The sequence below is a fragment of the Serratia sp. MF1(2023) genome, from assembly GCF_030954545.1.
In the GTDB taxonomy this organism is placed as follows: domain Bacteria; phylum Pseudomonadota; class Gammaproteobacteria; order Enterobacterales; family Enterobacteriaceae; genus Serratia; species Serratia sarumanii.
The window spans coordinates 113,193-168,406 of the sequence record NZ_JAVHUX010000014.1; the positions used below are offsets into that span (position 1 = coordinate 113,193).

Genomic DNA, 55,214 nt, shown 5'->3' on the forward strand with positions numbered 1-55,214 from the left:
GCCGCGGGTGGAAATCGCCAGCAGCACGTCGCCGGTGTGCCCGAGCGCGCGCACCTGCTTGGCGTACACTTCGTCGTGCAGCCGATCGTTGCTGATCGCCGTCAGCACCACGTTGTCGGCGTTGAGGGCGATGGCCGGCAGGCTGGGGCGCTCGGTTTCAAAACGGTTGATCATGCTGGCGGCGAAGTGCTGCGCGTTGGCCGCCGAGGTGCCGTTGCCGCAGCACAGGATTTTGTTGCCGTTGAGTAAGGATTGAACCAGCGTCATTGCAGCGCGGGAAATGGCGTCCGGCAATGCTTCCGCCGCCGCGATCTGGGTTTGGATGCTTTCGGTAAAACAGACTTTAATTCTATCCAGCACGTTGTATTAATCCACTAAGTCAAAGGGCCGGTCTGCGCCGCAAAACCCCGATTAATCCGCATTGAAGGCGTTGGGTATCCATTCTAACTGGCTACCGGTAATGGCCAAAACATCAAAACGGCAAGATGATGTGTCAAAACTGGCTCCGCGCCCCGCCAGCCAGACGGCGGCGGCGTGCAGCAACCGCCGTTGTTTGCGAAAGGTGACGCTGGCGGCCGCGCCGCCGAAGGCGTCGTTGCGGCGGTAGCGCACTTCGACGAATACCCAGGTAGCGCCGTCGCGCATGATGAGGTCGAGCTCACCGCCGCGCACCGCGACGTTGGCGGCGCAGAAGGTGAGCCCGGCGTGTTCCAGGTGACGGCGGGCCAGTAACTCATAGCCCGCCCCTGAGGCGCGTGGGTTCAAGAGACCGGAACGACCGTGCCCTGACGGTATTGCAACCAAGGCAGCTTACGGTTGATCACGCAGTTCGGCGACGCGCTCAGCATACCGGTGGTGCCGGAAACCTGGAAGCCCGGCAGCTGGCGCATTTCAGCAAAGTGGTTGGCCAATGTCCAGGCATCCATCCCCATCGCATACAGGCGCACCAACGAGTAGTCGTTGCGGAAGCGCGCGCTGGCCTGCTGCAACAGCTGAGGGTTTGAACCGGCCAGCAGCGGGATATCGCTAAACTGCAGGCCTTCCATTTCCAGACGGAAGTCCGGGCCGGCGCCGGCCTGGTAGCTGCGCGAGCTGGCGTACATCGCCGGCTTGCCGCGCGAGCTGGTGGCCATGTCGATCATCGGTTTGATCAGCGTCAGCTGAGACTGCGTGGCGACGATATACACCGCGTCGACGCCGCCGGTTGCGGCGGGCACGTCGCTCGGCGGCGCCGGAATGGTCAGCCCGGCGATGGTCACGCTCTGCGGCGCCGGGGCGCTTGACATCGGCGTGCCGGTCATGCGGATGCCGCCGCTGTTCACCATCTGGCGCAGCTCGCCGGCGGAGCCGATGTCCTGACGCAGCACGGTTTGCCCGCCTTGCTTCTGCCATTCCTGGTTAAAGGCCTTGGCGACGCGATCGCCGAAGGCGCCGCGCGGCACCAGCAGCAGCGGTTGACGCTTCTGCTGTTCCCAGATGTGGCGAGCGGCGTCGCGCGCTTCATCTTCCGGCGACAGGGCGAAGTAACAGATGTTCAGGTTGTCCTTTGGCGTTTCCGGCTGGTTGAGCGCCAGCACGTTCAGCGTGGTGGTGCTGGCGGACAGCTGATCGACGTTCTCTTTCAGCAGCGGCCCGACCACCAGGGTGGCGCCATCCTGCTGCGCCTGGCTCAGCAAGGCGGCCAGCGGCTGGCTGGTGGTGTCGTACACTTTGACCTGCGCGTTGGCGGCCTGCGGCGGCGTTATCGGCGCGCTGGACGGCGCAGCGGGTTGCGCGGCGGTCACGGCAGGCTGGCTCTCTTGCGCCGAAGGGCTGACCGCGCCGTTGGCGTTGATGTCACCCGTGGCGGCCTGATCGGCCGGCGCCGTTTGGGCCGGTACGCTGGCCGGTGGCGCGGCTTGAGGCTGCGGCGCCGGCATGGAACCGCCGTTTTTCGCCGCTTCGAAGCCTTGCTGGATGGCGTCGGCGAACACTTTCGCCTGGCCGTTCAACGGCAGCAGCAGGGCGATTTTCGAGGTGGAAGCCTGGGTGAAGTTCAGCACCTGGTTCAGGCGAGCCGGCAGCGTTTTGGCCGCCGGGTTCTTCGGATAACGGTTCTGCCAGTCTTTGATGCCGGCCTTTAGCAGATCGGGATCCTGCTTGTTGTCCTGATAGACGCGCAGCAGATCCAGCCAGCCTTGCAGCACGTTCTCGTCGGCGTTGATCACCAGGCTGTTCATCTCCTGCGGCGTCAGCTGCAGCAGCGCCTGCCAGGTCTGATCCAGGTTGTCCTGATGCGGTTTGCCGGTCAGCAACGGCTCCTGAGCGATATAGGCGCGGATCAACGGCAGCGACGCTTTGCCCTGATTGGCGGCGATCTGCGCCTGGTAGTAGCGCACCTTCTGATTCGGCGACAGCGAACCGCTGTCCAGGTGGCCCAGCGTGCTGCGGGCGCCGACGTAGCTCTTGTTGGCGATCTGCAGTTCGGCGGTCAGCAACTGGCGTTCAGTCTGCTGCGCGCCGCTGAGGTTTTTCGGCAGCTGATTCAACTGGTCGCCGGCCTGCGGCAGTTTTCCTTCACGCAGCAAGGCGCGAATAGCAAGTAATTGCCAGTCAGCCTTGTTATCATCGCTGCTTTGCTGCAACTGCTGCAGGTAGTAATCGGAGCTGGCGCTCGCTTCGTCCTGTATATTGGCGGGCGGCGTTTGCGGGGCCCGACTTGGACAGCCTGCCAGGAAAAGGGCGGCCGCGATGACTGCGGTAAGTCGGACAGGCTTGGAACGCCCTGCTTTGGTACGAACGAATGTTGAGGAAAGCATACTGTATCCAGTGATGTTTTTTTCAAGATGCTCAATATTAAATCGGCAACCCGGATGAAACAATGAATCAACACCAACAATCAGTCATTTCTGCATCAACGCTGTATGTGGTGCCCACCCCAATCGGCAATCTGGGCGATATCACCCACCGTGCGTTAGAGGTACTGAAAAGCGTTGATCTGATCGCGGCGGAAGACACGCGCCATACCGGATTGCTGCTGCAACACTTCGCGATCAACGCGCGTCTGTTCGCGCTGCATGACCACAACGAACAGCAAAAGGCCGATCAACTGCTGGCGAAACTGCAGGAGGGCCAGAGCATCGCGCTGGTGTCCGACGCCGGCACGCCGCTGATCAACGATCCCGGTTATCACCTGGTGCGCCGCTGCCGCGAGGCCGGCATTCGCGTGGTGCCGCTGCCGGGCGCCTGCGCCGCCACCACCGCGCTGTGCGCCGCGGGCGTCGCTTCCGACCGTTTCTGCTACGAGGGCTTCCTGCCGGCGAAAACCAAGGGGCGCAAGGATACGCTGATGGCGCTGGCGGAGGAACCGCGCACGCTGATTTTCTACGAATCCACTCACCGCCTGCTGGAAAGCCTGCAGGACATGGTTACCGTCTGGGGCCCGCAGCGCTATGTGGTGCTGGCGCGCGAGCTGACCAAAACCTGGGAATCCATCCACGGCGCGCCGGTGGGCGAGCTGCTGGCGTGGGTGCAGGAAGATGAAGTGCGCCGCCGCGGCGAGATGGTGCTGATCGTCGAAGGCCACAAGGTGCAGGAGGATGCGTTGCCGCTCGAGGCGCTGCGCACGCTGGCGCTGCTGCAAAAAGAGCTGCCGCTGAAAAAGGCGGCGGCGCTGGCGGCGGAAATCCACGGCGTGAAGAAAAATGCGCTGTATAAGCACGCGCTGGAGCAACAACAGCCGTAAAGCGGTTGACCTGCCGTCGCCGCGACGCTACTATCCGCGCCGGAGTTGACCAGACAGTCGCCGCTTCATTGCCGTCCTCTTCGGGGAGACAGATGGAGGGGAGGAAAGTCCGGGCTCCATAGGGCAGGGTGCCAGGTAACGCCTGGGAGGCGCAAGCCTACGACTAGTGCAACAGAGAGCAAACCGCCGATGGCCCGCGCAAGCGGGATCAGGTAAGGGTGAAAGGGTGCGGTAAGAGCGCACCGCGCGGCTGGCAACAGTTCGTGGCACGGTAAACTCCACCCGGAGCAAGGCCAAATAGGGGTTCACATGGTACGGCCCGTACTGAACCTGGGTAGGCTGCTTGAGCCAGTGAGCGATTGCTGGCCTAGAGGAATGACTGTCCACGACAGAACCCGGCTTACCGGTCAACTCCCTCGACAAAAGAAAACCCCGCGCAACGCCAGTTGCGCGGGGTTTTTCGTTTTCCGGCCGGCTTACACTGGCAGGTCAATCAGCAGTGCGCGCAGCGGCGTCTCGGCGCGGATCGTCAGGCGATTCTCCTCGCGCACGAAGGCGCCGTCGCCGCAGGTCAGGCGTTGTTCTTCGTGGCGCTCGCCGGTGGCGGCGATGGTGCCGTGAATCGACTGCAAATAGGCGCGCGGCCCGTTAATCGTCAGCGTTTGTTCTTCGCCCGGCTGCAGATCGAGATGGTGGATCCAAACCTGCTGGCGCAGCTGCAGGCTGCCCTGCGCGCCGTCCGGCGAGGCCAGCAGCAGGTTGCCCGCCGCCGGCAGCGTCAGGCGCTGCACCCGCTCGTTGTTGCGTTCCGGGCAGGCGTCCAGCCACAGCTGCAGGCGAGTCAGCGGCGTATCGCTGCTGACGTTCTGTTCGCTGTAGCTCAGGCTCGGCTGGGTGGCCAGCAGCAGCGCTTCACCGGCTTTGGCGCGCGCGGTGTTGCCGTCGCTGTCGCGGTATTCCGCCTCGCCCTGCAGGATCAGGTTCAGGATATCCACGCTGGGATAGGTGCGCGGCTGGAACGACGCGCCCGGCGCCAGCACCTCCTGATTCAGCACCCGCAGCGACGCGTAGCCCATCAGTTTGGGATCGAAGTAGTGACCAAAGGAAAAGGTGTAGCGAGCCTGCAGCCAACCAAAGTCAGCTTGCCCGCATTGTTGTGCTGTTCTGCATGTGATCATGGCAATCGGCTCTCTAAATTCATTATCCAAATGGTAAGCATCTGGACGTCGGATTGTTAGCCAGTTAATCTGGTCGGCATATTCAAATTTCCTGACAGAGGGATGTGATGGCCAGAGATCGGGCGCTCACGCTTGAGGCGCTGAGAGTGATGGACGCGATCGACCGGCGCGGCAGCTTCGCCGCGGCCGCCGACGAATTGGGCCGGGTGCCGTCGGCGCTCAGCTACACCATGCAAAAATTGGAAGAAGAATTGGACGTGGTACTGTTCGACCGTTCGGGCCACCGCACCAAGTTCACCAACGTGGGGCGCATGTTGCTGGAGCGCGGGCGGGTGCTGCTGGAAGCGGCCGACAAGCTGACCACCGACGCCGAAGCGCTGGCGCGCGGTTGGGAAACCCACCTGACCATCGTCAGCGAAGCGCTGTCGCCGCCGAGCCTGCTGTTTCCGCTGGTGGACAAGCTGGCGCTGAAGGCCAACACCCAGGTGTCGATTTTCACCGAGGTGCTGGCGGGCGCTTGGGAACGGCTGGAGCAGGGGCGCGCCGACATCGTGATCGCGCCGGACATGCACTTCCGCGCGTCGTCGGAGATCAACACCCGCAAACTGTACAAGGTGATGAGCGTTTATGTCGCCGCGCCGGATCACCCGATCCATCAGGAGCCGGAGCCGTTGTCCGAGGTGACCCGCGTGAAGTACCGCGGCATCGCGGTGGCGGATACCGCCCGCGAGCGCCCGGTGTTGACCGTACAGCTGCTGGATAAACAACAGCGCCTGACGGTGAGCACAATCGAAGACAAACGCCTGGCGCTGCTGGCCGGGCTGGGGGTGGCGACCATGCCGTACCCGATGGTGGAGAAAGATATCGAGGCCGGGCGGCTGCGCGTGGTGGGGCCGGAATACAGCCGCGAAGCCGATATTATCATGGCCTGGCGGCGCGACAGCATGGGGGAGGCGAAGGCCTGGTTCCTGCGCGAAATTCCGCGCCTGTTCGCACAGCGTTAACGCCGGTTGGATGACATCCCCTTGCCGGGCGGCAAGGGGATTTTTTGCCTTAGCCGAAGCGCCGATCGCGGCCGTGCGGCTCGTCCAGATCCTGAGCCGGCCCGATGGAAATGATGCCGTGCGGGTTGATGGTGGCGTGGCTGCGGTAGTAGTGGTTGCGAATGTGCGGCAGGCTGACCGTCTCGGCGATGCCCGGCATCTGGTAGATGTCGCGCAGGAAACCGTACAGGTTCAGGTAGTCGCTGATGCGGTGTTTGTCGCACTTGAAGTGGGTGACGTACACCGGATCGAAGCGCACCAGCGTGGTCCACAGACGCAGATCGGCTTCGGTCAGCCGATCGCCGGTCAGGTAGCGGTGCTGCCCCAGGATCTGCTCCAGGCGTTCGAGCGCGCTGAAGACCCCGCTGACCGCGTCGTCATACGCTTCCTGGCTGGTGGCGAAACCGGCCTTGTACACGCCGTTGTTCACTTGATCGTAAATCCAACCGTTCAGCTCATCGATTTTGCCGCGCAGATCGGCCGGGTAGTAATCGCCCGCGCGGGCGCCCACGCCGTCAAACGCGCTGTTGAACATGCGGATGATATCGGCGGATTCGTTGCTGACGATGGTTTGCCGCTGTTTATCCCACAGCACCGGCACGGTTACGCGCCCGCTGTAGTGCGGATCGGCCCGCAGGTAGATTTGGTACAGGAAATCGGCGTGATACAGCGGATCGCCGGTGGTTTCAGGAAAATCCTGACCGAAGGTCCAGCCGTTTTCCAGCATCAGCGGGTGCACCACCGAGACCGGAATGATCTGCTCCAGCCCTTTCAGTTTGCGCATCAGCAGCGTGCGGTGCGCCCAGGGGCAGGCGAGAGAAACGTACAGGTGATAACGGCCCGCTTCGGCCTGGAAGCCGCCTGCGCCGTGTTCGCCCGGCTGACCGTCGGCGGTCACCCAATTGCGAAACTGAGCGGTTGAACGTTTGAAACGGCCGCCGGTAGATTTGGTGTCATACCAGATGTCTTGCCAAACGCCATCGACGAGTTGTCCCATGGGAATCTCCTTGGTGTCCGAGTGAAAAGCGACAGGGCCCGGCATGCCGGGCCCTGAATGACAGTTTAGATTACCATTTCTTGTTCAGAAGACGGTCGATGCTGAAGCCGCCAGGGCCTGCGACCGCCAACACGATGAAGCCGCCGGCGATGGTCAGGTTTTTCATGAACATCAGCTGGTTTACGCCTTCCGCAAAGTCAGTGTGGAACAGCAGCGCGGTCAGAATGGTGAAACCGGCAGTGAACAGCGCCACGGTGCGGGTCAGGAAGCCGAACAGGATCGCCAGACCGCCGCCAAATTCCAGCAGGATGGTCAGTGGCAGCAAGAAGCCAGGCACGCCCATCGATTGCATGTACTGTTGGGTACCGGCATAAGCGTCACCCATTTTGCCGTAGCCTGCCACGATAAACAGGATTGGCATCAGAATACGAGCAACCAACAAACCTGTATCTTCTAATTTTTTCATCATCTACTCCAACGTGTTTTTGTGTGCCTGTTCGGCGGTAGTCATATCAACGGGCGGCGTAGCGGGTCTCTTACCCTGTCCGCTCCGTCTCGAATTGATGGAGTGAATGTTAAGCGGGAAGTGCTCAGGTTGTTAGCAAGTAAAACTGTCGTAATTTTTCAAAAAATCTGAATCTTTAGCGTGCTAATAAACTGACGCTTGTCAGCAGGTTGCCCGGCCCTCGGGATAAGCAGCGCTGTTTTAGGGGGGAAACGAGGGCGGAGCAACAGGATGTTTGAAGGAAAAGCGCGGGGCTTACTTGGCGGAGAAGGTCTTTTTAAACAGGCGGATAGCGCTCCAGGCGCCGAAAGCGCGGCGCGACCAGCGGATCATCTTGCTGGGGTGGCGGATGCCGTACAGCGCCATGACGCTGGAACCGAGCACCAGATAGCGGCGCAGGCCAAACACCGTCTGCCAGCCGCGGTCGATGCGTTCGGTCTTTTCCAGCCATAAAGACTTGTGTTCGGCCAGATCCAGACGCTGTTGCTGGATCTGGCGAATCAGCCTCTCTTTTTTCCATTCCAGATAGCGGCGGCGGCTCATGGCTCGCGCTCCAGTTCGGCACGATCGAGTTCCAGCTGCTTGCGCGTGGCGCCGAGCAGCGTGGTGCGACGGGCCTTGACCAGCGTCCAAATGGTGCCGACCACGGCCAGGAACAGCAGCACGCCGGTCGTGGCACCCAGCGCCATCAGCCGATAGACCGGATCGATGGCCCAGAAGATCAGGATCAGCAGGCTCATCAAACCGAAGGCGGTAAACAGCAGCGTCATACCGGCCATGATCAGCAGCTGAATGAGGTTGGCTTTCTCCTCTTCCAGCTCGACCACCGCCAGCCGGACACGGGTTTCCACCATGCCGACCAGGATCGTGATGATGCGCTGACCGATATCCAAGACCCCTTTAGCGGGGCCCTGCGCGCGCACTTGCGGTTGTTCAGCCATGATTAACGACGCGCGAGCAGCACGCCCAACACCACGCCGACCGCCGCGCCGATGCCGATGCCGGTCCACGGGTTGTCGCGCACATAGTCGTCGGCCTGGCCGGCGATCTGCTTGGTTTGCGAAGCCAGCTTGTCACCGGCGTCGCTCAGGCGAGCGCGGGTTTCTTTCAGCGCGCCTTCCGCCTTCGAGCGCAGCTTCTCCAGCTCGGCTTTCGGCTTGTCGGTAGAGGAGTTCAGCACTTCCTCCAGCGTATCGGCTAAGGACTTCAGTTCAGCGCGTAAGTTTTCTGCATTTGAATCATGTGCCATGTGATTATTCCTTAACGTTTATTTCGACAGACTTTTAACATAGCGGATTTTTTCGCCGGAGCAAAGGGGTGATGGCCAGCAGATAACACCAGGCATCAATCCCATATGCTTAATAAATCCCGTGTGATGGGGCTCTCATCGATAAATCCGCTGGTACAAAAAAATTATTCCGCCTGAGCGCGTTTCAGCTCAGCCTGCGCTTCCGCCAGCTTCTGCTGCTTCTTGGCGACCTTGTCCAGCTTGCCGGTTTGCTGCGCTTCTTTCAGCTCCTGCCGGCGTTCGTCGACCTTGCGCTGTTTCTCTGCGATATTTTTCTGGCGTTCGGCCTGCAGGCCGGCTTCGGTACAGTGAGTCTGCACTTCGCTCAGCGCTTTTTTCAGCCCGTCCACGCGGTGGGTGTTGCCGTGCTGGGTGGCATAGTCGATTTGCTGCTGGATGTCTTGCGCTTTGGCGGCGCAGCCGCCCTCAGCGGCCGAAGCGAGAGCCGGCAGCGTGCAGAGTGGCAACAGCAGTAACAGTGAATGGCGTAATTTCATCTTTCAGTTCCTTTTCATGGGATGCCTGAACAGGCATCCGCTTTCCTGACTGCCGAAGGCGGCAGCGCGAGAGGAGGGCGTTCATCGCCGGCTGAAGTTACCCTTCAGCATAGTCATGAAACCGGCGCGCCCCCAAAGAATCAGCCGTGACTCGGTGCTGACTGATTAATTCTTGAGCTAATCGGTGCGAATGAAAATGAAAATAATGCAATGAAAGGAAACCCCTTCATATGAAGGGGGATTATCCCAGATTGAGTGGGGAACGCGCAAATTCGCGTACCCAATGCGACGGCACGGGGGATTCGCTCAACGCGATGTGGTAACCGGGCGGCAGGATGGTTTGCAGCGCTTCGCGCGCCAGCAACTGCTGCTCCGGCGAATCCAGACGGATGACCAGGCCATCGCCTTCCGGCGTGATGCTTTTGATGCGGATGCCGCGCTCATCCAGGCGCTGGTAGACGTAAAAACCGTCGGGCAGCGACAGCCCTTGCTGGCTGGCGCGAATGCGCAGCTCGCTCTCGGTGCGCACCATGCAGGGCACCAACAGCGTCGCCAACGCCAGCAGGGCGAGCGCGATCATCAGGACGTATTGCCAGCGCGGGCGCTTTGCTGTCACGCCCCTTTCCCCGGGTTCTGGCCGCTGGCGCGTTTCTTGCGCCACAGCACGATCAACGAGCCGATCAACCCGACCACCAGCAATACCAGCGGCAACATCATCAGGCAGAACATCAGCTGATCTTCATACTTGCGGAACACCGGGGTTTTGCCCAGCGCGAAGCCCAGCGTCGTCAGGATCAAGACCCACAGCAGGCCGCTCATCCAGTTGAAGAACTGGAAGCGCGCGTTGCTCAGGCCGGACAGGCCGGCGATGGTCGGCAGCAGGGTGCGCACGAAGGCCAGGAAGCGGCCGACCAGCAGGGCGGAAAGCCCGTGGCGGTGGAACAGGTTGTGAGCGCGTTGATGGTAGTGGGCCGGCAGGTGCGAAAGCCAGCCTTGCACCGTTCGCGTATTGCCGAGCCACCGGCCCTGTATGTAGCTGACCCAGCATCCCAGGCTGGCGGCGACGGTCAGTATGACGATGGTCAGCGGGAAGCCCATGGTGCCTTTGGCGATCAGCACGCCGACCAGGATCAGCAGGCTGTCACCCGGCAGGAAAGCGGCCGGCAGCAGGCCGTTTTCCAAAAACAGAATCATGAACAGCAGGATGTAGAGGGTCCACACCAACGAAGGGTTCGCCAGCGTCTCAAAATCCTGCTGCCACAGGGCATGTATCAGTTCTTTAATGATGTCCATCCGGTGTTCCTAAAACGTCATTGTTTATTTTTATCTCAGCGGCGGAACGGGCGTGGGCTGAAAGCGCGCGGCGATCCTGAATGCTGATAACGATGAAACGGCGTTGCTTTAAGGTTTTTAGCGGTGCGACACCGGTCATAGGTGATAAGTCAGCGTGCCACGGTACTGCATGTTACTTTCTTTCCAGCCGGCCTGCCGACTCTGTTGCCTGGAGGCGTCCAGCATCCAGTCGACCTGGGCAAGCCGGTTGGGAGCCGGAGTGTCCTGGCGGGGGAAGCGAATTCGGTAGCCCGGCTCTGCGGCCAAGGTATAGACCGGCGCCGGCAGGGAGGATGCGAGCAGCGAACCGGGGAAAGAGTGCGCTCTGGGCAGCAGCAGCGGCAACTTGCCGGGGGCTTTGCGGCGCGCTTCGGCCGGTGCCCGATACACATGATCATAGGGGGAAAGCGCCGGCTCCGCCAGCAGCGGCAGGCTGCTCAGCGCGCTGGGGGTTGGCTTGGGTGACGCCACGCATAGCTGTTGGCCGGAGACCGAACCGGTCCAGCAAAAAACAGCAATCAGCATGGCAAACAACCAGCGCATTTATTCGCGTCCCGCCCCCGCAGCAATGGGTAAAAAAGTGGGCTAACTCTACCAAAATAGCACGATTGGCAACAGGGAAATCTACGTTGCCGACGGTGAAATAGTACACGGCAAACGGCGGTTCCGGCATCGATTCAGCGGATTTTACATTACCTGACATAAGCCGACGGTTTTTGACCGCCGTGGCTATTTCGGTTCGTGGCTCACGCCATCCAGATGCACCACCGGATTCTCGGCGAACAGATAGCGGTCGGCATTGTATTCGAAATCGTCGCTGGTGGCGTTGAACAGCATCTGCTTGGTGTTTTCCAGGTGTTGCCACATCGCCAGTTTGGCGGCGTAAGGATCTTTGCGCATCAGCGCCTTGAGGATCTGATCGTGATCGTCGCACCAGCTGGCGATCGAACGTTCGTCGATATGTTCGTGCAGTTTCTTCCAGTAAGGGTTGTTGACCCGCTGCACCCACATTTTTTCCACGATGGTGGCCATGGCGGTGTTCTGGGTGGCCAGCGCCACCTGCACGTGGAACTTCAGATCCCACTGCGAGTCGCGAAAGCGATCCTCTTTGCGGGCGTGCTCCTGGATCTCCATTAGCTGCACGATATCTTGTTTGGTCACCTGGGTGGCGGCGAATTCAGCGATGTTGCTTTCGATCAGCTGGCGCGCCTGCAGCAGCTCAAACGGGCCGGCGGTGGCGAACTCGATGCTGTCGCCCGGCACCACCAGGTGTTTTTGCTGGTTGGACACCACGTGGATCCCGGATCCCTTGCGCACGTCCACATAGCCTTCCACTTCCAGCATGATGATCGCTTCGCGCACCACGGTGCGGCTGACATTCATCTCTTCGGCGATGTATCGCTCGGCCGGCAGCTTGTCGCCCACCGGGTAGCGGCCGCTTTCGATGCGTTGTTTAAGCTCGGCGGCCAGTTGCTGATACAGGCGTCTGGTTTCAGTGAATTCCATAGTGAATGCTCTATACGGTGCGGTGGGAAGGGGCGCGTGGCCATCGGATTTGTTATACCACTTATTCGGCACCGCTGCCAGAGGAGCAGAAGGCCCGGCGCGGGGGCCGGGCGACGGGATCAGCTGCGCGCCGGAGACGGCTGCAGCGCGGCCGGTTGCGCTTCGGCGGCCGGGCGGTTTTGCAGCACCGTCCAGATGACGATGGCGCCGAGAATATCGAAGACCGACAGCGCGGCGAACAGCGGGCTGAAGCCGAGAGTGTCCGCCAGGGCGCCGACCACCAGCGCGAACAGCGTGCTGGCGGTCCAGGCCGCCATGCCGGTCAGGCCGTTGGCGGTCGCCACCTCATTGCGGCCGAACACGTCGGAAGAGAGGGTGATCAGCGCGCCGGACAGCGCCTGATGGGCGAAGCCGCCGACGCACAACAGCGCAATAGCCGCGTAAGGGCTGGTGAACAGGCCAATCATGCCGGGGCCGATCATCAACACCGCCCCCATCGTCACCACCAGCTTACGCGAGACGATCAGATTGACCTTGAAATACTTCTGGAACAGCGGCGGCAGGTAGCCGCCGACGATGCAGCCGAGATCGGCGAACAGCATCGGCATCCAGGCGAACATGGCAATCTCTTTCAGGTTAAAACCGTAGGCCTTGAACATGAACAGCGGGATCCAGGCGTTGAAGGTGCCCCAGGCCGGCTCCGCCAGAAAGCGCGGCAGCGCGATGCCCCAGAACTGGCGGTTGCGCACGATCTGCCAGGCGGACATTTTTTTGGCGTTAGAGGTCTGGTGCTGCGCTTCCTGGCCTTCGAGGATGTAACGGCGCTCTTCCTGGCTCAGTTTCTTCTGATCTTTCGGGTGTTTGTAGAACAGCAGCCAGCAGATGGCCCAGATCAGGCTCAGCACGCCGGTGATGATGAACGCCATCTCCCAGCTGTGCGCCACGATGGCCCACACCACCAGCGGCGGGGCGATCATGCCGCCGATCGACGAACCGACGTTGAAATAGCCGACGGCGATCGAACGCTCTTTGGCCGGAAACCACTCGCTGCTGGCCTTCAGCCCGGCGGGGATCATCGCCGCCTCGGCCATGCCGACCGCGCCGCGCGCCAGCGCCAGGCCGCCCCAGCTGTTGGCCAGCGCGGTGCCCATGCAGAACAGCGCCCACAGAATGGCGAACATGGCGTAGCCGACCTTGGTGCCCAGCACGTCCAGCACATAGCCCGCCACCGGCTGCATCACGGTGTAGCAGGCGGAGTAGGCGGCGACGATGTAGGAATACTGTTGGGTGGTGATGTGCAGCGTATCTTCCAGCGTCGGCGCCGCCACGGCGATGGCGTTGCGGGTCAGGTAGCCCAGCACGGTGCCGACGGTCACCAGCCCGATCATGTACCAGCGTAACCCTTTAATTTTACGCATCCGAAATGTCTCCCCGTTTGAAGGTATGGCCGGCGATGCGGCTGGCGAGACAATAACCTGTCATACAGGTTTAAAAGTTGAGTGATATCACAAAAGGAATTATTCGCCTGAGCGATACTGTCGCCGATGAAATAGCGCATTTATGACGCAAGTTTGCCGTAAAAACGAGCAGAAAAGGGATTAAGGGACAGCAAAACGGCAGGCGTCGAGAAAAATTTGCTGGACGCTCATTAAAATTGGTGTGATAACTTTTGTGATTCGATCCCCATGCCGCACGGCAAGTAAGGTAAGGAGCCCGAGATGGCGACGTTTTTGAGCGAAGATTTCCTGCTGGACAGCGAATTTGCCCGGCGTTTGTATCATGACTACGCGGCGGACCAGCCGATTTTCGATTACCACTGCCATTTGCTGCCGCAGCAGATCGCGGAGAATACCCGCTTCAGCAACCTGTACGATATCTGGCTGCGGGGCGATCACTATAAATGGCGGGCGATGCGCACCAACGGCGTGGCGGAGCGGCTGTGCACCGGCGATGCGGGCGATCGCGAGAAATTCGACGCCTGGGCCGCCACGGTGCCGCACACCATCGGCAATCCGCTCTATCACTGGACGCATCTGGAGCTGCGCCGGCCGTTCGGCATCACCGGAACGCTGCTGTCGCCGGCCACGGCGGATGAGATCTGGCAGCGCGGCAATGCGCTGCTGGCGCAGGATGAGTTTCGCGCGCGCGGCATCATGCGGCAGATGAACGTGAAAATGGTCGGCACCACCGACGATCCGATCGACGATCTGCGCCATCATCGGGCGATCGCCGACGATCACAGCTTCGATATCAAGGTGTTGCCGAGCTGGCGGCCGGACAAGGCCTTCGCCATCGATGCGCCTGGTTTCAACGACTATCTGCGGCAGCTGGAGGCGGCGGCGGACACCGCCATCGGCCGCTTCAGCGCGCTGTGCGACGCGCTGTACAAGCGCATGGATCACTTCGCCGCCCACGGTTGCAAGGTGGCCGATCATGCGCTGGACGTGGTGGTGTTCGGCGAGGCTGACGAAGCGGCGCTGGATGCGATCCTGCTGCGCCGCCTGAACGGCGAGCTGCCGACCCCGGAACAGAACGCCCAGTTCAAAAGCGCAGTGCTGCTGTTCCTGGCCGGCGAATACCGGCGCCGCGGCTGGGTGCAGCAGTACCATATCGGCGCGCTGCGCAATAACAACAGCCGCATGCTGGCCGCCGTCGGGCCGGATATCGGCTTCGACTCGATCAACGATCGGCCGCTGGCGGAGCCGCTGTCGCGGCTGCTGGATGCCCAGGCGCGGCAGGGCGGCCTGCCGAAAACCATTCTCTATTGCCTCAACCCGCGCGATAACGAAGTGATCGGCACCATGATCGGCAATTTCCAGGGGGAAGGCACGCCGGGCAAGATGCAGTTCGGCTCCGGCTGGTGGTTCAACGATCAGAAGGACGGCATGCAGCGCCAAATGACGCAGCTGGCGCAGCTCGGGTTGCTGAGCCGCTTCGTCGGCATGCTGACCGACAGTCGCAGCTTCCTGTCGTATACGCGGCATGAATACTTCCGCCGCATTCTTTGCCAGATGATCGGCCGCTGGGTGACGGACGGCGAAGCGCCGGCGGATCTCGCGCTGCTGGGCGAGATGGTGAAAAACATCTGTTTCGACAACGCCAAAAACTATTTCGCCATTGAACTGGCGTAGCCGTTATCCGGGACCGGTTTATGCAAAGTACGATAAAGATTCACGAGCAGGATAACGTGGCGGTGGCGCTGCGCGATCTGGCCGCCGGAGAAACGGTTGAGCTGGACGGGGAGCGCGTTCAACTGGCGCAGCCGGTGGCGCGCGGGCACAAGTTTGCGCTCGGCCCGATCGCAAAGGGCGAGGACATCATCAAATATGGCCAGCCGATCGGCCACGCGCTCGCGGCCATCGGGCCCGGGGAACATATTCATTCGCAAAACGCCAAAACCAACCTGAGCGATCTGGACAGCTACCGTTACCAGCCGCAGTTCCCGGCGTTGCCGCCGCAGGCGGCGGATCGCGAGGTGCAGCTGTACCGCCGGGCCGGCGGCGACGTGGGGATCCGCAACGAACTGTGGATCGTGCCGACCGTCGGCTGCGTCAACGGCATCGCCCGCCAGATCCAGCAGCGCTTTTTGCAGCAAACGCAGGCGGAGGGGATCGACGGCGTGCATCTGTTCAGCCATCCGTTCGGTTGCTCGCAGCTGGGACAGGATCATGCCAACACCCGCATCATGCTGCAAAACATGGCGCGCCATCCCAACGCCGGCGCGGTGCTGGTGATCGGGCTGGGGTGCGAGAACAATCAGGTGGAGGCCTTTCGCGCCACGCTGGGGATGGCGGACGAGCGGCGGCTGCGCTTTATGGTGTGCCAACAGCAGGACGACGAGGTGGAGGCCGGGCTGGGGCTGCTGCACGAGCTATACCGTGAGATGCGCCACGATCGTCGCGAGCCGGGCCGCCTGAGCGAGCTGAAGTTCGGCCTGGAGTGCGGCGGTTCGGACGGATTGTCGGGCATTACCGCCAACCCGCTGCTGGGACGGTTTTCCGATTATGTGATCGCCAATGGCGGCACCACGGTGCTGACCGAAGTGCCGGAGATGTTCGGTGCCGAGCGTATTCTGATGAGCCGCTGCCGCGATGGGGAGACTTTCGACAAAACCGTCGACATGATCAACGATTTCAAACGTTATTTCATCGCCCATCAACAGCCGATATACGAGAACCCGTCGCCGGGCAACAAGGCCGGCGGCATTACCACGCTGGAAGAGAAATCGCTTGGCTGCACCCAAAAAGCGGGACTGAGCCAGGTGGTGGGCGTGCTGAAATACGGCGAGCGGCTGCGCGTGCCGGGGTTGAATCTGCTCAGCGCGCCGGGCAACGACGCGGTGGCGACCAGTGCGCTGGCCGGCGCCGGCTGCCATATGGTGCTGTTCAGCACCGGGCGCGGCACGCCGTACGGCGGCTTTGTGCCGACGGTGAAGCTGGCCACCAACAGCGAGCTGGCGGCGAAGAAACCGCACTGGATCGATTTCGACGCCGGCGGTCTGGTTCACGGGGTGGCGATGGAGACCTTGCTCGGCCGCTTCGTCGATCTGATCGTCGAGATCGCCAACGGCCGTCCGGCGCGCAATGAAGCCAACGATTTCCGCGAGCTGGCGATCTTTAAAAGCGGAGTGACGCTGTAAGGCTGACAAAAAAGGCGCTCGAAAGAGCGCCTTTGCAATGCAGCCAGGGTGGGATTAACGCACCTTCAGCGGGTCTTCGTTCGCCAGCCGCTGGTCTTCCGCCTGGCAGGCCGCGGCGGTGAACAGCACGTCGGTGGAGGAGTTGAGGGCCGTTTCCGCCGAATCCTGCAGCACGCCGATGATAAAGCCGACCGCTACCACCTGCATCGCCACGTCGTTCGGAATGCCGAACATGTTGCACGCCAGCGGGATCAGCAGCAGCGAGCCGCCGGCCACGCCGGACGCGCCGCAGGCGCAGAGGGCAGCCACCACGCTCAGCAGCAGGGCGGTCGGAACGTCCACCGCGATGCCCAGCGTGTTTACCGCCGCCAGCGTCAGTACGGTGATGGTGATCGCCGCGCCGGCCATATTGATGGTTGCGCCCAACGGGATGGAAACCGAGTAGGTGTCCTCATTCAGGTTCAGCTTCTTGCACAGCTCCATGTTCACCGGGATGTTGGCGGCCGAGCTGCGGGTGAAGAAGGCGGTTACGCCGCTCTCGCGCAGGCAGGCGAACACCAGCGGATACGGATTGCGGCGGATCTTCCAGTAAACGATCAGCGGGTTGAGCACCAGCGCCACCAGCAGCATGCAGCCGATTAACACCATCAGCAATTGGGCGTAGCCCCACAGCGCGCCGAAACCGGTTTCCGCCAGCGTAGAAGCCACCAGGCCGAAGATGCCGAGCGGCGCACAGCGGATCACCGCGCGCACCACCAGCGTGACCGCATGGGACATGTCGTTGATCAGCCCCTTGGTGGTTTCGGAAGCGTGGCGCAGCGCCAGCCCCAGCCCGACGGCCCACGCCAGAATACCGATGTAGTTGGCGTTAATCAGCGCATGGAACGGGTTGGCCACCACGCTCATCAACAGGCCCTTCATCACCTCCACAATGCCGCCCGGCGGGGTAATGTCCGTCGCGCCGGTGCTCAGCGCCAGCGTGGAAGGGAAGATAAAGCTGACGACGACCGCCACCAGCGCCGCGGCGAAGGTGCCCAGCAGGTAGAGGAACAGGATCGGGCGAATGTTGGTCTTCTGCCCCTGTTTATGGTTGGCGATCGAGGCCATCACCAGCACCAGCACCAGCACCGGCGCCACCGCCTTCAGCGCGCCGACGAACAGGGAACCGAGCAGGCCAACGGCGGAGGCCGCCGCCGGCGAAACCAGCGCCAACAGAATGCCGGCCACCAGGCCGACCATGATTTGTTTGACCAGGCTACCCTGCGTGATCTTTTGTAGTAGTTTTTGCATAGTGCTTTCTTCCTGATGTTATCTGGCCGCCGCGGCGGGAACGACGCCGGGTGGCTTTATATGATTCTGTAACTAAGTGTGTTTGCCGAATCAGTATTCAGCAATCGAATGATGTTGGAAAGAGGCGAAGGTGAAATTCTAAGCGCGGATCAACACTTGATAACATACTGGTTACATTTGTGTGATCGCAATAACGTTTGGCGTTTTGGGGGAATTGCCAAACAATCACGGGGCGACTAGCGCCCCGGATAACAGATTATGGTTGTTTATTCGCCAGGCGATCGTTGCGACGGTTGACCCAGGCGTTAATCAGCAAGGTGAGCGTCAGGATGCCCGCCACCACGCCCAGCGATACGCCGATCGGGATGTGGAAGAAGTCGATAATCAGCATCTTGATGCCGATAAACACCAGGATCACCGACAGGCCGTATTTCAGCATCGAGAAACGCTCCGCCACGTTGGCCAGCAGGAAGTACATGGCGCGCAGGCCCATGATGGCGAACAGGTTGGAGGTCAGGACGATGAACGGGTCAGTGGTCACGGCGAAGATCGCCGGAATGCTGTCCACCGCGAAGATCACGTCGCTCAGCTCTACCAGGATCAGCACCAGCACCAGCGGGGTGGCGAACAGGATGCCGTTGCGGCGCACGAAGAAGCGCTCGCCTTCCAGGTTGTCGGTCATGCGCAGGTGGCTGCGCAGCCATTTCACCAGCGGCTTGTCGCCGATCGCCGAGTCATCTTCCTTCGCCAGCGCCATTTTGATACCGGTGAACAGCAGGAAGGCGCCGAACAGGTACAGCAGCCACTGGAACTGGCTGACCAGCCAGCTGCCGGCGAAGATCATGATGGTACGCAGCACGATCGCCCCCAGCACGCCGTAGATCAGCACCCGCCGCTGCAGGTTGGCCGGCACGGCGAAGTAGCTGAACAGCATCAGCCAGACGAACACGTTATCCACCGCCAGCGCTTTTTCGATCAGGTAGCCGGTGAGGAAGGCCAGCGCCTGGGTATCGGCGACGGCGCGCCCGGCGGTTTCATTCAGGTAGTACCAGAAACCGAAATTGAACAGCAGGGAGAGGCTGACCCACACCAGCGACCAGCTGGCGGCCTGCTTCATAGACATGGTGTGCGCGCCTTTACGGCCCTGCAACAGGAGATCGATTGCGAGCATCACGACTATGACGGCGGCGAAGCTGCCCCATAACCACGGTGTGCCAACGGAATTCATCATCAGAGGTATCCTTCAAAAACAAAAACGGCCAACGTCGGAAGACGCCAGCCGCTCTGTGAACGCTGCAAGCAAACCTCGCCTTCCGGCAAGGTCTCACTTACAACGTTGATGAAGGTGGTTACACCTTTGACATCAGGTTGCCCGGTAACCGGATGCTTGCGCATCGTAATGACGATTGACCGGCAATGAAGTTACTCCCCTTTGCAGAGCAGAAAGTAATGCAAAATGTGTCGGCGGTCAACGTGAATCGCGTTAGCCGGCCATCGCTTTTTGCGCGCCGAGGCTGACGACGAATCCCTGCAGCAGCAGGCGGCTGAACGGCGTGTCGCTAACCTGTTGTTGTTGCTGTTGATAGCGGGCTTGCTGCTCGGGATGCAGTTCGCCGAGCCACTGCAGATACTGGCTCATCACCGCGCCGTTGAATTCCGGGTGGAACTGGGTGGTCAGGGCGTGATCGCCATAGCGCAGGATCTGGTGCGCGTCCTGCTGCGAACGCGCCAGCGTCTGCGCGCCGGCGGGCGGCGTCAGCACGCTCTGCGAGTGGATAAGATTGGCCTTGAATCGCGGTGGCAGCAGGGTGAGCCGCCGATCGTCGGCCGCGGCGGGCAGCAGTTCGATCTCCAGCGTGCCGACCTCCATGCCCTGCGGGTGATAGCCCACTTCGCCGCCGAGCGCGTAGGCCAACAGTTGGTGGCCGTAGCAGACGCCGAACAGCGGCAGTTTGATCGCCATCGCCTGACGCAGCCATTCGGCGGCATCCTCGCTCCACGGCAGCCGTTCGGTCACCATCGCCGGCGAGCCGGTGATGACCACGCCGCAATAGGCGGCCGGCGGCAACGGCCGGTCGCCGGCGGGCAGATGCACGATGTGCGTGCGTTCGGCGTCGATGTTGCCCTGTTGCAGGAACATGCCTTCAAAGTTGGCCAATTCCTGACGAATGGCCTGCGGCGCGTCGCCGGTTTGCATCACGAGCAGCGGTTTCATCTCATTCTCCGTCGGCGGGGAAAACGACGCCGGTCTGGCGGCGGATGTCGGTCAGCAGGCGGGCGACGATCAGCGAATTTTCCAGCCCCGGATGTTCCACCTGACGCTGTTCAACCAGCTCGGCGAAGGCCAGCGCTTCATACAACATGGTGTTGATGTGCTGCGTCTGGCTCAGGTCCTGCCGGTTGCCGCCGCGCGGCGTCAGCGCCACGCCCTGACACTCGGAAATCTTGTCGATAATCAGCGTGCCTTCTTCCCCCTGGATCTCGCTGGGGAGTGCCGAGTCGCTGACCTTGGAATGGGAAAGCGTGACGTCGAAATCACCGTAGTTCAGGCAGACGGTGCCGTGGGCGTCCACGCCGGTATCGAGCAGCGTGGCGCTGGCCAGCACCGACTGCGGCGCGCCGAACAGCGCCACCGCGCTGGCCAGACAGTAGTAGCCGATGTCCATGATCGAGCCGTTGGAAAACTGCGGGTTAAAGGTGTTGGGATTCTCGCCGGCGAGGTAGCGCGGGTAGCGCGAAGAGTATTGGCAATAGTTGATAAAGGCTTTGCGCAGCCGGCCGACCTTCGGCAATGCCTGTTGCAGCGCCAGGAAATTCGGCAGATAGGCACTTTTGAACGCCTCGAACAGCACCACCTGGTTTTCCCGCGCGCAGGCGACCAGTTGTTCCGCTTCGCGCTGGTTGGAGACCAGCGGTTTTTCGCAGATCACGTGCTTTTTATGGCGCAGGAACAGCAGCGATTGCGGGCAGTGCAGGGAATTGGGGCTGGCGATATACACCGCGTCTATGGCGTCAGACTGCGCCATCGCCTCGAGCGAGTCGAAAAACTGCGTGACCTGATAGTTGGCGCCAAATGCCTGCGCCTGTTCCAGCGAGCGTGAATACACGGCGCTCAGCTTGAGTTTGCCGCTTTCATGGGCGGCATCGATAAAACGTTCCGTAATCCAGTTGGTGCCGACGACGGCAAAGCGAATCATGGCGAGCTCCGGTCCAGGCCTAAAACCGCAGATTATCACGCCCTCACTCGCTATGCATACAGCTCGCCGAACAGCGAAAGGTGCGTCAGATACAGCCGGGTATCGAACTCCAGCTGGTGGTAATCCGGCTCCATATGGCAGCACAGGCTGTAGAACGCCTTGTTGTGATCTTTCTCTTTCAGGTGCGCCAGCTCATGCACCACGATCATGCGCAAAAAGGGTTCGGGCGCGACCTTGAACACCGTCGCCACGCGGATTTCCGCCTTGGCCTTCAGTTTGCCGCCCTGCACGCGCGAGATGGCGGTGTGCAGGCCAAGCGCGTGCTTCATGACGTGGATCTTGCTGTCGTAGGCCACCTTGCTCAGCGGCTGGGCGTTGCGCAGATACTGGTTTTTCAGATCGACGGTAAACTGATACAGCGACTTGTCGGTGGTGCAGCCGTGCACCTGCGGGTAGCGCTGCAGCAGCACGTCTCCCAGCCGATTCTGATGGATCAGTTGCTGCACCTGGCTTTGCAGATGCGTTGGGTAGCCTTGCAGGTAGGCGAGTTCGGTGTCATGCATGAGTGATATTGCGCCCCAGTATTTCTTTGATTGGCCGCAGCCGCACACGCTGCGCATCGGACTGTCTGGCTTCCCAGCGATCGTGTGCCGCCTGCAGGTTTAGCCAAAAGTCAGCGGTCGTTTCGAACAGATCGGCAAACAGATTGGCCTCGGCAACGCTCATGCGTCGATGCCCGTTGCACAGGCGATTGACGGTGGCGCGGGTGACGCCCAAGACCTTTGCCAGTTCCTCCTGGCCGATGCCTAGCGGCGTTAAATATTCTTCCTGCAGCACTTCTCCCACCGTGGTGGGTTCGCGAGTCGTGGTTTCCAACATAGGTTCCCCCTCGTTCAGGTATCTTGGTGAGGATCGAGGTAAATTTTTTCAGCGGCATCATGCCGCCACTGGAACATCAGCCGCCAGTGCATATTGACGCGCAGGCTTGACCATCCCTGAAATGGCCCGGATAGCCGTTTGTAATAGTTACCCGTGGGGTGATGCAAATCACGCTCTTGCTGCGCGGCGGCCAACATATCGAGTTTTCTGGCCAACTGCCGCTCGAGCGCACCGGGGATCAGACGGCTGCGTCTGCCTCCCAGATAGAACTGCTCCAGGTAGCGATCGCGGAAAGATTTAATCATGCTTTCCCCCTTCCATAGGGACTGGCAGTGTAACATTTAAAGTTACACCCCGTCAGGTTAAAAAAACGTCGACATGGGTGCTCGGGAGGGAAAGATTAATGTTGTTCAAGGAGAAAAGGAGCGCGGGTTTTCAGATACGCGGCGCAATACGCAATTTATCCGAAAAAACATTTTACTGACGGGCGTTTTTAGGGGATAAACAGCCCAAATTTTATCAGTCAGGAGGGGCAATGAGCCAACTCGATCTGGGAACACAGCAACTTGAGCTGGAGCGTTATCCCCAACAGGAAGAATCCACCCAACTGCAGGCGTGGGAAGCGGCGGACGAATATCTGCTGCAACAGCTTGAAAACGTAGATATCGGCGGCCGTCCGGTGCTGATTTTCAACGATAACTTCGGCACCCTGGCCTGTGCGCTGCACGCGCATCGCCCTTACAGCGTCAGCGACTCCTACATGAGCCAGCTGGCGACGCGCCACAACCTCAAGCTCAACAGGCTGGATCCCGAGCAGGTTACGCTGCTGGACAGCCTGGCCGAGCTGCCGGCGGCGCCGGCGGTGGTGTTGATTCGCGTGCCGAAAGCGCTGGCGCTGCTGGAGCAGCAGCTGCGCGCGCTGCGCCACGTCGTGACCGAAGACACGCTGATCGTCGCCGGCGCCAAGGCGCGCGACGTACATACCTCGACGATGCAGCTGTTTGAAAAGGTGCTGGGCCCGACGCGCACCAGCCTGGCGTGGAAGAAAGCGCGCCTGATCTTCTGCCAGGCGGCGGACATCGTCCCGCCGGCGGTGGCGGAAACCACCGACTGGCCGCTGGACGGCACCGATTGGCTTATCCATAACCACGCCAACGTCTTCTCGCGCGGCAGCCTGGATATCGGCGCGCGCCTGTTTATGGAGCATCTGCCGCGCGGCCTGAACGGCCATATCGTCGATCTGGGCTGCGGCAACGGCGTGATTGGCCTGACGGCGCTGGCGCAAAACCCGGAAGCGCAGGTGACCTTCGTCGATGAATCTTACATGGCGGTGGCCTCCAGCGAACTGAACGTGGAGCACAACCTGCCGCAAGAGCTGGATCGTTGCCAGTTTGAGGTGAACAACGCGCTGGCGGGCATCGAGCGCGAAAGCGTGCAGGCGGTGCTGTGCAACCCGCCGTTCCACCAGCAGCACGCCATTACCGATCACACCGCCTGGCAGATGTTCTGCGACGCCAAGCGCTGTCTGCAGGTGGGCGGCGAATTGCGCATCGTCGGCAACCGCCACCTCGACTATCACCAGAAGCTCAAGCGTCTGTTCGGCAACTGCACGCTGGTGGCCTCGAACAAGAAGTTCGTGATCTTGAGAGCGGTGAAATCCGGCGCGCGTCGCTGAGCGTGATGACCAAGGGCGCTGTGCGCCCCTCATGCTGTTGACAAAGGGGGGAAAAAGCGTGGTTTTTCCCCCTTTGTGGTTATCAGCCGAAAATCAATAAATTGATTTTCCTTGTTTTCTATTCGCTGCTCTCTGCCACCCGGCATGGGGATGAGGTTTGGCATCAATGTCAGGGGCGCTGTGCGCCCCTTTTTTTACAGCGCCATCGCCAGCCGCGTCCCCTGATCGATCGCGCGGCGGGCGTCCAGCTCGGCGGCCACGTCGGCGCCGCCGATCAGATGCACGGTTTTCCCCATCGCCAGCAGCGGCTGCTGCAGCTCGCGGCGCGGTTCCTGCCCGGCGCAGATGACCACCGTGTCCACCGGCAGACAGCTGTCCTGCTCGGCGCGGGTGATGTGCAGCCCTTCGTCGTCGATCAGCCGATAGCTGACGCTGTTGAGCATTTTCACGCCGCGCATCGCCAGGCTGGCGCGATGGATCCAACCGGTGGTTTTCCCCAGGCCTTCGCCCACTTTGCTGGTTTTGCGCTGCAACAGGTAGATTTGCCGCGCGGCGCGCGGTGCCTGTGGCCCTTGCGCCGCCAGCCCGCCGCGCTGCTCAAGGCGGCCGTCGATGCCCCATTCGCGGTTGAATTCCGCCTGATCCAGGCTGCTGGACACGCCGTGCTGGCTGAGGTACTCGGCGGTGTCGAAGCCGATGCCGCCGGCGCCGACGATCGCCACCCGCTGGCCGACCGGTTTTTTATCGCGCAGCACGTCCAGATAGCTCAGCACCTTGGCGTGGTCGATGCCGGGGATGTCCGGGGTGCGCGGCACGATGCCGCAGGCGAGGATCACTTCGTCGAATTCGCTTAAATCCGCCGCCTCGACCTTGACGCCCAGCCTGACCGTCACTTCACGCAGCGCCAGCTGGCGGCGGAAGTAACGCAGGGTTTCATGGAATTCTTCCTTGCCGGGGATCTGCTTGGCGATGTTGAACTGGCCGCCGATCTGCTCGGCGGCGTCGAACAGCGTCACCTGATGGCCTCGGCTGGCGGCGGTGGTGGCGAAGGCCAGCCCGGCGGGGCCGGCGCCGATCACCGCCAGTTTTTTCGGTTTCTCCGCCATTGTCAGCGGCATTTCGGTTTCGCGGCAGGCGCGCGGGTTGACCAGGCAGGAAGTCAGCTTGCCTTCAAAAATCTGGTCGAGACAGGCCTGGTTGCAGCCGATGCAGGTATTGATCTCGTCGGCGCGCCCCTCGGCGGCTTTCTGCACAAAGGCGGCGTCGGCGAGGAACGGACGCGCCATCGACACCATGTCGGCGCAGCCGTCCGCCAGCACCTGCTCGGCCACCGCCGGATCGTTGATGCGGTTGGTGGTGATCAGCGGGATGCCGACCTTACCCATCAGCTTGCGGGTCACCCAGCTGAACCCGGCGCGCGGCACCATGGTGGCGATAGTCGGAATACGCGCTTCGTGCCAGCCGATGCCGGTATTGATGATCGTGGCGCCCGCCTGTTCAACCGCCAGCGCCAGCTGTTCGATCTCCTGCCAACTGGAGCCGTCTTCCACCAGATCGAGCATCGACAGCCGGTAGATCAGAATGAACTCCGCGCCCACCGCCTGGCGCACCGCCCTGACGGTCTCGACCGCGAAGCGCATACGGTTAGTGAAGCTGCCGCCCCATTGGTCGTCGCGCTGATTGGTGCGCGTCGTCAAGAATTGGTTGATCAGATAGCCTTCGGATCCCATCACTTCCACGCCGTCGTAGCCGGCCTGCTGCGCCAGCGCCGCGCAGCGGGCGAAGTCAGCGATGGTCTGCTCGATCTCCGCTTCGCTGAGCGCGCTCGGCGTAAACGGGTTGATCGGCGCCTGTAGGGCGGAAGGGGCGACCAGCTTGGGTTGATAGCTGTAGCGGCCGGTGTGCAGGATCTGCAGCGCAATTTTGCCGCCCGCCCGGTGGACGGCTTCGGTCACCGGGCGGTGGTGAGGCAATTGCTCCTCGCTGTTGAGGATCGAACCGCCGCGAAAAACCACGCCCTGTTCGTTCGGGGCAATGCCGCCGGTGACGATCAGCGCCACGCCGGCGGCGGCGCGCTCGGCATAGAACGCGGCCAGGCGCTGCGGGCCGTCGGGCAGCTCTTCCAGGCCGGTATGCATCGATCCCATCAGCACCCGGTTTTTCAGGGTAGTGAAGCCGAGATCCAGCGGCGCCAGCAGGTGAGGGTAATTGCTCATTGCACTCTCCATCGGGTGAAATCGGGGCCCGTTGTTATAATTATGTGAACACAAGTGGTCGGATGAGATAAATCTAGCCGTTGTCGCGCCGCTTGGGAATCTGCGTTGCGCCGAATGTGATAGACGTCATGAATCTCAGACACTGTTTGCATAACGAACAAAAGATCGGTTAACCTTTGCGCGTTGCAAATTCCTTCTCTCTGCGGAGCCATAACCGAAAATGAACAACCACACCTGTTGATATCTGGTCCCACGCCGTGCGCTCTCGCGCCCTGTGGGGATGTTTTGATCTCATTCAGGAGTGCTTATGGCTCATTTTGCGCAGTCCCCTTATTTCGTTTTACATCAACTGACCTGCCAATTTGCTGACGGCGAAACGCTGTTCGGCCCGCTGGATCTCGCTTTCGATCGGCAGCGCTGCGGCCTGGTAGGGCGCAACGGCGTCGGCAAAACCCAGTTGCTGCGCCTGATCGCCGGGCGGGATCGGCCGGGCAACGGGCACGTCGAATCCCATGCCGCATTGGCTTACGTTGCGCAGCAGCCGGAGATCGCGGCCGACACCACGCTGGCGCAGCTGCTGGGCTACGGCGAGGTGTTCGCCGCGCTGGCGCGCATCGAGCAGGGGCGGCCGTTGGCGGACGACATCGATCGTCTGGAAGGGCGCTGGGATCTCCACGATCGCCTGCAAAGCGCCTTCGCCGCCGCCGGGCTGCCGGCCTTCGATCCGTTGCGATCCGCATGCGATTTGAGCGGCGGCGAACGGATGCGCGCGGCGCTGTGCGGCGCTTTTCTGGGGGAGGCGGATTATCTGCTGCTGGACGAACCGACCAACCACCTCGACAGCGCCGGGCGCGCCTGGCTGTATCAGCAGCTGGAGCGGTGGCAGGGCGGGCTGCTGATCGCCAGCCATGACCGGCAACTACTGGGGCGTATTGAGCGCATCGTCGAACTGACGCCCGGCGCGCTGCGCAGCTACGGCGGCAACTACGACGACTACCGCCGCCAGCGCGACACGGAGCAGCAGGCGGCGCGCGCCGATCTGGAGCATGCGCGCGAGGAACGCCGCCGTACCCGCGCGCGTCAGCAGAAAGAGCACGACATGAGCCAGCGGCGCTCGGCGCAAACGCTGCGCGTCGTCGATACGCTGAATATCGCCTCTTTCGAGCGGGTGGCCTACAAATCGGCGGCGAAGGAGAGCCTCGGCACGCTACGCAAACAGCATCAGGACCAGCGCGACAGCCTCGATGCGGCGGTGCGCGAGGCCTATCAGCGGGTGGAAGAGGAACAGCCGGTGTTGCTGGCGCTGCCGGGCAGTGATGTGAGCGCGAACAAGCAGGTGCTGGTGCTCGAACAGCTGCAGCTGCCGTTCGTCAGCGCGCCGCCGCTGGATCTGCGGATCGACGGTCCGATGCGCGTGGCGTTGACCGGCCCTAACGGCTGCGGCAAGTCCACCTTGCTGAAGACCGTTCTCGGCCAGTTGGCGCCGCTTGCCGGCCATTGTCATTGCCCGCTGTCGACGGCCTATCTCGATCAAACCCTGTCGCAGCTCGACCCGAGCCTGTCGGTGATGGAGCATCTCGGGCTGCAGGATTCGCCGCTGGTGGAAGGCGCGTTGCGCACCCGGCTGGCGCAGTTGCAGCTTGGCGCCGATCGCATCGCGCTGCCGCTGGGCGCGCTGAGCGGTGGCGAACGGCTGAAGGCGGCGCTGGCCTGCGCGCTGTGGCGGCGGCAACCGGCGCAGCTGCTGTTGCTGGACGAACCGACCAACCACTTGGATCTGGCGTCGTCGCTGGCGATCGAAACCGCCCTGGCGGATTTCCCCGGCGCGATGCTGGTGGTGTCGCACGACGAAGACTTCCTGCAGGCGCTGCGGCCGACGCACCGTCTGCACCGGCAGGCGGACGGTTGGCGGCTTCAGGCCTGGTAACGCGCGAAGGCGGCCCTAAGGAGCCGCCTTTTTCATTTCGGGCGCGTTGATGCACGCCAGCAGCTGGGTGAAGGCGGCGGCCATCTGCTCTTCCGGCACGCAGGCAAACCCCATCAGCAGGCCGCGCCGGCGGTTGGGCTGCATGTAGTAGCGCGACAGCGGCCGCACCAGCACCCCGCGTGCGCCGGCGGCGGCGGCGATCGCCACGTCGTCGGCCTCGTCCGGCAGGTTGAGGATCAGATGCAGCCCGGCGTTGCTGTTGAACTCGCTGAGCGCCTGTTTGCCGAGGTGCTGTTCGATCAAGCCGGTCAGGAAGGCGCGCCGCCGGGCGTACAGCAACCGCATGCGGCGGATATGCGCGGTGTAATGCCCCGCCTGAATAAACTCCGCCAGCGCGCTCTGGATCAGCAGGTGCCCGCCGCGGTACAGCTCGGCGTGGGCGGTTTTCAGCGCCTGCACCAGCGGCGGCGGCAACACCACATAGCCGAGGCGCAGCGCCGGATAGAGCGTTTTGCTGAAGGTGCCGATGTAAATCACCGGCGCGTCGGCCTCCAGCCCTTGCAGCGCCGGGATCGGTTGGCCGGAAAAGCGGAATTCACTGTCGTAATCGTCCTCGACGATCCAGCCGCCGGCGTTGCGCGCCAGCGCCAGCAGCCGTTGGCGGCGCGCCAGGCTCATCACCGAGCCGAGCGGATACTGGTGCGACGGAGTGACGAAAATCAGGCGGGGCGGGGTGGTCGGCTGCTCCGGCGGCACCAGCCCGGCTTCGTCCACCGCCAGCGGGCAGATGTTCAGCGCATTGATGCGCAGGATATTGCGGATCCCCCAATAGCCCGGCTCTTCGATCCAGGCGTCATCCCCCGGATTGCACAGCATGCGCGTCACCAGATCGATCGCCTGATGGATGCCTTCGGTGATCAGGATCTGTTCCGGCGAACAACGCACCGAGCGCGCCACCCGTAAATACTCCACCAACGCATGCTGCAGCTCCGGGCTGCCGCCCTGATTGCTGTAGGTCAGCCGCTGCGGCGCCGGGCGGCGGCTGAGGCGCGCCTGGATCTTGCTGAACAGCTGATGGGGAAAGGCGTTGACGTCGGGCACGCCGGGAATGAACGCCCCCCACTGTTTGGGGCTGGCGCTGGCGTGGTGCAGCAGCGTGGCGCCGCGCTCGGACAGTTCGACGCGCCGCGGTTGCCCGCTGCCGTCGGCCGGTGCGCCGCCGGTGGAGAGGCAGCTGTCCGGCACCGTGTCGGCGACGAAGGTGCCGCTGCCAGCGCGCGCCGATACGTAGCCTTCCGCCAACAGTTGTTCATAAACGGTTAATACGGTGTTGCGGGACAGGCTGAGCTCCTGCGCCAGATCGCGCGAGGCGGGCAAGCGGCTGGAGGGCGGCAGGCTGCCGTCGAGAATGCTGGTGCGGATCGTGTTGTAAAGCCGCTTGTGCAGCTTGTCATCGGGCTGCTCGCCGAGGCGCTGCAGCAACAGATCACCACTCAATGAGCGCAATTGGATCCCTCAATTATTCGTAACTGGCACTCGATTATAGGGCCACATCCTGTGTAAATAAACGGCATTGTTTCACGAATGTGAACGAAACGTGTAACTGGCACCGACCGGAGAGAACAGCATGAAAAACGCAGAATTGAACCAACGCCGTCAGGACGCCACCCCGCGCGGAGTGGGCGTGATGTGTGGTTTTTACGCCGAGCGCGCAGAGAACGCCACGCTGTGGGATGTGGAAGGCAAAGAAGTGATCGATTTCGCCTCGGGGATCGCCGTGCTGAACACCGGCCACCGCCACCCGAAGGTGATCGCCGCGATTGAAAAGCAGCTGCAGGCCTTCACCCACACCGCCTATCAGATCGTTCCTTACGAAAGCTATGTCTCGCTGGCGGAGCGCATCAACCAGCGCGCGCCGATCGCCGGCCCGTGTAAAACCGCTTTCTTCACCACCGGCGCGGAGGCGGTGGAAAACGCGGTGAAGATCGCCCGCGCTTACACCGGCCGTCCGGGCTTGATCACCTTCGGCGGCGGCTTCCACGGCCGCACCTATATGACCATGGCGCTGACCGGCAAAGTGGCGCCTTACAAACTGGGCTTCGGGCCGTTCCCCGGCTCGGTGTTCCACGGCCAGTACCCGAATGCGCTGTACGGCGTGACCACCGAAGACGCGATGAACAGCCTGGATCGCCTGTTTAAAGCGGATATCGATCCCAAGCAGGTGGCGGCGATCGTGCTGGAGCCGGTGCAGGGCGAAGGCGGTTTCAACGTGGCGCCGGCCGACTTTATGCAGGCGTTGCGCGCGCTGTGCGACCAGCACGGCATTCTTCTCATTGCCGACGAAGTACAGACCGGCTTCGCCCGTACCGGCAAGCTGTTCGCCATGGAGCACTACAGCGTTAAACCAGATCTGATCACCATGGCGAAAAGCCTGGCGGGTGGCATGCCACTGTCGGCGGTGGCGGGCCGCGCCGAGGTGATGGACGCGCCGGCGCCGGGCGGGCTGGGCGGCACCTACGCCGGTAACCCGCTGGCGGTGGCCGCGGCGCACGCGGTGCTGGATGTGATCGACGAAGAGCAGCTGTGCCAGCGCGCCCAGCGCTTGGGGCAGCACCTGGTGGAAGTGCTGCAGCAGGCGCGCAAAACCAGCCCGGCGATCGCGGATGTGCGGGCGCAAGGTTCGATGGTGGCGGTGGAGTTCAACGATCCGGCTACCGGCAAGCCTTCGGCGGAGATCACCCGTCAGGTGCAGCAGAAGGCGATGGAAGAAGGGCTGCTGCTGCTGAGCTGCGGCGTGAACGGCAACGTGATCCGCTTCCTGTATCCGCTGACCATCCCGGACGATCAGTTCACCAAGGCGATGGGCATTCTGTCTCGCGCGCTGGCTCACTAAGGAGCGAACGGCATGAAATTGAACAATCCCGAGCTGCTGCGCAGCCAGTGTCTGATCAACGGTGAATGGTGCGATGCCCTGAGCGGCAAGCGCGAAGCGGTGATCAACCCGGCCACCGGCGCCGAACTGGCCAGCATTCCGCTGGTCAGCGAAGAGGAAACCCAGCAGGCGATCGCGGCGGCGCAGCGGGCGCAAAACGACTGGAAACAGCTGACCGCCAAGCAGCGTTCTGCGCTGCTGTTGGCCTGGGCCGACAAGGTGCTGGCCGCACAGGAAGATCTGGCGCAGCTGATGACCGCCGAGCAGGGCAAATCGCTGGCGGAAGCGCGCGGCGAAGTGGCCTACGCGGCGTCGTTCATCACCTGGTTCGCCGAAGAGGCCAAGCGGGTGGACGGCGCGGTATTGCAGGCGCCGCAGGCTTCGCAGCGCCTGGTGGTGGTGAAGCAGCCGATCGGCGTGTGCGCGGCCATCACCCCGTGGAACTTCCCGGCGGCGATGATCACCCGCAAGGTGGCGCCGGCGCTGGCGGCGGGCTGTGCCATCATCGTCAAACCGGCCGAGCAAACGCCGTTGACCGCGCTGGCGCTGGCCAAGCTGGCGCAGGACGCCGGTATTCCTGCCGGCGTGTTGCAGGTGGTGACCGGGGAAGCGGCGCAGGTGGGCAAAGTGCTGTGCGACAGCCCGGTGGTGCGCAAGCTGAGCTTTACCGGTTCGACCGAGGTCGGCCGCATTCTGATGGCGCAGTGCGCGCCGAGCATCAAGAAGCTGTCGCTGGAGCTGGGCGGCAACGCGCCGGTCATCGTGTTCGACGACGCCAATCTGGACGCGGCAGTGGCGGGCATCATGGCCTCCAAGTTCCGCAACAGCGGCCAGACCTGCGTTTGCGCCAACCGCATCTACGTGCAGGACGGCATCTACGAGCGGCTGGCAGAGAAACTGGTGGCGGCGGTCGAGCAGTTGAAAGTCGGCGACGGCAGCCAGGAAGGCACCACCCAGGGGCCGCTGATCGACAGCGATGCGGTAGCGAAGGTGCAGAGCCATATCGACGACGCGCTGATCAAAGGGGCGCAGATCGCCACCGGTGGCCAGCCGCACGCGCTGGGCGGCACCTTCTTCCAGCCGACGGTGGTGACCGGCGTGACGCAGAAAATGCGCTTCGCCAAAGAAGAGACCTTCGGGCCGGTGGCGCCGCTGTTCCGCTTCCATGACGAGGCGGAAGCCATCGCCATGGCCAACGACACCGAATTCGGCCTGGCCGCCTACCTGTTCACGCAGAACGCCGCGCGCCAGTGGCGCGTGCCGGAAGCGCTGGAGTACGGCATGGTCGGCATCAACACCGGGCTGATTTCCAACGAAGTGGCGCCGTTCGGCGGCGTGAAACAGTCAGGGCTCGGGCGTGAAGGATCGCGCTACGGGATAGAAGAATATCTGGAGCTGAAATACCTGTGTATCGATGTGAGCCGTTGAGCGTCAGGACGTTAACCCATCCCGGCGGCCAGCGTCGCCGGGCGATAAAGGATGATGCATGTCTGATAATACCTCTGTTTCTCCGGCGCTTGCCGCCGGGGTGCGAGCACCTGCACCCGCCAAATCGTTAAGTTTCCTTGAAGGGGTGGCGATGATCGTCGGCACCAATATCGGCGCCGGGGTGCTCTCCATCGCCTACGCCTCCAGCAAGGCCGGTTTCCTGCCGCTGCTGTTCTGGCTGGTGCTGGTGGGGAGCCTGACCACCATCACCATGCTGTACGTCGCCGAATCCACGCTGCGCACCCGCGCGCATCTGCAGCTGAGCGGGCTGGCGAAGCGCTACGTCGGCGGCCTGGGCGCCTGGCTGATGTTCGCTTCGGTGTGCGTCAACAGCGTCGGGGCGCTTACCGCCTACATGACCGGCAGCGGCAAGCTGCTGCAATCGCTGTTCGGCATCTCGCCGGCGCTGGGCAGCCTGCTGTTCTTCGTGCCCGCCGCCGGCGTACTGTATCTCGGTTTGAAAGCGATCGGCCGCGGCGAGAAGTTCATCAGCATCGGCATGGTGGTGATGCTGACCGCGCTGGTGGCGGCGACGCTGCTGAAAGACACCACCCAGATGCGCAACCTGCTGGACGGCGACTGGCGCTATATGGTGCCGGTGTTCAACGTGGTGGTGTTCTGCTTCTCGGCGCAGTACATCGTGCCGGAAATGGCGCGCGGCTTTGCCGACAAGCCGGAGCAGTTGCCGAAGGCGATCATCGTCGGCATGGCGGTGACCTTCATTTTGCTGGCGGCGGTGCCGATGTCGGTGATCGCGCTCAGCGGGCTGGATGGCATCTCCGACGTGGCCACCATCTCCTGGGGCCAGGCGCTGGGGCAGTGGGCGTTCTTCTCCGCCAACATCTTCGCGCTGTGCGCGATGCTGACTTCCTACTGGGGATTGGGCGGCAGTTTTCTGACCAATATTTTCGACAAGTTCCGGCTGGGCAACGACGAGTTGCCGCTGCGCCGCTTCGGCGTGCTGCTGCTGGTGGTGGTGCCGCCGTTCGCGCTGGCCTACAGCGGGCTGGTGTCGTTCGTCAACGCGCTCTACTTCGCCGGGGTGTTCAGCGGGGTGATCCTGTCGATCATGCCGATGCTGATCCTGCGCGGCGCACGTAAACATGGCGACCAGACGCCGCGCTGGCAGTGCAACTGGATCACGCACCCGCTGCTGCAGATCAGCATTGTGCTGCTGTACCTGGCCAGCGCGGTGTACGCCATCGCTTCATTGTTAGGCTATCTGCCCTCTGGATGGTGATTTGCCTTCCCTCAAGCAGTGATGTTGTTTCTCGGCATTGAGAACGGCGGCGTCGTGGCCGCCGATTTTTTTCTCAGGCGCGCCGCTTTGCCGACAGCGCCAGCCAGGCCTGCACCGACGGGCGCTGCCACTGCTTGTGCGCATAGTGGCGCAGGCGCTCCGGCACCGGATCGCCGTGCATCACCAGCCGGTTGAGCATCAGCGCCAGATCGGTGTCGGCGATGCACCACTCCCTGAACAGATTATCCTGCCCATGGCTCAACAGCTTTTCGACGGCGTCGATCAGCTTGCGTGCGGCCCCCTGTGCGGCTTCGGACAGCGGCGGGAACTTGCCGTTGTTGAACACCACTTCGGTCGAGCGCTCGGCGCGGATCGGCAGCAGATCGCTGCGCAGCCAGGCCTGGATCTCGCGCGCCTTGGCGCGCAGCTTCACGTCGCGCGGGTACACGGCGTGGGCCGGATGGATGTCCTCCAGGTATTCGGCGATCGCCGAAGACTCCGAGAGCTGAAACTCGCCGATGGCCAGCGTCGGCACCCGGCGGGTGAGCGACAGCGCCGCGTAGGCCGCCTCTTTATTCTCTTCCTTCGCCAGATCCACCGTCTTCACGGTGAACGGAATGCCTTTTTCCGTCAGCACGACAAAGGCGGACATGGCGTACGGGCTGAAAAATTCACTGTCGGTGTAAAGCTCGGTGATCGGTTGAGACATCGGCGGTTCCTCGGGGTTAAGGGGAGAACATTCATCATTGTCGAGGGATGGCTAAAAATCAATCTGTTAGGCCAAAAGTTGTTTGATACCGCGGCCTACGGCGCCGTGAGTTCCTTCCGGATGATGTGATATATTTGTTGCCAACACGTGAATTGAGCCGTATTGGGTAACATGAAGACGCAGTGGATAGAGCGAGTAAAAGTGGGATGCGCGCGCCTGTGGCCGCACCCGCTGGCGGTGGGCAAGCGAGAGATGCTGATTTCCAGCGTCGGCGCCGGTTTGGGGCTGATGCTCGCCGGCTGGATCAGCCACTTTATTTTGGGCGAGGTGAACCTGTGGTTTATCGCGCCGGTGGGCGCCTCGGCGGTGTTGCTGTTCGGCGTGCCCAACAGCCCGCTGGCGCAGCCCTGGTCGATCGTCGGCGGCAATGCGCTGGCGGCGACGGTGGGCGTCAGCGCCGGTCTGCTGATCCCCGATCCGGGGCTGGCCTGCGGCATAGCGGCGGCGGTGGCTATCGGCCTGATGTTCAAGCTGCGCTGCCTGCATCCGCCGGGTGGCGCGGTGGCGCTCACCGCTATCCTCGGCGGCCCCGGCATTCATCAGATGGGCTACCACTTCGTGCTGTACCCGGTGCTGCTGAACTCGGTGCTGCTGGCGGCGCTGGCCATTCTGTTCAATAACCTGGCCGGGCGACGCTACCCGCACGCGCTGGCGCCGGCGGAGGCCAAGCCGGCCAATCTGCCGATCGATGCCGTGTCCATCACCCGCGGCGATCTGCACGAGGCGCTGATGGAGGGGGATCTGTTCGATATCGACGAGGACGATTTGCAGGAGATCCTGCTGCGCGCCGAGCAGCTGGCGCATCAGCGGCAAAGCAAAACTGCCTGATCAGCCCAGCGTTTTATCTGATGGCGATAGCTGGAGATAAAAGCGCATAACCTCAGCGGCGGAAAAACTGGTTTTTTGCCACTGAGGTTGAACAATGAGAGAAGCGAGGCGTTAGTCATGGGAAAACACGATTGCAACTATCAAATCGTTTACCGCGGCGAAACGTTACAAAAGTACGAGCCTGGCAGGTGGGTATTTTTCCAACGACCAAAAGAGTATGGTGGTGGTTATTGGCTTGGCCGCACATATGATGGTGTTTTTATGTCGGTTCTGGAAAGGCCTGCTTCACTTAGTGAAGGGATAATCATCCTAAATCAGTTAAACGAAGCTGCGTCTAACTTCATGACTTTTGATGATAAATTTAAGCTAATTTAGTTTAGAAAACCGTCTGCATACATCTGATGCATCATTTTGCATGCAGATCTACATTCATAAATTGACGGTCGTCGCCAGAGCTGGCGTAGATCCGATGGCCTGTTGCAATTGCATTAAAACCGACCCATGAAGTGGGCTGGCGTGGCGGGGAAAGTACTGCGCGCTGTTGCGGAAATGTTGGTTCATTATGTATGATTAACGCTACTATTCAAGAGGTTATAATTATGTTAATTAATTCCAGTTATTACAGTATTGCAGAACTTATTGATATGCTTTCCCGCCGAGACTTAATAGTTAATTCAAATTATCAACGCGCAGCTGGATTATGGCCTGAGGGACCGAGCAGCTATTTCATTGATACGATATTAGAAGGGTTTCCATTCCCTAAGATATATCTTTATGAGTTTATGAATCGCTCGGATCGTAGGATAAAAAAAGAAATTGTTGATGGTCAGCAGCGTATAACGACAATACGCAGATATATTGACAATCAATTTCGGGTTAAGGGCGATAGTCAATATTCAGGGTTGTTTTTTCGGGAGTTGCCGATAGATGTTCAAGACCAATTTATGTCGTATACCGTTTCTGCTGACGTAATAAGAAATGCAACGCGTAGTGATATACTGCAGATGTTTAGACGAATGAATGCTTACACACTACCCCTTAACAATGCGGAAAAACGTCATTCTTCTTATATTGGGGAGTTTAAGTGGTTCATTAATGAAGCGTCTGATAGTTTAAATGAGTTTTTCATCGAGTATGGTGTTTTCACAGATAGACAAATAATAAGAATGACTGATGCGGAATTTATTTCTGAATGTCTGATTTCTATTGAGCGAGGTATAGTTAGCGCTAGTCCTACTGATTTGAACCGCCTTTATCAGCAAAATGATGATGTTTTTGTTAATCGAAATGAGTTCCATCAAATGTTAACGGAAACCTTTGATTTTATTTCTGCTAATTTTAGCAACCTCAGGCAATCATTTATGATGAAGCCTTATGCTCTACACTCTCTTGTCACTGCATTGTTGCATGCAAGATATGGTATTCAATCTATTACAGATGAATACGCAATTCAGTCATTAGGGGTTTACACCACTGATATTGCCAGAGCTGCAAACCGCCTAGAAGCTTTGGCTCTTGCTCATGAATCAAAAGATGTATCCGGACCATTCCATAAATATGTATGGGGAACTGAATCTAGTACCAATAAAGCACAACGAAGAGAGGCAAGAGTTTTGACAATCTTATCGGCTCTCGGTTGTCAAATTGGAGATCAAGAGTATGACAATATCTTTTGAGAAGGCATTGTCAAAACTAAAAGCAAGAACAGTTGTGCTTGATAGTGCTTTTGAAAGAAATTTGCTTGTTGCAAATCCTAACAAATGCGCAGATAGATATGCTGTTCAAGAAGGACTAATGTCATCATTGTGGCAGGCTTGGTGTATGTATTGCCGAACTATTATATTTGGTTCGTTAACTGATGGGCTAACGGTAAATGGAAATAGAGTCTCTTCAGCTTATTCTCATTTAACTGATAGGGAGTTGGTTTTTCTTGCGCAAAAAGCCTCGCAGGGAGCAAATTTAGCAGCAACCATCGTGAGATCGGCACAGCCGCATATAGAAATGACTTGGGGGGATGCTCTTAAACTAAACCCGGTTATAACTGCTTTCAATCCCACTAATTCAGGAATTCTTATAAGTGGATTGGGTGCGGTTAGTCTTCTCCTTGATTTGCAAAAATTTAGAAATGCAAACGCGCATATAACATCCTTCACAATAGGTGAGGTTAAGCGTGCTCAAGTTAGATACACACACACAAAGTTTCGTCATCCATCTGATACAATGTTTTGGATAGATCCCCAAACTAATGATTATTTATGGAAGTCATGGATTGAGGAAATAGAGCTGATTTCTGACGCAATGGCTCAGTAGCTTTTTTGTACAGGGTGATTTTATCACCCTGCATTTAATTTAAATATCAAACGAGTACTTTCAAAATGGATTACGTCATTTTTAAGCCAATCATTTATCTCCTTAAAACGCTCCTGCAACGGCGTCAACTCGTTACGCACAAACACCCGCGTCACGTTCTCGATATCGCCCAATGAACCGATATTCTCAGGCTTGCCGCCCATTAGCTGGAACGGGATGCTAGAGCAGGTCGGCGGAGCTGACTTTTTTATGTTGAAAAAGTCGTCTTTCGTTGCCACCTCGCTGAGCAACACAATTTTTATGCCGTCAGGCTTTCCATTCGGTGCGTAGAAAAACAGGTTTCAACGTTGCCGAGTCCTTTTGAACTGCGCATTGCATCACGCAGCGCCTCAACATCGGAACTGCTTTGCGCGGCGTCCGTCACGTGCATGATGTACCCCGAGTGTGCGCCATTCTGGTAATACTTGCGGTGAAATAGTGTGGCGGATTCATTCAACCAGGCGGAATTTAACGCGCTGAGGTATTCCGGAATACCGTACAGCTCCTGACTGATGCCTGGTTACAGCAGGTGGAGCACCGCGCTGGGCTCACCAAAGGTAAACACCTCCATTTTTTGCGGCGAGGCGGCTTTCATGTTAGCCAGGTTCTTTTGCGGCTGTGGCTTGCGGCCTTTGTTTTTACTCATTAGTTGAACTTCAGAATGGATGATGTTGCCTGACCGCTTCCAGCGGTGAGCGGTTCATTTAACAGCGCGTGCATGGTCGTCCAGGCGACGTTAGCATGGCTGGCCTCATAGGTGGCACTGCGCCCGCTGCTGGGCATAGTCTTGCGGATTACCATAAACGAGGTGGTGATGTCGGCAGCGCTGACGTCATATTCGAGACAGCCACGGCGAATAACATCTTTTGCTTTCAGCACCATTGCGGTTTTCATTTCCGGCGTGTAGCGGATATCACGGGCGGCGGGATAAAACGAGCGAACAAGCTGGAAAACACCAATACCGAGACTGGTCGCATCGATATCGATGTACTCAGCGTTATATTTTTCGGTTAGCTGACGGATTGATTCGGTCTGCGTTGCGAAGTCCATGCCTTTCCACTGATGACGCTCCAGAATGCGGAACTTGCCACCGGCGACAACCGGCGGCGCGAGTACCACAACACCCGGCGCTGTTGCCGCTGTGCGGGGGGGGGGGGGGGCGTAGCCGATCCATACCGGGCGGGAGCCGAATGGCTTGTCGGCGAACGGCGCAAAGTCTTCCCACTCTTCCAGGTTATCGACCATGCAGCGTTGCAAATCCCCGAACGGGAACATCGACGCCTTGTCGTCAACAAACTCGCACATAAACAGATTGCGGAAGTCATCAACGCTGTTTTCCTACCGGATCTGCTCCAGATTGAACAGCGTACAGCCCACGGTGAGTGCATCCTCAGTGGTGACTATCTGCCGCCATTGCCCGTCAGGGCAAGCCACGCCAGCGGCGAGCAGGTCACTGCCGCCACAAATGTTAAGTGAGGATGAAATAGTCTGAGTATGGGAGGCCCGGCTTTCGCCGGGCCGGGCTTGTTACGCTGCCGTTACTTCAATAAAAAAATCAAAGCAACGCACACTAGTACTGCGACAAATGGGCCTAGACCGATGTTGGCGAGTACCGTAATTAAACCGGTAACGGCAATCACACGTGCTGACAGCAGGTCTGAGCCCTTTTCAAAAGTATCCATTGACACCTCCGTCGGGGTCTTTGCCGGTCTCATGAAGAGTTGGGGGCAAAAGTTCAGACCCGTAGCACTTTCTTGTTCGCAGATGAACGGCTGCTACGACCCAACTGTACTGTAGGCATACGCCAATTCTTACTTACTAATACTTTTCCAAGGTATCCTATGAGTATCCTGGAAAAGTACGAAACTTGGTTTTTCACGTAACTATTTGAAATTTGGTGGCCCCTGTTGGGTTTGAACCAACGACCAAGCGATTATGAGTCGCCTGCTCTAACCACTGAGCTAAGGGGCCAAGCCGCGAGATTATAGGGAATCCTTAAGCGGCGGTCTACTGTTACTCGCCCGTATGTTGCTTTTCTGCACAGTTCTAGCCTGTTGTAATTGCTGGCGGATTTTGCGATAACCGCAGTAAATCCCTGCAATGGACTCACGACACTCATGGAACTTCTGGCGCCCAATCTGCGGGTGGTGTTTTGCGGCATCAACCCCGGTCTTTCTTCCGCCCATCAGGGCTATCCTTTCGCCAACGGCAGCAATCGCTTCTGGAAGGTGATCCATCAGGCCGGCTTTACCGAGCGCCAGCTGGCGCCGGAGCAGTGGCAGCAGTTGAAGGACAACGGCTGCGGCATTACCGCGCTGGTGGCGCGCCCGACGGTGGCGGCCAGCGAGCTGTCGCGCGACGAGCTGCGTAGCGGCGGTGAGGCGCTGCAAGAGAAGATCCTGCGCTATCAGCCGCGCGCGCTGGCGATTTTGGGCAAGCAGGCGTTCACCACCGCCTTCGGGGTGAAAAATGCGCCCTGGGGCAAGCAGACGCTGACGTTGGGGGAAACCGAGGTGTGGGTATTGCCCAACCCCAGCGGATTGAACCGCGCCACCCTGGAGCAGCTCACCGCCAGCTATCGCGAGCTGTTCCTGGCGCTGCAATGATGCGGCGAGGCGTATTCAGGGCATAAAAAAACCCCGGCAGGCCGGGGTTTTTGTTTTTGCTGCGGCAGCCGGACTTAGTCGTCCAGGAAGCTGCGCAGCACTTCGGAGCGGCTTGGGTGACGCAGCTTGCGCAGCGCCTTGGCTTCGATCTGACGGATACGCTCACGGGTAACGTCAAACTGCTTGCCGACCTCTTCCAGCGTGTGGTCGGTGTTCATGTCGATACCGAAACGCATGCGCAGCACTTTCGCTTCGCGCGCGGTCAGGCCGGCCAGCACGTCGTGGGTGGCGGAACGCAGGCTTTCCGAGGTCGCGGAGTCCAGCGGCAGCTCGAGGGTGGTATCCTCGATGAAGTCGCCCAGATGCGAATCTTCGTCGTCGCCGATCGGCGTCTCCATCGAGATTGGCTCTTTGGCGATCTTCAGCACCTTGCGGATCTTGTCTTCCGGCATCAGCATGCGCTCGGCCAGCTCTTCCGGCGTCGGTTCGCGGCCCATCTCTTGCAGCATCTGGCGCGAAATACGGTTGAGCTTGTTGATGGTCTCAATCATATGCACCGGAATACGGATGGTGCGCGCCTGGTCGGCGATGGAGCGGGTGATAGCCTGACGGATCCACCAGGTGGCGTACGTCGAGAACTTGTAGCCGCGGCGGTATTCGAACTTGTCTACCGCTTTCATCAGGCCGATGTTGCCTTCCTGAATCAGATCCAGGAACTGCAGGCCGCGGTTGGTGTATTTCTTGGCGATAGAAATAACCAGACGCAGGTTGGCCTCAACCATTTCTTTCTTCGCGCGGCGCGCTTTCGCTTCACCGATCGACATGCGACGGTTGATGTCTTTGACCTGCTCAATGGTCAGGCCGGTTTCTTCTTCGATCTGACGCAGTTTCTGCAGGCTGCGCTGCACGTCTTCGGCCACGTCTTTCAGTTTTTCCGACCATGGCTTGGCCATCGCCAGCGCGGCTTCGAACCAGGAATCGCTGGTTTCGTTGCCGGCGAACAGGGTGACGAAGTTTTTCTTCGGCATTTTGCACTGTTCAACGCACAGCTTCATGATGATGCGTTCCTGGGTGCGAACGCGGTCCATCATGGTGCGCATGCTGTTGACCAGGAAGTCGAACTGTTTCGGCACCAGGCGGAACTGCTTGAACACTTCGGACAGCTTCAGGATCTCGTCCGCGGCGCTGGCGTGGCTGCGGCCGTTCTTCTTGATCACCAAGCGCGTCGCTTCATACTGATCGCGCAGCTCGGCGAACTTCTGACGCGCCAGCTCAGGATCGATGCTGTTGTCGTCTTCGGTGTCGTCCTCTTCGGCATCCTCATCTTCTTCGTCGTCGTCTTGCTCTTCGCTCGACAGTTCGGAACCGATGTGGGTGGCGGTTGGGGCGATGTCCTCTTCCGCGTTAGGATCGACGAAGCCGGTGATCAGGTCGGACAGGCGCGCTTCGCCCGCTTCGACGCGATCGTACTGTTCAAGCAGGTAGGTAATGGCTTCCGGGTATTCGGCAACCGAGCACTGCACCTGGTTGATGCCGTCTTCGATGCGCTTGGCGATGTCGATTTCGCCTTCGCGCGTCAGCAGTTCGACGGTACCCATTTCGCGCATGTACATGCGCACCGGGTCGGTGGTGCGGCCGATTTCGGATTCCACGCTGGACAGAACCTGTGCAGCGGCTTCTTCCGCATCTTCGTCCGTGCTGTTCGAGTTTTCGGCGAGCAGCAGGTCATCGGCGTCCGGTGCTTCTTCCATCACCTGGATGCCCATGTCGTTAATCATCTGGATGATGTCTTCGATCTGATCGGAGTCGACGATATCTTCCGGCAGATGGTCATTGACCTCAGCATAGGTCAGATAGCCTTGCTCCTTACCACGGGTGACAAGTAGCTTCAGCTGTGACTGCGGGTTTTGCTCCATAAGACGGTATCCACACTTCAGAGTATTTAGGTTGGTGTCGGTCGGCGAAACCGCCAACAATAGCATTTGGGGCGTTTTCGTTATCGCCGCGGCCCACTATGGCGGCACTGTGCAGGGCTCTGCCCTCGCAATTATCGGCACTTAAGCCGTTTGGTATTCAGTTTTTCTTCGCTAAAACCTGGTTGAGGGAACGGACTTCTTCACGTTCCTCCGGGCTCAGGCCGCGCGTTCTGGCCTGGGCGATCAGCGTTTCCAGCCGTTGCTCGAGCACCGAGTCGTACAGGCTGGCCAACGTATCCAAAAAGGTCTGCTCGACCATATCCTCAACGATCATATGGTTCCAGGTCGCCAAGGTTTCAAGCTGCTGGCTGAATTTGTTGTCGCGATACAGCTCCAGCAATTGCCCGGTCGTCAGGCCCGGCTGCGCCAAACAGGTCTGCACCAGTTCGACGAACAGCGGCAATCCCGCCTGTTTGGTCTGCTCCAGCCCTTCAAGCGAAGGGATAAGTGTAGCCAACTGCGGATTTTGCACCAGTAGCCCTATCAGTATACGCATGGTTGTGCGTTTTAGCTGGGGCGCCTGATAAGGATTCGCATTTTCCGCCTGCTTGGGCATCAGCTTGTCGAGCTGGCTATCGTCCAGCAGCCCCAGCTTGTTGCCGAGCTCCTGGCGCAGGTACAAGCGCAACGTTTCGCCCGGCACCTGAGTAATCAGCGGCAGCGCCAGCGTGCTCAGCTTGGCGCGCCCGTCCGGGCTGCTCAGATCCACCTGCGGCAGCAGGCTTTCGAACAGGAAAGTGGACAGCGGCTGCGCCTGCTCCATTCGCTGTTCGAAGGCTTCTTTGCCTTCCTTGCGCACCAGGGTGTCCGGGTCTTCGCCGTCAGGCAAAAACATGAACCGCAGCTGGCGCCCGTCGTTCAGGTACGGCAACGCGGTTTCCAACGCCCGCCATGCCGCTTCGCGGCCGGCGCGGTCGCCGTCGTAACAGCAGACGACGTTGTCGGTGGCGCGGAACAGCAGCTGAATGTGTTCAGCCGTCGTCGAGGTTCCGAGCGAGGCGACGGCATAATCGATGCCGAATTGCGCCAACGCCACCACGTCCATATACCCTTCCACCACCAGCAGCCGCTGCAGGGTAGGGTGGTTCTGCTGTGCTTCATACAGGCCGTAAAGCTGGCGTCCCTTATGGAAAACTTCGGTTTCCGGCGAGTTCAGGTACTTCGGCATGCCATCGCCCAATACGCGGCCACCGAAGGCGATCACGCGCCCGCGTTTGTCGCGGATGGGGAACATCACCCGTTCGCGGAAACGGTCGTACGAACGCCCCTGATCGTTAGTCACCAGCATGCCGGCATCGTTCAATGCGCGGCGCGAGTCGGCGTCGCGGCCGAAACGCTTCAGGGTGTTGTCCCATCCCGCCGGCGCGAAGCCGATGGCGAAATGGCGAATAACGTCGTCACTTAATCCGCGCTGCTGCAAATAGCTGCGCGCCGGTGCCCCGGAGGACTGCTGCAGTGACTGTTGATAGAACGCGCTGAGCTGCTCCATCAGTTGGTACAGGCTCTGGCGCTGATGGCGTTCGATCTGGGTTGGCCCGGTGCCCGCTTCGTAAGGCACTTCCAGCCCGTGCATGGTCGCCAGCTCTTCGATGGTTTCGACAAACTCAAGCCGGTCGTAATTCATCAAAAAGTCGACGGCGTTGCCGTGCGCACCACACCCAAAACAGTGATAAAACTGCTTTTCGCCATTAACGGTAAATGAAGGCGTCTTTTCGTGGTGGAACGGACAGCACGCGTGGTAGTTCTTGCCTTGCTTCTTGAGCTTCACGCGGGCGTCGATCAGATCGACGATGTCGGTGCGAGCCAGCAAGTCATTGATAAATACGCGCGGAATTCGTCCAGCCATAAGCCCTTACTTCATTAGCCTATAAACGAGAACAAGCCGCGCATTCCTTTCGGAAAGCACGGCCTTCGTATGCAACTACTCGGTCTGCGCGATTTTGAAAATCAGAAATTCACGCGGTGGGGTTGCCCCCGAAGAATTAATACAGACGAGTGCGGCGTGCGTTTTCGCGAGCCAGTTTCTTCGCGTGACGTTTCACAGCAGAAGCTTTAGCGCGTTTACGTTCGGTAGTTGGTTTTTCATAAAACTCACGACGACGAACTTCAGCTAAAACACCCGCTTTTTCGCAAGAGCGTTTGAAACGACGCAGAGCAACGTCAAATGGCTCGTTTTCACGTACTTTAATTACCGGCATGTGCCTCTCACCTCAATAAAATTCGGTTTGCTGCTGGCCAAGCGCCAGCCTTTTCAAAATGGTGCGGAATTTTACTCCAATGGATGCTGCTTTGTAAAGCACCACAGCAAATTGAAACCCGCGTCGCTCTGCCGCAACGTGCGCAATTTTGCACCGGGCGCTGATTATAGACTAATCAGAAAAAAATGCTCGTGTTTAATCGCCTGGGCATTTTCTGGATGAATCATCGACATAGGTGCGAGCCGGTGACAAGATGCGCCGCGCTGGCGGTAAATACGGCGGAATGTGGTAGACTGGCGGCCGCACGTGAATGATGGGAAATGTAATGCGAGTACTGGGTATAGAAACGTCCTGCGATGAAACCGGAATTGCAGTGTATGACGATCAAACCGGTTTGTTGGCCAACCAATTATACAGCCAGGTGAAGCTGCACGCCGACTACGGCGGCGTGGTGCCGGAACTGGCCTCCCGCGATCACGTGCGCAAAACCGTGCCGCTGATTCAGGCGGCGCTGAAAGAGGCCAACCTGACCCCGGCCGACATCGACGGCGTGGCCTACACCGCCGGGCCGGGTCTGGTGGGGGCGCTGCTGGTCGGCGCGACCGTCGGGCGCGCGCTGGCGTTCGCCTGGAACGTGCCGGCGGTGCCGGTGCACCATATGGAAGGCCACCTGCTGGCACCGATGCTGGAAGACAATCCGCCGGCATTCCCGTTCGTCGCGCTGCTGGTCTCCGGCGGCCACACCCAGCTGATCAGCGTCACCGGCATCGGTGAGTATGAGCTGCTGGGCGAGTCGATCGACGACGCGGCCGGCGAAGCGTTCGACAAGACCGCCAAGCTGCTCGGCCTGGATTATCCCGGCGGGCCGATGCTGTCGAAGATGGCGCAGCAGGGCACGGCGGGGCGCTTCACCTTCCCGCGGCCGATGACCGATCGTCCGGGGCTGGACTTCAGTTTCTCCGGGCTGAAAACCTTCGCCGCCAACACCATCCGCTCCAACGGCAACGATGATCAGACGCGTGCCGACATCGCCCGCGCCTTCGAGGATGCGGTGGTGGATACGCTGGCGATCAAATGCAAACGCGCGCTGGAGCAGACCGGCTTCAAGCGCCTGGTGATGGCCGGCGGCGTAAGCGCCAACCGCACGCTGCGCACCAAACTGGCGGAGATGATGCATAAACGCGGTGGGGAAGTGTTCTATGCCCGCCCGGAATTTTGCACCGACAACGGCGCGATGATCGCCTATGCCGGCATGGTGCGCCTGAAGAGCGGCGCCAACCCGGAGCTGAGCGTTTCGGTGCGGCCGCGCTGGCCGCTGGCGGAATTGCCTGCGGTATAAAACAAAGGGCCGGATTATCCGGCCCTTCTGCTATTCGTCTTTCGGCTGGTCGCCGTTATCCGCGTCGTTTTTCTTCTTGCGCAGCTTGCCCCAGATCTTGCCTTCCTGGCCGCGCCACAGGCGCTGAATATTGTCGTGATGCCGCATCAGGATCAGGCAGGAGAGCATCGCTACCGGGAAGGTGAACTGCGGTTTGAACCACCAGACGTAGAACGGGGCGATCAGCGCGCTGACGATGGCGCCGAGCGAAGAGTAACCGCTGAGCAGCACCGTCAACAGCCAGGTACCGGTCATCAGGCCGGTCAGATCCCAGCCGATAGGCGCGATGGCGCCAAATGCCGTCGCCACGCCTTTACCGCCACGGAAGTGGAAGAACACCGGATAGATGTGCCCCAGACAGGCGGCGATCGCCGTCAGGCCGAGGTACAGCGGCGGCACATCGAGTTTGTAGGCCAGCCAGACCGGCAGCATCCCTTTCAGAATATCGAACACCAGCACCGCCGCCGCCGCCAGCCGGCCGCCGATGCGCAGGATGTTGGTCGCCCCGGGGTTTCCTGAGCCATGTTCACGCGGATCCGGCAGCCTGGCGATCCGGCAAACCAGGATCGCACTGGAAATCGAGCCGCACAGATACGCGAAGATAATCATGCCAAGCGCGGTAGCACTCATAACGCGGTTCCGTTTAATAATGGTCGTTTTACTCGCAACATCCATGGATAATACGCACATTCCGCTGGAAGTGGTATCCGGCAAGGCCAAAAACAGAGAATGAAGTGATGGATATCGTATTTATTGAAGAGCTTACCGTAATTACCACCATTGGCGTTTATGAGTGGGAACAGGGCATTCGTCAGAAGCTGGTGTTCGATATCGAAATGGGCTGGGATAACCGGCCGGCCGCCGCCAGCGACGACGTAACTGACTGTCTGAGCTATGCCGACGTCAGCGACGCCGTGATCCGGCACGTTGAATCGAACCGGTTCGCGCTGGTGGAACGCGTGGCGGAGGAAATATCCGAAATTTTGCTTCAGCGCTTCAATTCCCCGTGGGTCCGTATTAAGGTCAGTAAACCGGGCGCTGTAGCACATGCCAATCGGGTCGGCGTGATCATTGAGCGCGGCACTTGTCCCGCATGATTTTATGTCATCTGCTTGCAACGAAAGACCGTTAAGCTGGTCTTAATCCTGAGAATTGTTTTAGCGGCATTGTCTTTAAGCACTGCCGCTTTTTTATGTTTATGTTAGTCGCAAATTTATGGGGTGAGCGAAGCACATGACGGACATGCATTCACTGTTTATTGCGTTTGTTCTTGGGGTTGTCGAGGGATTAACCGAATTTCTGCCGGTGTCTTCCACCGGGCATATGATCATCGTTGGCGAGTGGCTGGGCTTTACCGGCGACAAAGCCAAGACCTTTGAAGTCATCATCCAACTGGGGTCGATCCTGGCGGTGGTAGTGATGTTCTGGCGCCGGTTGTTCGGCCTGATCGGCATCCATTTCGGCGGCAAGCCGGTGGAGCACGAGGGCAAAACCCACGGCCGGCTGAAGCTGGGGCACATCCTGTTGGCGATGATCCCGGCGGTGGTGCTGGGGTTGATATTCCACGATGTCATTAAATCGCTGTTCGCGCCGAAAAACGTGATGTACGCGTTGGTGGTCGGCGGCCTGCTGTTGTTAACGGCGGAATGGCTGAAGCCGAAGAAACCGCGTGCGGAAGGGCTGGATGACATCACCTACCGGCAGGCGTTTTTGATCGGTTGCTTCCAGTGCCTGGCGCTGTGGCCGGGCTTCTCCCGTTCGGGTTCCACTATCGCCGGCGGTATGCTGGTGGGCGTGAACCGCTATGCGGCGTCCGAGTTCTCCTTCATTTTGGCGGTGCCAATGATGATTGGTGCCAGCGGTCTGGATCTGTATAAGAGCCTGCACTTCCTGACCTGGGGCGACCTGCCGATGTTCGCCGTCGGTTTCGTTACTGCCTTCGTGGTGGCGCTGATTGCGATCAAAACCTTCCTGTCGCTGATCAAACGCATCTCGTTCGTGCCGTTCGCCATCTACCGCTTTATCGTGGCGGCCGTGGTTTACATGGTGTTCCTGTAAGCCCGATGCCAGGAAAAAACCCCGCTCTGCGGGGTTTTTTTATGCCTGATCGTTGAGGATGGTTTGATTGAGCTTCCAGTCGGCCAGCGCCTGCTGGCGACGGCGTTTGAGCTCGTCGCGGATCGCGGTGCCCTGCAGCCCGCTGGCTACCACTTCTTTAATAGATACCGCGTTCGCCACCTGATACGCCTGGCGCAGATAGTCGCCCTGCGGATAAGGATTCTCCTCAAAGCCGGTGCGGCCGCGCGCATCCGCTTCGCTGGTCAGGATCATCTGCTCCAGCCGTTGCGGTTTGCGCCAGACGTCGATGGCGTCGAGCAGCTTCAACAGGGTCTCCGGACGCAGCTTGTTCACGGTGTGGATCAAATCATGGTACTCGGCCACCAGCTTGCTCAAATCCCGTACCGGGTTGGGCACCCGCAGCCGCTGGCACAGCGCTTCGACCAGCCGCACGCCCGCCGGACCGTGGCCGTGGTGATGCGGCCAGAACTCTTTCGGCGTCAACCCTTTGCCGAGATCGTGGCACAGGGTGGCGAAGCGCACGTCCACCTCCGGCGTGAGGCGGGCGGCAATCGCCAACGCCATCAGCGTGTGTACGCCGGTGTCGATCTCCGGGTGCCACTTGGCGGGAGCCGGCACGCCGAACAGCGCGTCGATTTCCGGGAACAGCACCGCCAGCGCACCGCAATCGCGCAGCACCTGAAAATAGACCTGCGGGCTCTGGCTTTGCAGCGCCTTTTCGGTTTCCTTCCAGACGCGTTCGGCGGTCAGCGCGGCCAGTTCACCGCTGTGCGCCATCTGGCGCATCAGGGCGAGCGTTTCGTCGGCGATGCGAAAACCCAGATGGGCGAAGCGGGCATTGAATCGCGCCACGCGCAATACGCGCAGCGGATCTTCGCCGAACGCGTCGGAAACGTGGCGCAGCACGCGCGCCTGCAGATCGGCCACGCCGCCGTAAGGATCAATCAGCTCTCCTTCGGCGGAGCGGGCGATGGCGTTGATGGTCAGATCGCGCCGCAGCAGATCTTCTTCCAGCGTCACGTCCGGCGCGGCATAGCAGGTAAAACCGGTGTACCCCTGGCCGGATTTGCGCTCGGTGCGCGCCAGCGCGTACTCCTCGTGGGAGTCGGGGTTGAGGAACACCGGAAAATCTTTACCGACCTGCTGGTAGCCCAACGCCAGCAGCTCTGCCGGCGTGGCGCCCACCACCACCCAATCATGATCGACCACCGGAATATTGAGCAGGCTGTCGCGAACGGCGCCGCCGACCAGATAAATCTGCACTGTTGACTCCTGAATATCGTGTAAGGCTCTGTCTATCAGATTACATGAATTGGCCGCGGGATGTCGGCGCCAATGAAAAGGGCGCCCGCAGGCGCCCATACTCAAACTGAACGATACTGAGATCAGTTCATCCAGCGGTTGTTGTTCTTGCGGCGCGGGATCAGGTGCGGCAACAGCAGGCCCAGCAGCAAACCGACGCCGGCGACGCCGCCGCCGTACATGAACCACTGCAGGATAATGGTGCGCTGCTTGTCGTCGAGCTGCAGGTTAACGGCGTTGACCTTCTTCTGCGCGACCACCAGCTGGTTTTTCAGATCCTGGTTTTCCTTCTGCAGGCTGCTGATGGTGCTGTCGCTGCCCGCGACTTTTTCCTGCATTTCCGAGGTACGCTGGTTCCAGGTGTTGTCGATGTTGGCCAGCTTGTCGGTCAGGGTTTTCACCTGCTGTTCCAGCTCGGGCACGCGGGTGCGCAGGCTTGGCGTCTGGCTGAGCTGGTCGAGCGGGATCCAGGTGGTGCGGCCTTTCGGATCGCGGATCTGGCCGTAGTTGGTGCTGTCGTTGACGCTCAGCAGGGTCACTTCTTCACCGGCGTTGAGAGTGCCGACAATACGGTACTGATTACCTGGGCCGCTATGGACGTAAGTGCTTAACTCATCGGAGATATAGCGTTTATCTTCGGCATGTGCGGCCCAAGTGATGCTGAAGCTCAGCGCGGCAAGGCAAATCAGGCGTAATTTCTGCATTAGTTCATCGTTTCTGGGTGAATTTATGGAACGATAGTAGAGGGTTCAGTCTGACGACGCAACGCCAAAACCGGAATGAGAACTATCTTACTGTGGCTGATTCTGTGAGTTGCGCAGTGTTTTATAACGTAACAGGTTTTTTCTACAGTTAGCAGGGTTAAGGCGCCGGGAATCGCGGTAAGATAACGGCAACTGTGCGTCAGTGGGCAGCATACGGCGGGCCGAACGCGCCGCGCTGAAACCGACGTGAATGCATAACTTATTGGTGTTAAAGAATTATGACCGTTGAAATTGAACTGAAATTCATCGCCGCGCCGCAAGCGGTGGCCGCTCTGCCACACTGGCTCGCCGCCTGGCCGCATCAGCATTCCGCGCCGCAAAAACTGACCAACATTTACTTCGAAACGGCCGACAACTTCCTGCGCCGTCACGACATGGGGCTGCGCATTCGCGGTTTCGACGATCGCTATGAGATGACCATCAAAACCGCCGGTAAAGTGGTGGGCGGCCTGCACCAGCGCCCGGAATACAATGTCGCTATCGCCGAGCCGCAGCTGGCGCTGGCGCAGTTTCCTGCCGACATTTGGCCGCAGGATTGCGATATCGCAGCGTTGCAGCAGGCGTTGCAACCGCTGTTCCGTACCGATTTCGTGCGTGAGAAGTGGGTGGTTACTTACGGCCAAAGCGAGATAGAGATTGGCCTGGATCAGGGCGAGGTGCGCGCCGGTGATCTCAGCGAAGCCTTGAGCGAGATCGAGCTGGAGCTGCTGAAAGGCAATACCGCCGATCTGCTGGCGTTGGCCGGTGAGCTGGCGGCGCACGACGGGCTGCGTCAGGGCTGCCTGAGCAAGGCGGCGCGCGGTTATCACCTGGCGCAGGGCAATCCGCCGCGTGAGGTGCGCCCGCTGCGGGTGCTGAAGCCGGCGGCGAAGGCGACCGTCGAACAGGGGATGATCGCCGCCTTCGAGCTGGCGCTGAGCCACTGGCAGTACCATGAAGAGCTGTGGCTGCGCGGCGACGCGCAGGCGCGCGCTTCGGTGATTGAGGCGGTCGGCACGATCCGCCAGGCGCTGGTGATCTTCGGCGGCCTGGTGCCGCGCAAGGCCAGTGCCGATCTGCGCGCCCGCCTGACCGAGCTCGAGCCGCTGTTGGCGGACAAAGCCGCGCAACCAGAGAGCCTGTGCTACAGCGCGGCCTACCTGCAATGTAAGTTAGCGCTCACATCATGGCTGGTGAGCGGCGCCTGGCGGCCGTTTATTGACGCCAAAGGGCAGGCCAAGCTGGACGGTTCTTTCAAACGCTTCAGCGACATCATGCTGGGGCGCAGCGGCGCGGAGCTGAAAGAGGCCTTCAGCCGTACGCTGAACGAAGATGAATATCAGGAACAATTGCCGCGCCTGACGCGTCAGATTTCGGCGCTGGTCCTGCTGTCGGGCGCCTACCCCGACGAGCAGACCGGCCCTTATATCGAGGCCTGGCGCGAACTGCAGGCGGCGCTGAGCGAGCGCCGCCAGGGCTGGTATGAAGCCAGCCGCAAACAGGCCTTATCGCATGCGCCATTCTGGTTAAACGGCGCGCTTCGTTAATCAAGCCGGCCCGCCAGCCGTGGGCCGCAGAACGGGTCATACACTATGTCGCCACTTTCAGCCGCGTTACAGGCTCAGGCACAGCAGGTTGTGCAGCGTTTTCAGGAAGTTCACGGCGCGGACAGCGCCTTTAGCGAGCAGGAGCAGTGGGTGCTGGCGTCGAGCGACTTCGTCAGCGACGCACTGCTCGCCCAGCCGGCCTGGCTGGCGACGCTGCGCGAACAACCGCCGGCGCCCGGCGAGTGGCAACACTATGCCGCCTGGCTGCAGGACGAGCTGGAAGAGGTGCGCGATGAGGCGCAGCTGATGCGCACGCTGCGTCTGTTTCGCCGTGAAACGCTGGTGCGCATTGCCTGGGCGCAGGCGCAGGGGCTGTGTTCGACCGAAGAAACGCTGCTGCAGCTGAGCGGGCTGGCGGAGACGCTGATCGTCAGCGCGCGCGACTGGCTGTACCAAACCTGCTGCCGCGAGTGGGGCACGCCGTGCAATGCCGACGGTGAACCGCAGCCGCTGCTGATCCTCGGCATGGGCAAGCTGGGCGGCGGCGAGCTGAACTTCTCGTCGGACATCGATCTGATCTTCGCCTACCCGGAAAACGGCCAGACCCAGGGCGGGCGGCGCGAGCTGGACAATGCCCAGTTCTTCACCCGCCTGGGCCAGCGGCTGATCAAGGCGCTGGATCAGCAGACCATCGACGGCTTCGTCTATCGTGTCGATATGCGGCTGCGGCCGTTCGGCGACAGCGGCCCATTGGTGATGAGCTTCGCGGCGCTGGAAGACTACTATCAGGAGCAGGGGCGCGACTGGGAGCGCTATGCGATGGTGAAGGCGCGCCTGATGGGCGGCGCGGAAGACGCCTACAGCCAGGAGCTGCGCAAAACGCTGCGGCCGTTCGTGTTCCGTCGCTATATCGATTTCAGCGTCATCCAGTCTTTGCGCAACATGAAGGGCATGATCGCCCGTGAAGTGCGGCGGCGCGGCCTGAAGGACAACATCAAGCTGGGCGCCGGCGGCATTCGCGAAATCGAATTCATCACCCAGGTATTTCAGCTGATCCGCGGCGGCCGTGAGCCGGCGCTGCAGGGGCGTTCGCTGTTGCCGACGCTGCAGGCGGTGGGTGAGCTGGGTCTGCTGGAGGCCGAGCAGGTGCGGGCGCTGAGCGCCGCCTACCTGTTCCTGCGGCGGCTGGAGAATCTGCTGCAGGCGATCGGCGATCAGCAAACCCAGACGCTGCCGCAGGATGCGCTCGACCAGGCGCGGCTGGCCTGCGGCATGGGGCTGGCGGATTGGCCGGCGCTGATGGCGACGCTGGAGGTGCACATGCAGGCGGTGCGGGCGGTGTTCGACGATCTGATCGGCGACGATAGCCCGGATGTCGGCGAAGATCCCGACTACCAGCACTATCACAGCCTGTGGCAGGACGCGCTGGAGGAAAACGAGCTGGCGCCGCTGACGCCGCACCTGGACGAAGAGGGGCGCCGACAGATGCTGCGCACCATCGCCGATTTCCGCCATGACGTCGACAAGCGCACCATCGGCCCGCGCGGCCGCGACGTGCTCGATCAACTGATGCCGCGCCTGCTGGCGGAAGTGTGCCCGCGCCAGGACGCGCCCACCGCGCTGGTGCGGCTGGCGCAGCTGCTGCTCAGCATCGTCACCCGCACCACTTACCTCGAACTGTTGGTTGAGTATCACGCGGCGCTCAGCCATCTGATCCGCCTGTGCGCCGCTTCGCCGATGGTTGCCAACCAGCTGTCGCGCTACCCGTTGTTGCTGGACGAACTGCTGGATCCGGCCACGCTGTATCAGCCGGTGGCGCTGGACGCCTACCGCAGCGAGCTGCGCCAGTACCTGCTGCGGGTGCCGGAAGACGACGAAGAGCAAAAGCTGGAGGCGCTGCGCCAGTTCAAACAGGCGCAGCAGCTGCGCATCGCCGCAGCGGATATCGCCGGCGCGCTGCCGGTGATGAAAGTGAGCGACCACCTGACTTATCTGGCGGAGGCGATCATCGACGCGGTGGTGCAACAGGCCTGGAGCGACATGGTGGCGCGCTACGGCCAGCCGACCCATCTGCAGGAGCGCGAAGGGCGCGGCTTTGCGGTGATCGGCTACGGCAAGCTGGGCGGCTGGGAGCTGGGTTACAGTTCCGATCTCGATCTGGTGTTCCTGCTGGATTGCCCGCCGGAGGTGATGACCGACGGCGATCGCTGCATCGACGGCCGCCAGTTCTACCTGCGGCTGGCGCAGCGGGTGATGCATCTGTTCAGCACCCGCACTTCCTCCGGCATTCTGTATGAGGTGGACGCGCGTCTGCGGCCTTCCGGCGCCGCGGGGATGCTGGTCAGCACCGTCGAGGCGTTCGCCGATTACCAGCAAAACGAAGCCTGGACCTGGGAACATCAGGCTCTGGTGCGCGCGCGCATCGTGCACGGCGACCCGGCGCTGCACCAGCAGTTCGACGCGATTCGGCGCGAAATCCTGTGCAAAACGCGTGATGCGGAGACCCTGAAGCGCGAAGTGCGCGAGATGCGCGAAAAGATGCGCAACCATCTCGGCAACAAGCAGCGCGATCTGTTTGATATCAAAACCGATGAGGGCGGCATTACCGACATCGAATTTATCGCCCAATATCTGGTCTTACGCTATGCGCCGGGTGAACCGCGGCTGACGCGTTGGTCAGACAACGTGCGCATCTTCGAGCTGATGGCCAATTACGACATCATGCCGGAAGAGGAGGCGCGCGCGCTGACCCAGGCCTATGTCACCATGCGCGACGAGATCCACCATCTGGCGCTGCAGGAGCATTCCGGCAAGGTCGGCAGCGAGCTGTTCACCGCCGAGCGCGAGCAGGTGCGCGCCAGCTGGGCCAAATGGCTGGATTAATACCTTTTTGCGGGTATTCCGGCGGTCTGTGGTAATATCTGCGCCACTAAAATTTTGTTCTTTTTTGGAGTTATCGGATGAAAGTTACGCTGCCTGATTTTCGCCGCGCCGGTGTGCTGGTGGTCGGTGACGTCATGTTGGATCGCTATTGGTATGGGCCGACCAGCCGCATTTCACCGGAAGCCCCGGTGCCGGTGGTCAAGGTCGACACCATCGAAGAGCGTCCCGGCGGCGCGGCTAACGTGGCGATGAACATCGCTTCGCTGGGTGCCAATTCCCGCCTGGTGGGCCTGACCGGCATCGACGATGCGGCGCGGGCGCTGAGCGCCAAGCTGAATGAAGTCAACGTGCGCTGCGACTTCGTCTCGGTGCCGACCCATCCGACCATCACCAAGCTGCGCGTGCTGTCGCGCAACCAGCAGCTGATCCGTCTCGACTTCGAAGAAGGCTTCTCCAACGTCGATCCTCAGCCGATGCTGGAGCGCATTCAGCAGGCGCTGCCGCAGATCGGCGCGCTGGTGCTGTCCGATTACGCCAAGGGCGCGCTCAGCCAGGTGCAGGGCATGATCCAACTGGCGCGCGCCGCCAAGGTGCCGGTGCTGATCGATCCGAAAGGCTCTGACTTCGAGCGCTATCGCGGCGCGACGCTGCTGACGCCGAACCTGTCCGAGTTCGAAGCGGTGGTGGGCCACTGCAAGGATGAGGCGGAACTGGTGGCGCGCGGCATGAAGCTGGTGGCGGATTTCGAGCTGTCGGCGCTGTTGGTCACCCGTTCCGAACACGGCATGACGCTGCTGCAGCCTGGCGTTGAGCCGCTGCACCTGCCGACCCAGGCGCAGGAAGTGTTTGATGTGACCGGCGCCGGCGACACCGTGATCGGCGTATTGGCCGCTTCGCTGGCCGCCGGCAATTCGCTGGAAGAGTCCTGTTTCCTGGCCAACGCCGCCGCCGGCGTGGTGGTGGGCAAGCTCGGTACTTCCACCGTGTCGCCCATCGAGTTGGA

At 60.5% G+C, this 55,214-nt stretch carries 53 protein-coding genes, 1 tRNA gene, 1 other RNA gene and 2 pseudogenes (2 of these 57 cut by a window edge); 21 read left to right on the forward strand and 36 right to left on the reverse strand.

Annotated elements, in window-relative coordinates:
- The 3 genes in view from diaA to REA38_RS08480 are tightly spaced (at most 51 nt apart) and all read right to left on the reverse strand, a layout consistent with a single transcriptional unit that may run on beyond the window.
- Window positions 1-360, reverse strand: the 5' portion of a protein-coding gene (diaA, locus tag REA38_RS08470; protein ID WP_004937103.1) for a DnaA initiator-associating protein DiaA. 231 nt of this gene lie to the left of the window's left edge; only the first 360 of its 591 coding nucleotides appear in the window; it begins with the start codon at window positions 358-360; the stop codon falls past the left edge of the window.
- A gap of 51 nt (window positions 361-411) precedes the next feature.
- Window positions 412-765, reverse strand: a complete 354-nt coding sequence (locus REA38_RS08475) for a YraN family protein (protein ID WP_086556960.1) — start codon at window positions 763-765, stop codon at window positions 412-414.
- Window positions 762-2,798 carry a penicillin-binding protein activator gene (locus REA38_RS08480; protein WP_308885659.1) on the reverse strand — a complete coding sequence of 679 codons (2,037 nt, stop codon included), beginning with the start codon at window positions 2,796-2,798 and terminating at the stop codon, window positions 762-764. Before REA38_RS08480 ends, REA38_RS08475 begins: the two co-directional genes overlap by 4 nt.
- A gap of 62 nt (window positions 2,799-2,860) precedes the next feature.
- Here REA38_RS08480 and rsmI point away from each other — a divergent pair, with 62 nt between their 5' ends.
- Together rsmI and rnpB are read left to right on the forward strand one after the other, a co-directional pair.
- Window positions 2,861-3,724 (forward strand): 16S rRNA (cytidine(1402)-2'-O)-methyltransferase, encoded by an 864-nt coding sequence (rsmI, locus tag REA38_RS08485; RefSeq protein WP_074026945.1) that lies wholly within the window; start codon window positions 2,861-2,863, stop codon window positions 3,722-3,724.
- Between the two features lie 41 nt (window positions 3,725-3,765).
- An RNA gene (rnpB, locus tag REA38_RS08490) (RNase P RNA component class A) lies at window positions 3,766-4,143 on the forward strand.
- 57 nt (window positions 4,144-4,200) lie between these two features.
- Here the strand turns inward: rnpB and REA38_RS08495 are convergent.
- Window positions 4,201-4,902, reverse strand: coding sequence for a pirin family protein (locus REA38_RS08495; RefSeq protein WP_033636111.1), 702 nt, complete (start codon window positions 4,900-4,902; stop codon window positions 4,201-4,203).
- Window positions 4,903-5,009: 107 nt separating this feature from the next.
- Here REA38_RS08495 and REA38_RS08500 point away from each other — a divergent pair, with 107 nt between their 5' ends.
- Entirely contained in the window at window positions 5,010-5,906 is an 897-nt protein-coding gene (locus REA38_RS08500; protein ID WP_004937113.1) for a LysR family transcriptional regulator, read from the forward strand.
- Between the two features lie 49 nt (window positions 5,907-5,955).
- On the opposite strand, the gene REA38_RS08505 is transcribed toward REA38_RS08500, so the two are convergent.
- The 11 genes from REA38_RS08505 to REA38_RS08555 all read right to left on the reverse strand — a co-directional run bounded on the left by REA38_RS08505 (window position 5,956) and on the right by REA38_RS08555 (window position 13,488).
- Window positions 5,956-6,942, reverse strand: coding sequence for a glutathione S-transferase family protein (locus tag REA38_RS08505; protein ID WP_164105319.1), 987 nt, complete (start codon window positions 6,940-6,942; stop codon window positions 5,956-5,958).
- Between the two features lie 70 nt (window positions 6,943-7,012).
- Complete coding sequence (locus REA38_RS08510; protein ID WP_004937119.1) at window positions 7,013-7,408, reverse strand: DoxX family protein; 396 nt, start codon at window positions 7,406-7,408, stop codon at window positions 7,013-7,015.
- A gap of 294 nt (window positions 7,409-7,702) precedes the next feature.
- Window positions 7,703-7,990 carry a YqjK-like family protein gene (locus tag REA38_RS08515; protein ID WP_004937121.1) on the reverse strand — a complete coding sequence of 96 codons (288 nt, stop codon included), beginning with the start codon at window positions 7,988-7,990 and terminating at the stop codon, window positions 7,703-7,705.
- Entirely contained in the window at window positions 7,987-8,388 is a 402-nt protein-coding gene (locus tag REA38_RS08520) for a phage holin family protein (protein ID WP_033636106.1), read from the reverse strand. The genes REA38_RS08515 and REA38_RS08520 overlap by 4 nt, the downstream gene beginning before the upstream one ends.
- A gap of 2 nt (window positions 8,389-8,390) precedes the next feature.
- Window positions 8,391-8,696, reverse strand: coding sequence for a YqjD family protein (locus REA38_RS08525; RefSeq protein WP_004937125.1), 306 nt, complete (start codon window positions 8,694-8,696; stop codon window positions 8,391-8,393).
- Window positions 8,697-8,860: 164 nt separating this feature from the next.
- The gene (locus REA38_RS08530) at window positions 8,861-9,232 is read right to left on the reverse strand and encodes a DUF1090 domain-containing protein (RefSeq protein ID WP_033636105.1); all 372 of its coding nucleotides are present in this window, start codon (window positions 9,230-9,232) and stop codon (window positions 8,861-8,863) included.
- 241 nt (window positions 9,233-9,473) lie between these two features.
- Complete coding sequence (mzrA, locus tag REA38_RS08535; protein ID WP_004937130.1) at window positions 9,474-9,848, reverse strand: EnvZ/OmpR regulon moderator MzrA; 375 nt, start codon at window positions 9,846-9,848, stop codon at window positions 9,474-9,476.
- Window positions 9,845-10,525: a DedA family protein gene (locus REA38_RS08540; RefSeq protein WP_033636104.1), complete on the reverse strand. Its 681-nt coding sequence runs from the start codon at window positions 10,523-10,525 to the stop codon at window positions 9,845-9,847. The genes mzrA and REA38_RS08540 overlap by 4 nt, the downstream gene beginning before the upstream one ends.
- Window positions 10,526-10,660: 135 nt before the next feature.
- The gene (locus REA38_RS08545; protein ID WP_033636103.1) at window positions 10,661-11,107 is read right to left on the reverse strand and encodes a hypothetical protein; all 447 of its coding nucleotides are present in this window, start codon (window positions 11,105-11,107) and stop codon (window positions 10,661-10,663) included.
- 186 nt (window positions 11,108-11,293) lie between these two features.
- The gene (gene exuR, locus REA38_RS08550; protein ID WP_033636102.1) at window positions 11,294-12,070 is read right to left on the reverse strand and encodes a transcriptional regulator ExuR; all 777 of its coding nucleotides are present in this window, start codon (window positions 12,068-12,070) and stop codon (window positions 11,294-11,296) included.
- 119 nt (window positions 12,071-12,189) lie between these two features.
- Window positions 12,190-13,488, reverse strand: a complete 1,299-nt coding sequence (locus REA38_RS08555) for an MFS transporter (RefSeq protein WP_033636101.1) — start codon at window positions 13,486-13,488, stop codon at window positions 12,190-12,192.
- A gap of 300 nt (window positions 13,489-13,788) precedes the next feature.
- Here REA38_RS08555 and uxaC point away from each other — a divergent pair, with 300 nt between their 5' ends.
- Window positions 13,789-15,201: a glucuronate isomerase gene (gene uxaC / locus REA38_RS08560; protein WP_308885664.1), complete on the forward strand. Its 1,413-nt coding sequence runs from the start codon at window positions 13,789-13,791 to the stop codon at window positions 15,199-15,201.
- Window positions 15,202-15,221: 20 nt separating this feature from the next.
- Window positions 15,222-16,709, forward strand: a complete 1,488-nt coding sequence (locus REA38_RS08565) for an altronate dehydratase family protein (protein ID WP_308885667.1) — start codon at window positions 15,222-15,224, stop codon at window positions 16,707-16,709.
- 54 nt (window positions 16,710-16,763) lie between these two features.
- Here the strand turns inward: REA38_RS08565 and sstT are convergent, their stop codons facing one another.
- The 7 genes from sstT to REA38_RS08600 all read right to left on the reverse strand — a co-directional run bounded on the left by sstT (window position 16,764) and on the right by REA38_RS08600 (window position 22,380).
- On the reverse strand, window positions 16,764-17,999 hold the full coding sequence (sstT, locus tag REA38_RS08570; RefSeq protein WP_033649012.1) for a serine/threonine transporter SstT: 1,236 nt from the start codon (window positions 17,997-17,999) through the stop codon (window positions 16,764-16,766).
- A 256-nt stretch (window positions 18,000-18,255) separates the two neighbouring features.
- A complete protein-coding gene (locus REA38_RS08575; RefSeq protein WP_033649013.1) occupies window positions 18,256-19,230 on the reverse strand; it encodes a TerC family protein in 975 nt (324 codons plus the stop codon).
- A gap of 252 nt (window positions 19,231-19,482) precedes the next feature.
- Window positions 19,483-20,214, reverse strand: a complete 732-nt coding sequence (locus REA38_RS08580; protein WP_308885671.1) for a glutamine amidotransferase — start codon at window positions 20,212-20,214, stop codon at window positions 19,483-19,485.
- 1 nt (window position 20,215) lies between these two features.
- Entirely contained in the window at window positions 20,216-21,196 is a 981-nt protein-coding gene (locus REA38_RS08585; protein WP_103799136.1) for a Gfo/Idh/MocA family protein, read from the reverse strand.
- 50 nt (window positions 21,197-21,246) lie between these two features.
- Complete coding sequence (locus REA38_RS08590) at window positions 21,247-21,759, reverse strand: M48 family metallopeptidase (protein ID WP_033636094.1); 513 nt, start codon at window positions 21,757-21,759, stop codon at window positions 21,247-21,249.
- On the reverse strand, window positions 21,752-22,075 hold the full coding sequence (locus REA38_RS08595; protein WP_033636093.1) for a HigA family addiction module antitoxin: 324 nt from the start codon (window positions 22,073-22,075) through the stop codon (window positions 21,752-21,754). Before REA38_RS08595 ends, REA38_RS08590 begins: the two co-directional genes overlap by 8 nt.
- A gap of 14 nt (window positions 22,076-22,089) precedes the next feature.
- Window positions 22,090-22,380, reverse strand: a complete 291-nt coding sequence (locus REA38_RS08600) for a type II toxin-antitoxin system RelE/ParE family toxin (protein WP_033636092.1) — start codon at window positions 22,378-22,380, stop codon at window positions 22,090-22,092.
- A 230-nt stretch (window positions 22,381-22,610) separates the two neighbouring features.
- Between REA38_RS08600 and rlmG the strand changes: the two genes are divergently transcribed.
- Window positions 22,611-23,750, forward strand: coding sequence for a 23S rRNA (guanine(1835)-N(2))-methyltransferase RlmG (rlmG, locus tag REA38_RS08605; RefSeq protein ID WP_308885673.1), 1,140 nt, complete (start codon window positions 22,611-22,613; stop codon window positions 23,748-23,750).
- A gap of 194 nt (window positions 23,751-23,944) precedes the next feature.
- On the opposite strand, the gene REA38_RS08610 is transcribed toward rlmG, so the two are convergent.
- Window positions 23,945-25,966, reverse strand: coding sequence for an NADPH-dependent 2,4-dienoyl-CoA reductase (locus tag REA38_RS08610; protein WP_308885674.1), 2,022 nt, complete (start codon window positions 25,964-25,966; stop codon window positions 23,945-23,947).
- Window positions 25,967-26,273: 307 nt separating this feature from the next.
- Between REA38_RS08610 and REA38_RS08615 the strand changes: the two genes are divergently transcribed.
- Complete coding sequence (locus REA38_RS08615; RefSeq protein WP_308885675.1) at window positions 26,274-27,893, forward strand: ABC-F family ATP-binding cassette domain-containing protein; 1,620 nt, start codon at window positions 26,274-26,276, stop codon at window positions 27,891-27,893.
- Window positions 27,894-27,908: 15 nt separating this feature from the next.
- On the opposite strand, the gene REA38_RS08620 is transcribed toward REA38_RS08615, so the two are convergent.
- Entirely contained in the window at window positions 27,909-29,399 is a 1,491-nt protein-coding gene (locus tag REA38_RS08620; RefSeq protein ID WP_308885676.1) for a PLP-dependent aminotransferase family protein, read from the reverse strand.
- A gap of 121 nt (window positions 29,400-29,520) precedes the next feature.
- Here REA38_RS08620 and REA38_RS08625 point away from each other — a divergent pair, with 121 nt between their 5' ends.
- From REA38_RS08625 to REA38_RS08635, 3 genes are read left to right on the forward strand one after another with little or no spacing between them, the layout of a single operon-like run.
- Window positions 29,521-30,786: a 4-aminobutyrate--2-oxoglutarate transaminase gene (locus tag REA38_RS08625; RefSeq protein WP_060428860.1), complete on the forward strand. Its 1,266-nt coding sequence runs from the start codon at window positions 29,521-29,523 to the stop codon at window positions 30,784-30,786.
- Between the two features lie 12 nt (window positions 30,787-30,798).
- Entirely contained in the window at window positions 30,799-32,253 is a 1,455-nt protein-coding gene (locus tag REA38_RS08630; RefSeq protein WP_004937166.1) for an NAD-dependent succinate-semialdehyde dehydrogenase, read from the forward strand.
- Between the two features lie 58 nt (window positions 32,254-32,311).
- On the forward strand, window positions 32,312-33,553 hold the full coding sequence (locus REA38_RS08635; protein ID WP_033649023.1) for an amino acid permease: 1,242 nt from the start codon (window positions 32,312-32,314) through the stop codon (window positions 33,551-33,553).
- Window positions 33,554-33,626: 73 nt separating this feature from the next.
- Here REA38_RS08635 and yfcF read toward each other — a convergent pair whose 3' ends face one another.
- Window positions 33,627-34,262, reverse strand: coding sequence for a glutathione transferase (gene yfcF / locus REA38_RS08640; protein WP_033636084.1), 636 nt, complete (start codon window positions 34,260-34,262; stop codon window positions 33,627-33,629).
- 171 nt (window positions 34,263-34,433) lie between these two features.
- On the opposite strand from yfcF, the gene REA38_RS08645 reads away from it, so the two are divergent.
- The 4 genes from REA38_RS08645 to REA38_RS08660 all read left to right on the forward strand — a co-directional run bounded on the left by REA38_RS08645 (window position 34,434) and on the right by REA38_RS08660 (window position 37,460).
- The gene (locus tag REA38_RS08645; protein WP_308885680.1) at window positions 34,434-35,150 is read left to right on the forward strand and encodes an HPP family protein; all 717 of its coding nucleotides are present in this window, start codon (window positions 34,434-34,436) and stop codon (window positions 35,148-35,150) included.
- Between the two features lie 117 nt (window positions 35,151-35,267).
- On the forward strand, window positions 35,268-35,525 hold the full coding sequence (locus REA38_RS08650) for a hypothetical protein (RefSeq protein WP_308885681.1): 258 nt from the start codon (window positions 35,268-35,270) through the stop codon (window positions 35,523-35,525).
- A 224-nt stretch (window positions 35,526-35,749) separates the two neighbouring features.
- Window positions 35,750-36,826, forward strand: coding sequence for a DUF262 domain-containing protein (locus REA38_RS08655; protein ID WP_308885683.1), 1,077 nt, complete (start codon window positions 35,750-35,752; stop codon window positions 36,824-36,826).
- A complete protein-coding gene (locus REA38_RS08660) occupies window positions 36,810-37,460 on the forward strand; it encodes a hypothetical protein (RefSeq protein ID WP_308885684.1) in 651 nt (216 codons plus the stop codon). Before REA38_RS08655 ends, REA38_RS08660 begins: the two co-directional genes overlap by 17 nt.
- Window positions 37,461-37,483: 23 nt before the next feature.
- Here the strand turns inward: REA38_RS08660 and REA38_RS08665 are convergent.
- The 5 genes and pseudogenes from REA38_RS08665 to REA38_RS08680 form a co-directional block, all read right to left on the reverse strand.
- A pseudogene (locus tag REA38_RS08665) lies at window positions 37,484-38,046 on the reverse strand (Presumed portal vertex protein); the annotation flags it as partial.
- Window positions 38,020-38,145, reverse strand: a complete 126-nt coding sequence (locus REA38_RS24555) for a hypothetical protein (RefSeq protein WP_374213780.1) — start codon at window positions 38,143-38,145, stop codon at window positions 38,020-38,022. The gene REA38_RS24555 and the pseudogene REA38_RS08665, both read right to left, overlap by 27 nt.
- A pseudogene (locus REA38_RS08670) lies at window positions 38,145-39,014 on the reverse strand (terminase large subunit domain-containing protein); the annotation flags it as partial. The pseudogene REA38_RS08670 and the gene REA38_RS24555, both read right to left, overlap by 1 nt.
- A 23-nt stretch (window positions 39,015-39,037) precedes the next feature.
- Entirely contained in the window at window positions 39,038-39,181 is a 144-nt protein-coding gene (locus tag REA38_RS08675; RefSeq protein WP_193568569.1) for a hypothetical protein, read from the reverse strand.
- A gap of 213 nt (window positions 39,182-39,394) precedes the next feature.
- A tRNA-Ile gene (locus tag REA38_RS08680) sits at window positions 39,395-39,470 on the reverse strand.
- Window positions 39,471-39,616: 146 nt separating this feature from the next.
- Here REA38_RS08680 and mug point away from each other — a divergent pair.
- Window positions 39,617-40,105, forward strand: coding sequence for a G/U mismatch-specific DNA glycosylase (mug, locus tag REA38_RS08685; protein ID WP_103773168.1), 489 nt, complete (start codon window positions 39,617-39,619; stop codon window positions 40,103-40,105).
- Window positions 40,106-40,179: 74 nt separating this feature from the next.
- Here the strand turns inward: mug and rpoD are convergent, their stop codons facing one another.
- The 3 genes from rpoD to rpsU all read right to left on the reverse strand — a co-directional run bounded on the left by rpoD (window position 40,180) and on the right by rpsU (window position 44,279).
- Entirely contained in the window at window positions 40,180-42,021 is a 1,842-nt protein-coding gene (rpoD, locus tag REA38_RS08690) for an RNA polymerase sigma factor RpoD (RefSeq protein ID WP_033636080.1), read from the reverse strand.
- 157 nt (window positions 42,022-42,178) lie between these two features.
- Window positions 42,179-43,927 (reverse strand): DNA primase, encoded by a 1,749-nt coding sequence (gene dnaG / locus REA38_RS08695; protein WP_308885687.1) that lies wholly within the window; start codon window positions 43,925-43,927, stop codon window positions 42,179-42,181.
- 136 nt (window positions 43,928-44,063) lie between these two features.
- The gene (gene rpsU / locus REA38_RS08700; protein ID WP_001144069.1) at window positions 44,064-44,279 is read right to left on the reverse strand and encodes a 30S ribosomal protein S21; all 216 of its coding nucleotides are present in this window, start codon (window positions 44,277-44,279) and stop codon (window positions 44,064-44,066) included.
- A 325-nt stretch (window positions 44,280-44,604) separates the two neighbouring features.
- On the opposite strand from rpsU, the gene tsaD reads away from it, so the two are divergent.
- Window positions 44,605-45,618 carry a tRNA (adenosine(37)-N6)-threonylcarbamoyltransferase complex transferase subunit TsaD gene (tsaD, locus tag REA38_RS08705; RefSeq protein WP_033649054.1) on the forward strand — a complete coding sequence of 338 codons (1,014 nt, stop codon included), beginning with the start codon at window positions 44,605-44,607 and terminating at the stop codon, window positions 45,616-45,618.
- A 30-nt stretch (window positions 45,619-45,648) separates the two neighbouring features.
- Here tsaD and plsY read toward each other — a convergent pair whose 3' ends face one another.
- Window positions 45,649-46,287 (reverse strand): glycerol-3-phosphate 1-O-acyltransferase PlsY, encoded by a 639-nt coding sequence (gene plsY / locus REA38_RS08710; RefSeq protein ID WP_308885689.1) that lies wholly within the window; start codon window positions 46,285-46,287, stop codon window positions 45,649-45,651.
- A 107-nt stretch (window positions 46,288-46,394) separates the two neighbouring features.
- Here plsY and folB point away from each other — a divergent pair, with 107 nt between their 5' ends.
- Window positions 46,395-46,754, forward strand: coding sequence for a bifunctional dihydroneopterin aldolase/7,8-dihydroneopterin epimerase (folB, locus tag REA38_RS08715; protein ID WP_308885691.1), 360 nt, complete (start codon window positions 46,395-46,397; stop codon window positions 46,752-46,754).
- A gap of 136 nt (window positions 46,755-46,890) precedes the next feature.
- Complete coding sequence (gene bacA / locus REA38_RS08720) at window positions 46,891-47,715, forward strand: undecaprenyl-diphosphate phosphatase (RefSeq protein WP_041036750.1); 825 nt, start codon at window positions 46,891-46,893, stop codon at window positions 47,713-47,715.
- A 39-nt stretch (window positions 47,716-47,754) separates the two neighbouring features.
- Here bacA and REA38_RS08725 read toward each other — a convergent pair whose 3' ends face one another.
- The gene (locus REA38_RS08725; protein ID WP_308885693.1) at window positions 47,755-48,999 is read right to left on the reverse strand and encodes a multifunctional CCA addition/repair protein; all 1,245 of its coding nucleotides are present in this window, start codon (window positions 48,997-48,999) and stop codon (window positions 47,755-47,757) included.
- 122 nt (window positions 49,000-49,121) lie between these two features.
- Window positions 49,122-49,742: a TIGR04211 family SH3 domain-containing protein gene (locus REA38_RS08730; protein ID WP_019453078.1), complete on the reverse strand. Its 621-nt coding sequence runs from the start codon at window positions 49,740-49,742 to the stop codon at window positions 49,122-49,124.
- Between the two features lie 278 nt (window positions 49,743-50,020).
- Here REA38_RS08730 and REA38_RS08735 point away from each other — a divergent pair, with 278 nt between their 5' ends.
- The 3 genes from REA38_RS08735 to hldE all read left to right on the forward strand — a co-directional run.
- Complete coding sequence (locus REA38_RS08735) at window positions 50,021-51,328, forward strand: inorganic triphosphatase (RefSeq protein WP_308885695.1); 1,308 nt, start codon at window positions 50,021-50,023, stop codon at window positions 51,326-51,328.
- A gap of 45 nt (window positions 51,329-51,373) precedes the next feature.
- The gene (gene glnE / locus REA38_RS08740; protein WP_308332102.1) at window positions 51,374-54,211 is read left to right on the forward strand and encodes a bifunctional [glutamate--ammonia ligase]-adenylyl-L-tyrosine phosphorylase/[glutamate--ammonia-ligase] adenylyltransferase; all 2,838 of its coding nucleotides are present in this window, start codon (window positions 51,374-51,376) and stop codon (window positions 54,209-54,211) included.
- A gap of 77 nt (window positions 54,212-54,288) precedes the next feature.
- Window positions 54,289-55,214, forward strand: the 5' portion of a protein-coding gene (gene hldE, locus REA38_RS08745) for a bifunctional D-glycero-beta-D-manno-heptose-7-phosphate kinase/D-glycero-beta-D-manno-heptose 1-phosphate adenylyltransferase HldE (RefSeq protein ID WP_033636072.1). 505 nt of this gene lie beyond the right edge of the window; the window shows 926 of its 1,431 coding nt (coding positions 1-926); it begins with the start codon at window positions 54,289-54,291; the stop codon falls past the right edge of the window.

What these genes read in the sequence shown, in the direction of transcription:
- REA38_RS08530 (WP_033636105.1), bottom strand. Translation starts at nt 9,232, where the DNA reads ATGAAATTACGCCATTCACTGTTACTGCTGTTGCCACTCTGCACGCTG.
- REA38_RS08580 (WP_308885671.1), bottom strand. Translation starts at nt 20,214, where the DNA reads ATGAAACCGCTGCTCGTGATGCAAACCGGCGACGCGCCGCAGGCCATT.
- mug (WP_103773168.1), top strand. Translation starts at nt 39,617, where the DNA reads ATGGAACTTCTGGCGCCCAATCTGCGGGTGGTGTTTTGCGGCATCAAC.
- REA38_RS08650 (WP_308885681.1), top strand. Translation starts at nt 35,268, where the DNA reads ATGGGAAAACACGATTGCAACTATCAAATCGTTTACCGCGGCGAAACG.
- REA38_RS08480 (WP_308885659.1), bottom strand. Translation starts at nt 2,798, where the DNA reads ATGCTTTCCTCAACATTCGTTCGTACCAAAGCAGGGCGTTCCAAGCCT.
- tsaD (WP_033649054.1), top strand. Translation starts at nt 44,605, where the DNA reads ATGCGAGTACTGGGTATAGAAACGTCCTGCGATGAAACCGGAATTGCA.
- REA38_RS08525 (WP_004937125.1), bottom strand. Translation starts at nt 8,696, where the DNA reads ATGGCACATGATTCAAATGCAGAAAACTTACGCGCTGAACTGAAGTCC.
- REA38_RS08625 (WP_060428860.1), top strand. Translation starts at nt 29,521, where the DNA reads ATGAAAAACGCAGAATTGAACCAACGCCGTCAGGACGCCACCCCGCGC.
- REA38_RS08515 (WP_004937121.1), bottom strand. Translation starts at nt 7,990, where the DNA reads ATGAGCCGCCGCCGCTATCTGGAATGGAAAAAAGAGAGGCTGATTCGC.
- REA38_RS08595 (WP_033636093.1), bottom strand. Translation starts at nt 22,075, where the DNA reads ATGTTGGAAACCACGACTCGCGAACCCACCACGGTGGGAGAAGTGCTG.
- REA38_RS08540 (WP_033636104.1), bottom strand. Translation starts at nt 10,525, where the DNA reads ATGGACATCATTAAAGAACTGATACATGCCCTGTGGCAGCAGGATTTT.
- REA38_RS08585 (WP_103799136.1), bottom strand. Translation starts at nt 21,196, where the DNA reads ATGATTCGCTTTGCCGTCGTCGGCACCAACTGGATTACGGAACGTTTT.
- uxaC (WP_308885664.1), top strand. Translation starts at nt 13,789, where the DNA reads ATGGCGACGTTTTTGAGCGAAGATTTCCTGCTGGACAGCGAATTTGCC.
- REA38_RS08495 (WP_033636111.1), bottom strand. Translation starts at nt 4,902, where the DNA reads ATGATCACATGCAGAACAGCACAACAATGCGGGCAAGCTGACTTTGGT.
- REA38_RS08565 (WP_308885667.1), top strand. Translation starts at nt 15,222, where the DNA reads ATGCAAAGTACGATAAAGATTCACGAGCAGGATAACGTGGCGGTGGCG.
- folB (WP_308885691.1), top strand. Translation starts at nt 46,395, where the DNA reads ATGGATATCGTATTTATTGAAGAGCTTACCGTAATTACCACCATTGGC.
- REA38_RS08555 (WP_033636101.1), bottom strand. Translation starts at nt 13,488, where the DNA reads ATGCGTAAAATTAAAGGGTTACGCTGGTACATGATCGGGCTGGTGACC.
- bacA (WP_041036750.1), top strand. Translation starts at nt 46,891, where the DNA reads ATGACGGACATGCATTCACTGTTTATTGCGTTTGTTCTTGGGGTTGTC.
- plsY (WP_308885689.1), bottom strand. Translation starts at nt 46,287, where the DNA reads ATGAGTGCTACCGCGCTTGGCATGATTATCTTCGCGTATCTGTGCGGC.
- REA38_RS08600 (WP_033636092.1), bottom strand. Translation starts at nt 22,380, where the DNA reads ATGATTAAATCTTTCCGCGATCGCTACCTGGAGCAGTTCTATCTGGGA.
- REA38_RS08500 (WP_004937113.1), top strand. Translation starts at nt 5,010, where the DNA reads ATGGCCAGAGATCGGGCGCTCACGCTTGAGGCGCTGAGAGTGATGGAC.
- REA38_RS08615 (WP_308885675.1), top strand. Translation starts at nt 26,274, where the DNA reads ATGGCTCATTTTGCGCAGTCCCCTTATTTCGTTTTACATCAACTGACC.
- rpsU (WP_001144069.1), bottom strand. Translation starts at nt 44,279, where the DNA reads ATGCCGGTAATTAAAGTACGTGAAAACGAGCCATTTGACGTTGCTCTG.
- REA38_RS08510 (WP_004937119.1), bottom strand. Translation starts at nt 7,408, where the DNA reads ATGAAAAAATTAGAAGATACAGGTTTGTTGGTTGCTCGTATTCTGATG.
- REA38_RS08730 (WP_019453078.1), bottom strand. Translation starts at nt 49,742, where the DNA reads ATGCAGAAATTACGCCTGATTTGCCTTGCCGCGCTGAGCTTCAGCATC.
- REA38_RS08610 (WP_308885674.1), bottom strand. Translation starts at nt 25,966, where the DNA reads ATGAGCAATTACCCTCACCTGCTGGCGCCGCTGGATCTCGGCTTCACT.
- REA38_RS08675 (WP_193568569.1), bottom strand. Translation starts at nt 39,181, where the DNA reads ATGGATACTTTTGAAAAGGGCTCAGACCTGCTGTCAGCACGTGTGATT.
- REA38_RS08505 (WP_164105319.1), bottom strand. Translation starts at nt 6,942, where the DNA reads ATGGGACAACTCGTCGATGGCGTTTGGCAAGACATCTGGTATGACACC.
- rsmI (WP_074026945.1), top strand. Translation starts at nt 2,861, where the DNA reads ATGAATCAACACCAACAATCAGTCATTTCTGCATCAACGCTGTATGTG.
- REA38_RS08635 (WP_033649023.1), top strand. Translation starts at nt 32,312, where the DNA reads ATGTCTGATAATACCTCTGTTTCTCCGGCGCTTGCCGCCGGGGTGCGA.
- REA38_RS08655 (WP_308885683.1), top strand. Translation starts at nt 35,750, where the DNA reads ATGTTAATTAATTCCAGTTATTACAGTATTGCAGAACTTATTGATATG.
- REA38_RS08735 (WP_308885695.1), top strand. Translation starts at nt 50,021, where the DNA reads ATGACCGTTGAAATTGAACTGAAATTCATCGCCGCGCCGCAAGCGGTG.
- REA38_RS08520 (WP_033636106.1), bottom strand. Translation starts at nt 8,388, where the DNA reads ATGGCTGAACAACCGCAAGTGCGCGCGCAGGGCCCCGCTAAAGGGGTC.
- sstT (WP_033649012.1), bottom strand. Translation starts at nt 17,999, where the DNA reads ATGCAAAAACTACTACAAAAGATCACGCAGGGTAGCCTGGTCAAACAA.
- REA38_RS08575 (WP_033649013.1), bottom strand. Translation starts at nt 19,230, where the DNA reads ATGATGAATTCCGTTGGCACACCGTGGTTATGGGGCAGCTTCGCCGCC.
- rpoD (WP_033636080.1), bottom strand. Translation starts at nt 42,021, where the DNA reads ATGGAGCAAAACCCGCAGTCACAGCTGAAGCTACTTGTCACCCGTGGT.
- glnE (WP_308332102.1), top strand. Translation starts at nt 51,374, where the DNA reads ATGTCGCCACTTTCAGCCGCGTTACAGGCTCAGGCACAGCAGGTTGTG.
- exuR (WP_033636102.1), bottom strand. Translation starts at nt 12,070, where the DNA reads ATGGAATTCACTGAAACCAGACGCCTGTATCAGCAACTGGCCGCCGAG.
- rlmG (WP_308885673.1), top strand. Translation starts at nt 22,611, where the DNA reads ATGAGCCAACTCGATCTGGGAACACAGCAACTTGAGCTGGAGCGTTAT.
- REA38_RS08590 (WP_033636094.1), bottom strand. Translation starts at nt 21,759, where the DNA reads ATGCATGACACCGAACTCGCCTACCTGCAAGGCTACCCAACGCATCTG.
- REA38_RS08545 (WP_033636103.1), bottom strand. Translation starts at nt 11,107, where the DNA reads ATGCGCTGGTTGTTTGCCATGCTGATTGCTGTTTTTTGCTGGACCGGT.
- REA38_RS08630 (WP_004937166.1), top strand. Translation starts at nt 30,799, where the DNA reads ATGAAATTGAACAATCCCGAGCTGCTGCGCAGCCAGTGTCTGATCAAC.
- yfcF (WP_033636084.1), bottom strand. Translation starts at nt 34,262, where the DNA reads ATGTCTCAACCGATCACCGAGCTTTACACCGACAGTGAATTTTTCAGC.
- dnaG (WP_308885687.1), bottom strand. Translation starts at nt 43,927, where the DNA reads ATGGCTGGACGAATTCCGCGCGTATTTATCAATGACTTGCTGGCTCGC.
- REA38_RS24555 (WP_374213780.1), bottom strand. Translation starts at nt 38,145, where the DNA reads ATGAGTAAAAACAAAGGCCGCAAGCCACAGCCGCAAAAGAACCTGGCT.
- REA38_RS08660 (WP_308885684.1), top strand. Translation starts at nt 36,810, where the DNA reads ATGACAATATCTTTTGAGAAGGCATTGTCAAAACTAAAAGCAAGAACA.
- REA38_RS08645 (WP_308885680.1), top strand. Translation starts at nt 34,434, where the DNA reads ATGAAGACGCAGTGGATAGAGCGAGTAAAAGTGGGATGCGCGCGCCTG.